38 protein-coding genes, 1 pseudogene and 1 riboswitch are annotated in these 50258 nt (G+C 63.7%); of the genes and pseudogenes, 24 read left to right on the top strand and 15 right to left on the bottom strand.

Annotation, left to right across the window (positions count from 1 at the left end; all coding sequences use genetic code 11):
- Window positions 1–491 (top strand): integrase core domain-containing protein (locus FHS48_RS20315; RefSeq protein WP_260402579.1); only part of this gene is annotated, 491 nt, incomplete at its 5' end.
- Window positions 492–595: 104 nt separating this feature from the next.
- On the opposite strand, the gene FHS48_RS18670 is transcribed toward FHS48_RS20315, so the two are convergent.
- The 5 genes from FHS48_RS18670 to FHS48_RS18650 form a co-directional block, all read right to left on the bottom strand.
- Window positions 596–1456: an isocitrate lyase/PEP mutase family protein gene (locus tag FHS48_RS18670; protein WP_184266059.1), complete on the bottom strand. Its 861-nt coding sequence runs from the start codon at window positions 1454–1456 to the stop codon at window positions 596–598.
- A 17-nt stretch (window positions 1457–1473) separates the two neighbouring features.
- The gene (gene prpF, locus FHS48_RS18665) at window positions 1474–2667 is read right to left on the bottom strand and encodes a 2-methylaconitate cis-trans isomerase PrpF (RefSeq protein WP_184266056.1); all 1194 of its coding nucleotides are present in this window, start codon (window positions 2665–2667) and stop codon (window positions 1474–1476) included.
- Complete coding sequence (gene acnD, locus FHS48_RS18660) at window positions 2667–5303, bottom strand: Fe/S-dependent 2-methylisocitrate dehydratase AcnD (RefSeq protein ID WP_184266053.1); 2637 nt, start codon at window positions 5301–5303, stop codon at window positions 2667–2669. The genes prpF and acnD overlap by 1 nt, the downstream gene beginning before the upstream one ends.
- Window positions 5304–5317: 14 nt before the next feature.
- Window positions 5318–6481 carry a bifunctional 2-methylcitrate synthase/citrate synthase gene (gene prpC, locus FHS48_RS18655; RefSeq protein WP_184266050.1) on the bottom strand — a complete coding sequence of 388 codons (1164 nt, stop codon included), beginning with the start codon at window positions 6479–6481 and terminating at the stop codon, window positions 5318–5320.
- A gap of 165 nt (window positions 6482–6646) precedes the next feature.
- Complete coding sequence (locus FHS48_RS18650) at window positions 6647–7129, bottom strand: LysR family transcriptional regulator (RefSeq protein ID WP_221443595.1); 483 nt, start codon at window positions 7127–7129, stop codon at window positions 6647–6649.
- On the opposite strand from FHS48_RS18650, the gene FHS48_RS18645 reads away from it, so the two are divergent.
- The gene (locus FHS48_RS18645; protein ID WP_311769164.1) at window positions 7023–7271 is read left to right on the top strand and encodes a dihydroneopterin aldolase; all 249 of its coding nucleotides are present in this window, start codon (window positions 7023–7025) and stop codon (window positions 7269–7271) included. The genes FHS48_RS18650 and FHS48_RS18645 overlap by 107 nt on opposite strands.
- A 208-nt stretch (window positions 7272–7479) precedes the next feature.
- Window positions 7480–7995, top strand: coding sequence for a hypothetical protein (locus FHS48_RS18640; RefSeq protein WP_184266048.1), 516 nt, complete (start codon window positions 7480–7482; stop codon window positions 7993–7995).
- Here FHS48_RS18640 and FHS48_RS18635 read toward each other — a convergent pair.
- A complete protein-coding gene (locus tag FHS48_RS18635; RefSeq protein ID WP_260402578.1) occupies window positions 7975–9327 on the bottom strand; it encodes a helix-turn-helix domain-containing protein in 1353 nt (450 codons plus the stop codon). The genes FHS48_RS18640 and FHS48_RS18635 overlap by 21 nt on opposite strands.
- Here FHS48_RS18635 and FHS48_RS18630 point away from each other — a divergent pair.
- The 5 genes from FHS48_RS18630 (at window position 9326) to FHS48_RS18610 (ending at window position 14238) form a co-directional block, all read left to right on the top strand.
- On the top strand, window positions 9326–9571 hold the full coding sequence (locus FHS48_RS18630; protein WP_184266070.1) for a hypothetical protein: 246 nt from the start codon (window positions 9326–9328) through the stop codon (window positions 9569–9571). The genes FHS48_RS18635 and FHS48_RS18630 overlap by 2 nt on opposite strands.
- Complete coding sequence (locus tag FHS48_RS18625) at window positions 9568–9930, top strand: hypothetical protein (RefSeq protein WP_184266042.1); 363 nt, start codon at window positions 9568–9570, stop codon at window positions 9928–9930. The genes FHS48_RS18630 and FHS48_RS18625 overlap by 4 nt, the downstream gene beginning before the upstream one ends.
- A 31-nt stretch (window positions 9931–9961) precedes the next feature.
- Window positions 9962–11587, top strand: coding sequence for an isocitrate lyase (locus tag FHS48_RS18620; RefSeq protein ID WP_184266039.1), 1626 nt, complete (start codon window positions 9962–9964; stop codon window positions 11585–11587).
- A gap of 9 nt (window positions 11588–11596) precedes the next feature.
- Window positions 11597–11824, top strand: a complete 228-nt coding sequence (locus tag FHS48_RS18615; RefSeq protein ID WP_184266036.1) for a hypothetical protein — start codon at window positions 11597–11599, stop codon at window positions 11822–11824.
- Between the two features lie 239 nt (window positions 11825–12063).
- A complete protein-coding gene (locus FHS48_RS18610; RefSeq protein WP_184266034.1) occupies window positions 12064–14238 on the top strand; it encodes a malate synthase G in 2175 nt (724 codons plus the stop codon).
- Window positions 14239–14359: 121 nt separating this feature from the next.
- Here the strand turns inward: FHS48_RS18610 and FHS48_RS20305 are convergent, their stop codons facing one another.
- From FHS48_RS20305 to FHS48_RS18600, 3 genes are all read right to left on the bottom strand, one after another.
- On the bottom strand, window positions 14360–14737 hold the full coding sequence (locus FHS48_RS20305) for an acyl-CoA thioesterase (RefSeq protein ID WP_260402585.1): 378 nt from the start codon (window positions 14735–14737) through the stop codon (window positions 14360–14362).
- Window positions 14677–14865, bottom strand: coding sequence for an anaerobic ribonucleoside-triphosphate reductase (nrdD, locus tag FHS48_RS20300; RefSeq protein WP_311769165.1), 189 nt, complete (start codon window positions 14863–14865; stop codon window positions 14677–14679). The genes FHS48_RS20305 and nrdD overlap by 61 nt, the downstream gene beginning before the upstream one ends.
- A gap of 13 nt (window positions 14866–14878) precedes the next feature.
- Window positions 14879–15075, bottom strand: a riboswitch (cobalamin riboswitch).
- Window positions 15076–15101: 26 nt separating this feature from the next.
- Window positions 15102–16514, bottom strand: a complete 1413-nt coding sequence (locus tag FHS48_RS18600) for a short-chain fatty acyl-CoA regulator family protein (protein WP_184266031.1) — start codon at window positions 16512–16514, stop codon at window positions 15102–15104.
- Window positions 16515–16646: 132 nt separating this feature from the next.
- On the opposite strand from FHS48_RS18600, the gene FHS48_RS18595 reads away from it, so the two are divergent.
- Entirely contained in the window at window positions 16647–17036 is a 390-nt protein-coding gene (locus FHS48_RS18595) for an acyl-CoA thioesterase (RefSeq protein ID WP_184266028.1), read from the top strand.
- A gap of 689 nt (window positions 17037–17725) precedes the next feature.
- Here the strand turns inward: FHS48_RS18595 and FHS48_RS18585 are convergent.
- The 3 genes and pseudogenes from FHS48_RS18585 to FHS48_RS20295 all read right to left on the bottom strand — a co-directional run.
- Entirely contained in the window at window positions 17726–17944 is a 219-nt protein-coding gene (locus FHS48_RS18585) for a hypothetical protein (protein WP_184266067.1), read from the bottom strand.
- Between the two features lie 59 nt (window positions 17945–18003).
- Window positions 18004–18294: a HigA family addiction module antitoxin gene (locus FHS48_RS18580; protein WP_184266022.1), complete on the bottom strand. Its 291-nt coding sequence runs from the start codon at window positions 18292–18294 to the stop codon at window positions 18004–18006.
- Window positions 18260–18457 (bottom strand): annotated as a pseudogene (locus FHS48_RS20295) (type II toxin-antitoxin system RelE/ParE family toxin); the annotation flags it as partial. The gene FHS48_RS18580 and the pseudogene FHS48_RS20295, both read right to left, overlap by 35 nt.
- A 614-nt stretch (window positions 18458–19071) precedes the next feature.
- Here FHS48_RS20295 and FHS48_RS18570 point away from each other — a divergent pair.
- From FHS48_RS18570 to FHS48_RS18505, 14 genes are all read left to right on the top strand, one after another.
- A complete protein-coding gene (locus tag FHS48_RS18570; RefSeq protein ID WP_184266020.1) occupies window positions 19072–19665 on the top strand; it encodes a Pvc16 family protein in 594 nt (197 codons plus the stop codon).
- 15 nt (window positions 19666–19680) lie between these two features.
- Window positions 19681–20880, top strand: coding sequence for a hypothetical protein (locus FHS48_RS18565; RefSeq protein WP_184266017.1), 1200 nt, complete (start codon window positions 19681–19683; stop codon window positions 20878–20880).
- 320 nt (window positions 20881–21200) lie between these two features.
- The gene (locus FHS48_RS20555; protein ID WP_184266014.1) at window positions 21201–22766 is read left to right on the top strand and encodes a phage tail sheath family protein; all 1566 of its coding nucleotides are present in this window, start codon (window positions 21201–21203) and stop codon (window positions 22764–22766) included.
- 49 nt (window positions 22767–22815) lie between these two features.
- Window positions 22816–23265, top strand: coding sequence for a phage tail protein (locus FHS48_RS18555; protein WP_184266011.1), 450 nt, complete (start codon window positions 22816–22818; stop codon window positions 23263–23265).
- Window positions 23266–23357: 92 nt separating this feature from the next.
- Window positions 23358–23891 (top strand): phage tail protein, encoded by a 534-nt coding sequence (locus FHS48_RS18550; protein ID WP_184266008.1) that lies wholly within the window; start codon window positions 23358–23360, stop codon window positions 23889–23891.
- 10 nt (window positions 23892–23901) lie between these two features.
- Entirely contained in the window at window positions 23902–24096 is a 195-nt protein-coding gene (locus FHS48_RS18545; RefSeq protein WP_184266005.1) for a DUF5908 family protein, read from the top strand.
- Between the two features lies 1 nt (window position 24097).
- Window positions 24098–24799: a CIS tube protein gene (locus tag FHS48_RS18540; RefSeq protein ID WP_184266002.1), complete on the top strand. Its 702-nt coding sequence runs from the start codon at window positions 24098–24100 to the stop codon at window positions 24797–24799.
- Window positions 24796–26595: a type VI secretion system tip protein VgrG gene (gene vgrG, locus FHS48_RS18535; protein ID WP_184265999.1), complete on the top strand. Its 1800-nt coding sequence runs from the start codon at window positions 24796–24798 to the stop codon at window positions 26593–26595. The genes FHS48_RS18540 and vgrG overlap by 4 nt, the downstream gene beginning before the upstream one ends.
- Window positions 26596–26606: 11 nt before the next feature.
- Window positions 26607–26906 carry a PAAR domain-containing protein gene (locus FHS48_RS18530; protein WP_184265996.1) on the top strand — a complete coding sequence of 100 codons (300 nt, stop codon included), beginning with the start codon at window positions 26607–26609 and terminating at the stop codon, window positions 26904–26906.
- An 84-nt stretch (window positions 26907–26990) separates the two neighbouring features.
- Entirely contained in the window at window positions 26991–27338 is a 348-nt protein-coding gene (locus tag FHS48_RS18525) for a GPW/gp25 family protein (protein ID WP_184265993.1), read from the top strand.
- Window positions 27335–31558, top strand: coding sequence for a baseplate J/gp47 family protein (locus FHS48_RS18520; RefSeq protein ID WP_184265990.1), 4224 nt, complete (start codon window positions 27335–27337; stop codon window positions 31556–31558). The genes FHS48_RS18525 and FHS48_RS18520 overlap by 4 nt, the downstream gene beginning before the upstream one ends.
- Complete coding sequence (locus FHS48_RS18515; protein ID WP_184265987.1) at window positions 31555–34014, top strand: hypothetical protein; 2460 nt, start codon at window positions 31555–31557, stop codon at window positions 34012–34014. Before FHS48_RS18520 ends, FHS48_RS18515 begins: the two co-directional genes overlap by 4 nt.
- On the top strand, window positions 34011–37526 hold the full coding sequence (locus FHS48_RS20550; RefSeq protein WP_184265984.1) for a contractile injection system tape measure protein: 3516 nt from the start codon (window positions 34011–34013) through the stop codon (window positions 37524–37526). Before FHS48_RS18515 ends, FHS48_RS20550 begins: the two co-directional genes overlap by 4 nt.
- A gap of 5 nt (window positions 37527–37531) precedes the next feature.
- Window positions 37532–38890: an ATP-binding protein gene (locus FHS48_RS18505; RefSeq protein WP_184265954.1), complete on the top strand. Its 1359-nt coding sequence runs from the start codon at window positions 37532–37534 to the stop codon at window positions 38888–38890.
- 36 nt (window positions 38891–38926) lie between these two features.
- Here the strand turns inward: FHS48_RS18505 and FHS48_RS18500 are convergent, their stop codons facing one another.
- The 3 genes from FHS48_RS18500 to FHS48_RS18490 are packed head-to-tail and all read right to left on the bottom strand — an operon-like array spanning window position 38927 to window position 49537.
- Window positions 38927–45181 (bottom strand): macro domain-containing protein, encoded by a 6255-nt coding sequence (locus tag FHS48_RS18500; protein WP_184265951.1) that lies wholly within the window; start codon window positions 45179–45181, stop codon window positions 38927–38929.
- Window position 45182: 1 nt separating this feature from the next.
- Window positions 45183–46097: a glycosyltransferase family 9 protein gene (locus FHS48_RS18495; protein ID WP_184265949.1), complete on the bottom strand. Its 915-nt coding sequence runs from the start codon at window positions 46095–46097 to the stop codon at window positions 45183–45185.
- On the bottom strand, window positions 46094–49537 hold the full coding sequence (locus FHS48_RS18490) for a glycosyltransferase (protein WP_184265946.1): 3444 nt from the start codon (window positions 49535–49537) through the stop codon (window positions 46094–46096). Before FHS48_RS18490 ends, FHS48_RS18495 begins: the two co-directional genes overlap by 4 nt.
- A gap of 231 nt (window positions 49538–49768) precedes the next feature.
- Here FHS48_RS18490 and FHS48_RS18485 point away from each other — a divergent pair, with 231 nt between their 5' ends.
- On the top strand, window positions 49769–50014 hold the full coding sequence (locus tag FHS48_RS18485) for a type II toxin-antitoxin system HicB family antitoxin (RefSeq protein ID WP_184265943.1): 246 nt from the start codon (window positions 49769–49771) through the stop codon (window positions 50012–50014).
- Window positions 50015–50258 lie beyond the last annotated feature (244 nt).

The raw sequence follows: 50258 nt of genomic DNA, 5'->3' as shown, positions 1-50258 counted from the left end.
TCTGTTCCTCTGAAAATCTGCTGCGCTTCATATCGTCCGTCCTCTCGATGGGCGGACTCTACTTTAAACTGGAGGAGTTTTCTCGAGGCAGGTCAACCAGCATGGCCATGCTACGTTGGAGCCAGGAGCATCGGGTGGAATGGCACTACATCGCGCCGGGTAAGCCTATGCAAAACGGCTTCGTCGAGAGCTTCAACGGCAAGCTCCGCGATGAATGCCTCAACGAGACGCTGTTCAGCTCGGTAGGCCATGCCCGGGCCGTCCTGGCGGACTGGATGGATGATTACAATCATGTGCGGCCCCACACACCGCCCTGGGCGGTATCGCCCCAGCGCAGCCCGCCGCATGAGCGCGAACGCAATGTGGGCCGGGGCATGCCCCGGCCCACATTGCCATCACCGCCCATTTCGGGCATCACAGGGAGACGGGACTCAGCTTCTGACCGGGATCAATCAGGGGAACAGGTCACAGGAACCACAGCGCACCATTGATGCGCTGTGGGATCGGGTCGGCAAGCTTATCGAGCGCTTCTCTCCACAGCAGTGCACAAATTTCTTCAAAGCCGCAGGTTACGCACACTCAATCTGAAAATGCTCTAGCTGTAGAGCTTTTCAAGGGCATCCCATTCGGGCTTGCCCACCAGACGCTGGCGCTCGGCGAAGGGGGTGACGAGGCCGCTCGATTCCTTGACCTCCTTTTCGTCACGCAGAACGGTCAGCGCCTTCTGCATGCCCGCCACCGCGCCTTGCAGGGCGGCATTGGCGTACAGCACGATGCCATAGCCCAGATCGTCCAGTTCGGTGGCATTGAAGATGGGGGTCTTGCCACCGATGACCATGTTCATGAGTTGCGGCTTGGACAGGCGCTGGGGCAAGGCGCGGATTTCGTCGGCACTGGTCACCGCCTCGACGAACAGGATGTCGGCACCGGCCTCGGCGAATTTGGCGGCACGTTCCACGGCGGCCTCGAAGCCATGTACGGCGGCAGCATCAGTACGTGCCATGATCAGCAGATTGGGGTCGCGGCGGGCATCCACGGCGGCCTTGATCTTGGTGACCGCCTCCTCGGTGGAGATAACGTCCTTGCCGGCGAAATGGCCGCAACGCTTGGGGGCGATCTGATCTTCGAACTGAATGCAGTCGGCACCCGCCCGCTCCAACGTGCGCACGGTATGATAGACGTTCAGCGCGTTGCCGAAGCCGGTATCGGCATCGACGATCAGGGGGACCTCGACGGCGTCGCGGATGCGGGCGGTGTGGTCGGCGATCTCGGCCAATCCCATGAAGCCTTGGTCGGGCATGCCGAACCACATGTTGGTGACACCGGCGCCAGTCACGTAAATGGCCTCGAAGCCCAGATCGGCCACCACCTTGGCGGACAGCGCGTTGAAGGCGCCGGGCACGATGGTGCCGCGGCGAGATTCGGCGATTTCCTTGAGTTTCTTACGGGTGGACACTGTTGTTTCCTCCTGGTTCAGAACGAGTCGCTGGGTACACGGACCCAGCCTTCCATCAGGATGCGGGCCGTGCGGCTCATGATGGCGTTGGTGATTTTCCATTGGCCGTTTTCCCGCTCGGCCTCGGCGCCGACGCGAAGCGTGCCGGACGGGTGGCCGAAGCGGACCGACTGGCGCGCCCCGCCACCCGCCGCCAGATTGACCAACGTTCCGGGAATGGCGGCGGCGGTGCCGATGGCGACCGCCGCCGTGCCCATCATGGCGTGGTGCAGCTTTCCCATGGACAGCGCGCGCACCAGCAGGTCGATGTCCCCGGCCTTGACCGTCCTGCCGCTGGAGGCGACGTAATCGGCGGGCGGGGCGACGAAGGCGATCTTCGGGGTGTGCTGACGCTTGGATGCCTCGGCGGGGTCCCTGATCAGCCCCATGCGCACGGCACCGATCGCCCGCAAGGACTCGAAGCGCGCCAACGCCTGCGGATCGCCGTTGATGACCTCCTGCAACTCGGTGCCGTCATAACCGAGATCGCTGGCATTGACGAAGATGGTGGGGATGCCGGAATTGATCAGCGTGGCTTTCAACCTGCCGCCGGGGACCAGCGTTTCCGGCACCTCCAGTTCGTCCACCGGGTTACCGGTGGGGAACAGGGCACCGCCATTGGCGCCGTCATCCGCCGGATCGACGAATTCCAGGACGATCTCCGCCGCCGGAAAGGTCACGCCGTCCAACGCGAAATCACCGGTTTCCTGCACTTTGCCATCGGTCACCGGCACATGGGCGATGATGGTCTTGCCGATATTGGCCTGCCAGATGCGGACGGTGCAGATGCCGTTTCGGGGTACCGGATCGACCAGCCCGGCGTGAATGGCGAAGGCACCGGCGGCGGTGGACAAATTGCCGCAATTGCCCGACCAGTCCACGAAGGCGGTGTCGATGGCGATCTGGCCGTACAGGTAATCGACGTCGTGGTCGGCTTGCGTGCTTTTCGACAGGATGACGCATTTGCTGGTGCTGGAGGTAGCGCCGCCCATGCCGTCGGTGTGCTTGCCATAAGGGTCTGGACTGCCGATCACCCGCTGGAACAGCCGGTCGCGGGCCTCTCCCGGTATCCGGCACCGTTGCGGCAGATCGTCCAGGCGGAAGAACACTCCCTTGCTGGAGCCGCCGCGCATATAGGTGGCGGGGATGCGGATTTGCGGTGCGGATGCCATCACGCGGTTTCCTTCAGGGATTTTTCCGAAGCCAGGAAATCCTGTGCGAAGCGTTGCAGCACGCCTCCGGCCTCGTAGATGGACACCTCTTCGGCGGTGTCGAGGCGGCAGGTGACCGGCACCTCCAGAACTTTACCGTCGCGGCGGTGAATGACCAGGGTCAGATCGGCGCATGGGGCGCGTTCCCCCAGCACGTCATAGGTCTCGCTGCCATCCAGGCCCAGGGTCAGCCGCGTGGTGCCTGCCTTGAACGCCAGCGGCAGCACGCCCATGCCGATCAGGTTGGTGCGGTGGATGCGTTCGAAGCCTTCGGCGACGATGGCTTCGACACCGGCCAGACGCACCCCCTTGGCCGCCCAGTCGCGGCTGGACCCCTGGCCGTAATCGGCACCGGCGACGACGATCAGCGGTTGCTTGCGCTCAAGGTAGGTTTCGATGGCTTCCCACATGCGCATGACCTTGCCGTCCGGTTCCAGCCGGGTCAGTGAGCCCTTTTTCACCGTTCCGTCCACCACGGCCATTTCGTTGACCAGTTGCGGATTGGCGAAGGTGGCGCGCATGGCGGTCAGGTGGTCGCCGCGATGGGTGGCGTAGGAATTGAAATCCTCCTCCGGGACGCCCATGCGGGTCAGGTACTCGCCAGCCGCCGAATTGGCCAGGATGGCGTTGGACGGCGACAGGTGGTCGGTGGTGATGTTGTCGGGCAGCACGGCCAGGGGCCGCATGCCGCGAAGGGTGCGTGGGCTGGCGGCCAGGGCACCGATGCCTTCGGTGTCCCAATAGGGGGGGCGGCGGATATAAGTGGATTGAGGACGCCAATCGTAGAGCGGGCTGATCGTTTCCCGGCATGCGCCGCGTGGCGCGAACATCGGGTCGTAGACCGCGTGGAATTGCTCGGGGTGCACGCAGGTGGCGACGATGGCGTCGATTTCCTCGTCGGACGGCCACAGATCCTTGAGCGTGACCGGATTTCCCGCCACGTCGGTGCCCAGTGTGTCGCGCTCGATGTCGAACCGCATGGTCCCGGCCATGGCATAGGCCACCACCAGCGGCGGCGAAGCCAGGAACGCCTGCTTGGCGTAGGGGTGGATACGGCCGTCGAAATTGCGGTTTCCCGACAAAACGGCGGTGGTATAGAGGTCGCGATCGATGATTTCCTGCTGGATGGCCGGATCAAGGGCGCCGGACATGCCGTTGCAGGTGGTGCAGGCGTAGGCGACGATGCCGAAGCCGAGCTTTTCCAGTTCGGGCAGCAATCCCGCCGCTTCCAGATACAATCTGGCGACCTTGGATCCCGGTGCGAACGAGGTCTTGACCCATGGCTTGCGCACCAGTCCTGATGCGTTGGCCTTTTTCGCCAGCAAACCGGCGGCGATCACGTTGCGCGGGTTGGAGGTGTTGGTACAGCTGGTGATGGCGGCGATGATGACCGCGCCGTCCGGCAGCAACCCATCGCGTTCCTCGGCCTGGGCCTTGTCGAGCCCGACGGCGATGCCGCGTTCCACCAGTGCCGAGGTCGGCAAGCGCCGGTGCGGATTGGACGGTCCGGCCATATTGCGTTCGACCCCGGACAGGTCGAATTCCAAGACCCGCTCGTATTCCGCTGTCTCCAACGCGTCGGCCCACAGGCCGAGAATCTTGGCATAGGTCTCGACCAGCGCCACCTGCTCCGGTGCGCGGCCGGTCAGCCGCAGATAGTCGATGGTCTGGCCGTCGATGTGGAACAGGGCGGCGGTGGCGCCATATTCCGGGCACATGTTGGAAATGGTCGCACGGTCGCCGATGGACAGTTTGGCGGCACCGTCACCGAAGAACTCGACCCAGGCGCCCACCACCCGTTCCTTGCGCAGGAACTCGGTCAGCGCCAGGACGATGTCGGTGGCGGTGATGCCGGGCCGGCGCGTGCCGGTCAGATGGACGCCGACAATATCCGGCAGGCGCATCATCGAGGCGCGGCCGAGCATTACGGTCTCGGCCTCCAGCCCGCCGACGCCGATGGCGATGACGCCCAACGCGTCCACATGCGGCGTGTGGCTGTCGGTACCGACGCAGGTGTCGGGAAAGGCCACGCCGTCGCGGACCTGAACCACCGGCGACATCTTCTCCAGGTTGATCTGGTGCATGATGCCGTTACCGGCCGGGATCACGTCCACGTTCCCGAAGGCGCGTTTGGTCCATTCGATGAAGTGGAAGCGGTCCTCGTTGCGGCGGTCCTCGATGGCGCGGTTCTTGGCGAAGGCGTCGGGGTCGAAGCCGCCATGTTCGACGGCCAACGAGTGATCGACGATCAGTTGGGTCGGCACCACCGGGTTGACCTTGGCCGGGTCGCCGCCTTGGGCGGCAATGGCGTCGCGCAGACCGGCCAGATCCACCAAAGCGGTCTGGCCCAGGATGTCGTGACAGACCACGCGGGCCGGATACCAGGGGAAGTCGAGGTCGCGGCGGCGTTCGACCAACTGGCGCAGGGCATCGTTCAGCAGCGAGTGCTCGCAGCGGCGCACCAGTTGTTCGGCCAGCACGCGCGACACATAGGGCAATCCGGCCCAGCCGCCGGGATGGATGGCGTCCACGGCGGCCGGGGCGTCGTAATAGTCCAACTGCGTGCCGGGCAGGGGCTTGCGATAGAGAATGTTCATGTCGCTCCCGCCGTTCAATGACGTTGGTCGATGGCGGTGAAGGCGCGATCATCGGGGCCGACGTAATGGGCGCTGGGGCGGATGATCTTGTTGTCGATGCGCTGCTCGATGATGTGCGCCGCCCAGCCCGAGGTCCGGGCGATGACGAACAGCGGGGTGAACATGGCGGTGGGAACGCCCATCATGTGGTAGCTGACGGCGCTGAACCAGTCGAGGTTGGGGAACATCTTCTTGACGTCCCACATCACCGCTTCCAGTCGGGCGGCGATGTCGAACATCTTGGTCGAACCGGCATCCACCGACAGCTTGTGGGCGACTCCCTTGATCACCTCGTTGCGTGGGTCCGATACGGTGTAGACAGGGTGGCCGAAGCCGATCACCACTTCCTTGTTCCCGACGCGGCGACGGATGTCGGTCTCGGCTTCGTCCGGATTGTCGTAGCGCTTCTGGATTTCGAACGCGACCTCGTTGGCGCCGCCGTGCTTGGGGCCGCGCAACGCGCCGATGGCGCCGGTAATGGCCGAATACATGTCGGAACCGGTGCCCGCGATGACGCGGCTGGTGAAGGTCGAAGCGTTGAATTCGTGCTCGGCATAGAGAATCAGCGAGGTATGCATGGCCCGTTCCCACAGCTCCGACGGCTTCTTGCCGTGCAGCAGGTGCAGGAAGTGGGCGCCGATGCAGTCGTCATCGGTCTCGACGTCGATGCGCTTGCCGTTGGTGGACCAGTGGTACCAGTAGAGCAGCATGGAGCCCAGCGAGGCCATCAGGCGGTCGGCAATGTCGCGGGCGCCGGGCAGATTATGGTCGTCCTTTTCCGGCAGCGCGCAGCCCAGGGCGGAAACGCCGGTGCGCATGACGTCCATGGGATGGGCCGAGGCAGGCAGACATTCCAACGCTTCCTTGACGTTGGTCGGCAGGCCGCGCAGTGCCTTCAGACGGGTCTTGTAGGCCTTGAGCTCGGCGATGGTCGGCAGCTTGCCGTGCACCAGCAGGTGGGCGACTTCTTCGAACTCGCAGCGCTCGGCGATGTCGAGGATGTCGTAGCCGCGATAGCGCAGGTCGTTGCCGGTCTTGCCGACGGTGCACAGCGCGGTGTTGCCCGCCGTGACGCCGGAAAGCGCCACGGACTTCTTGGGCTTGAAGGTGGCCGTGGTGGTGGTCTCGGGGGCATTCATGGGACGTTTCCTCCGAACTGATGCGGTCTGGCTGCTGCGGGACAAACTCATGCCGTCTTCCGCTGCCGTGGCCGCATCATCGGGAACAGACCCCCGTTTGGTGAATGCCTGAAAAGGTGGAGAACTGACGACGTGTCCTTGCGAATTTGCAAGGTTTGCGAAGGATCAAGCCTTGTTTCGTTGTCGCGCGATGGTGATGAAATCGGCCATGAATGGCGCGCTGCTCTCGCCCTGACGCATCGCGGCGAACAGGGTGCGGCGCAATCCGTTCTCGGTCAGTGGACGAATGGCGAGGTTGCTTTGCCGCGCAGCCTCGTTGATGACCCAATCGGGCAGAACGGCGATTCCGCGATGACTGGCGACCAGCAGCAGAATGACCGCCGTCAGCTCGATTTGGCGTACGGCTGCGGGTCCCACCCCCGCTGGGCGCAGGAACAACGGAAGACTGAGGGCTTGTTCCAGCCCCTTGATCTGGTGGGACAACGCCGATTGGGTGACATGCAGCCGGTCGGCGGCGCGGGCTAAGGTGCCGGTTTCATGGATGGCGGAACGCGCACTGCGGCATGTCTTTATCCGCGATTTCGAGTTGGATGCGCAGATCGGTGTCCATCCCTCCGAACTGGGACGAACCCAGCCGATCCGGATCAATCTTGACCTTGCTGTCTGCGAAACCGCTCAGGATTTGCAAGACGATCTGGAAAATGTCGTTTGCTATGAACGTATCGCCACCAATATCCGGGGGGGGGGTGGTGGCTTCCGGGCATGTCAAACTTGTGGAGACCTTGGCTGAGCGCATTACCGTCCTATGCCTTGACGATGCTCGTGTTCGCCGGGTCCGGGTGGAAAAGCGCGACGCCATTCCTGGCGCCTCGGGTGCCGGGCTCGAGATCGAACGGCGATCGCCGCTTTGACGCTCCTGTCAGAAAGTGTGGCAGCTTGAACGGCAGGATACCCGCACGCTATGGTGCGGATCTGCACAGCTATTCGGAGTGTGGTCCATGCACGTTCCATCGCGGCGGAAAAACAAGTCGTTCTACCGCCATCTGGAGTTTGAGTGGAACAACACGGGCATGGTCATTTCTTTTGATCGGTGCGTCGCGGAAAATGCGGTTCTGCGCTTTCGGGAGAGGGAAGTGCGACGGGCCGTGAGGGCTGTCGCCAAACGGCTCGGGCACGTTTCGCAGGGTTCTTCCGAGCGTCGGTTCTACGTCCTCGGTACGATCGACGACCACGCTGCTTTCGATTTACTCCACAAGCTGGATACGCGGCTTGTTTCTATCGCCTCTCGTCCGTTCCACCCCAAGGTGGTGGAGCGCGTGCTCGGCATATCGACGCGGGAGCGCCTGCGCTGGAGCAAGGACGGGCGTTTGCCCAGGTCCGGTTCGGCGACCTTCAGCAAGGGCGGTCTGATCACCGTCGCCACCCACCCTGCGGACAAGACATTGGAACTCGCGGAATCCCCCGGCATCATCATGGCATGGCGCCGGGCGGATTCACCCGAACTCGAAGGCTGACAGGTTTTTACGGCTGGCGTCGATGGCCAGCGGCCGGGTCATGGGCGGGAAGGCGCGGGACGGGCAGTTGGGGCGCTCGCACATGCGGCAGGTGACGCCGATGGGGGTGACGGCGGATGGATTGTCCAGATCCAGTCCGTCACCGTAGACCACCTGGGCGGCATGGCTGATTTCACAGCCCAGGCTGATGGCCAGTTTGCGCGGTGCCTGGGGATAGGGCGGCGGCACGGATTCCACCGTGCGCGAGATGGTCAGATAGATGGTGCCGTCCGGCAGTTCCACCGGTTGCACGATGGTCTGGCCCGGCGTGGCGAAGGCATCATGGACCCGCCAGCGCGGGCAAGTGCCGCCGAACCGCGCGAAATGGAAACCGCCTGCCGCGAAGCGCTTCGATATGTTGCCGGCATTGTCCAGCCGCAGCAGGAAGAACGGCACGCCCCGCCGGTCAGGATGTTGCAAGGTGGACAGGCGGTGGGCCACCTGCTCGATGCTGGCGCCGAAGCGTCCGGCCAGCACGGCGACATCGTAGCGTAACTTTTTCGCCGCTTCGAGGAACGGCCCATAGGGCATCATCAGGGCTCCGGCGAAATAGTTGGCTAGGCCGATGCGGCACAACCGGCGGGCATCCTCGGTGCGCAAGGCCGCCTTCTCCACCAGATGATCCAGCAATGGGCCGTGCCCCTCCAGCGCCACCTGCACGGCGGTCTGAAAAACGCGGCTGGGCATGGGCAGCAATTCCGACAGGAACAGCCGTCGGCTGTGGCGGTCGAAACGCCGTTGGGTGTCGGGCATGGCATGGACGGGCAGGACGCTGACGCGGATGCCGTGATGCTCGCGCAGATATGCGCGCAGCCCGGCCAGCAGATCGTCGTGGCTTCCTAATCTGCCCCACAAATCCTCGGCGGCGGCGTCCATTTCCGCGATGAAATTGGAATGGGCGTGGAAATAGTCGCGTACTTCCTCGATGGGGAAGCGTTCGCCTTCGCCCGGCGGCCGTCGGTCGCGGGCGGTGGCCAAGTCGGTTGGGTCGGTGTCACCGCGCACGGCGCGCAGGTATGACCGGTACAGCGACAGGAAGGCCTGGGCCATGGCGGGCGAGCCGGCGGCGACCTCCATGACCTCGGCCGCCGCCGGGGTCAGGCCGGTGAACACCGGATCGGCCAGAGCTTCGGTCACCTCGGCCGCCAGCCGGGTCTCGCCCTCGCCGCTCAACTCCCGCAGGTCCAGGCTGTAGGTCTCGGCCAGCCGCAGCACCAGTTGGGCGGTCAGCGGACGCTGGTTGCGTTCCACCAGGTTCAGGTAGCTGGGCGAGATACCCAGATCCTTCGCCATGGCCGCCTGGGTCACCCCCAGATTCTGGCGTAGCCGCCGCACCCTCGGGCCGGCAAATATCTTCCTGTCCGCCATCTCACTCGCCGATTTACAAAATTCACAAAAACACTGCTGGTCTAGTCAATGCATTGACATAGCAACATTTTTTATAGTTTTAGCAATTGCCGTGCGGCGCCGCAATGTGAAGATTGTTTATGCCATCGCCACAGTGAAAGGTTCGATGTCATGGATGATCAGCAGGTGAATTTGCCCGACGGCGAGGCGCTGCCCCATTGCCCGGCTGATGCCGTGACCGACGACGATCCGCGCGGCAACATTTGCGTTGCCGTGCAGTGCCTTGAGGCGTGGTTGCGCGATCGGGGCCGTGTGGAAGAGGCTGCCGAGGCCGAGATCTGCTGCGCCCAGGTGTGGCACTGGCACCATCACGGCGTGACCATGGATACCGGGCGTGGCTTGGGGTCCATGCTGCTGCGGCAGATCGTCGCCGAGGAAACCGCGCCCCTTATCGGCGGCCGCTTCGCCGCCGCCCGCGAGCTGTTTCTGGAAATCTGCCTGGCCCCCCGGCTGGAACCGTTTTTCGGCCCCGCCGTCGCCGCCCAATAACCCAATCGACAAAAGCAAAGAGAAACCTCCGATGACCAGCAAGACCTATGCCGCCATCCGCGCCGACATCCTGCGCCGCTATCCCGACGGCACGATTCCCGGCGGCGTTTCCGTCGACGACGTGGTGCAACTGAAGATTCAGAACACCTTCGACACCCATCTCGACATCGCCCGTGCCATGGCCAAGGTGATGCGCGCCGACATGGCCGCCTATGATGCCGATCCCACCCGTTTCACCCAGTCGCTGGGCTGCTGGTCGGGTTTCCATGCCCAGCAGATGATCAAGGCGGTCAAGCGCCTGCGCGGCACCACCAAGGGCGCCTATGTCTATCTGTCCGGCTGGATGGTGGCGGGCCTGCGCAACCGCTTCGGCCACCTGCCCGACCAGAGCATGCACGAGAAGACGGCGGTGGCCGACCTGATCCAGGAAATCTACATCTCGTTGCGCCAAGCCGACGAGGTGGCGCTGAACGATCTGTTCAAGGAACTGCGCACCGCCCGCCAGGAAGGCGCCAGCCAGGATGCCATCAACGCCATCATCGCCCGCATCGACGGTTTCGAGAGCCATGTGGTGCCAATCATCGCCGACATCGATGCCGGTTTCGGTAACGAGCACGCCACCTATCTGTTGGCCAAGGAACTGATCCGGGCCGGCGCCTGCTGCATCCAGATCGAGAATCAGGTGTCCGACGCCAAGCAATGCGGCCACCAGGACGGCAAGGTTACCGTGCCGCGCGAGGATTTCATCGAGAAACTGCGCGCCTGCCGCCTGGCCTTCGAGGAACTGGGGGTGGACGAGGGCGTCATCGTCGCCCGCACCGACAGTCTGGGCGCCGGTCTGACCCAGAAGGTGCCGGTGTCGCAGGCCCAAGGCGACCTCGCGTCCCAGTACATCAAGTGGCTGAAGACCGAGGAGATTACCGAGGCTGCGCCGCTGCGCGAGGGCGAGGTGGCGATCTGGCGCGACGGCAGGCTGGTCCGCCCGCTGCGCGCCGCCAACGGCCTGTTCTACTTTCAGGACGGCACTGGCGTCCAGCGGGTGGTCGAGGATTGCATCGCCAGCCTGACGCTCGGCGGCGCCGACCTGCTGTGGATCGAGACGGACACCCCCAACGTCGCTCAGATCGGTGCCATGGTGAACGAAATCCGGAAGGTGGTGCCCAACGCCAAGCTGACCTACAACAATTCGCCGTCCTTCAACTGGACGCTCAACCTGCGCAAGCAGGTGCGCGCCGACTGGATCGCCGAAGGCCGCATCCAGGCGGGCGATTTCCCGGACGGCACGGCGCTGATGGGGGCTGAATACGACGCCACCGATCTGGGCCGCGAGGCGGATGACCGCCTGCGCCGCTTCCAGGGGGACCTTGCCACCCAGGCCGGTGTCTTCCACAACCTGATCACCTTGCCGACCTTCCATCTGACCGCCAAGAGCACCGACGAGCTGTCGCGCGGCTATTTCGGGGACGACCGTATGCTGGCCTACGTCAACACCGTCCAGCGCGAGGAAATCCGCCGGGGCGTCAGCGCGGTCAAGCATCAGCACGAGGTGGGCAGCGATCTGGGCGACACCTTCAAGGAGATGGTGGCGGGCGAGCGGGCGTTGAAGGCCGGCGGCGCGCACAACACCATGAATCAGTTCGAAGCGGCCGCACAATAGGAGGATAGAATGAGCATCGAGGAACTTCTGCCGGAGGAACAATCCGGTTCCGCCCTGGACACGGCGATCCGCCGCGTCGCCAATGATCTCCACCGGCTGAATCACTCCATCGCCCAGGCGGTGGAGGCCGGGGCCACGATCGAATTGCTGCGGTGTTCCCGCTATCACTGCGGCACCGGAAAATGGGGCGATCAGATGGCGCCGGTGATCAAGGTAGCCGAAGCTACGGGGGCTTGATGCCCGTGCAATGAAGCCGGTCTTGTCCGGGGCTGAACCTTTCGGCCCCGGACGGACCATGCCAGCCAGGGAGCTTCGTTCATGCATGACGACGCGCTTGTCTTCGCCATTCCCGGTGCGGGATCCTGCTCCTATCCCCCGGACCCCGAGTGGGGGGATGAGCGGCCATGCCGTCTGGCCGAAGACGAACCCGTTCCGCCCCGGAACGCTGACTTTCTCGTGACAGAGGTTACGTCCCCATGACCCAACGCATTGCTTTTGGTGATCTGTCGATCGATCCGGCACTCCATGATCTGGTCGTTCGGGACATCATCCCCGGAACCGGCGTGGCTGCCGATGCCTTCTGGAATGGTCTTGAACGGATCGTCATCGAACTGGCGCCCCGCACCCGCGCCCTGCTGGAACACCGCGACGAGATGCAGGGCCGCATCGATTCCTGGCATCTCGCGCAGCGCGGGCAGCCGTTCGATTTTGCCGCCTACAAGGCGTTTCTGGCCGAAATAGACTATCTGGTGCCGGAAGGTCCCGCCTTTCAGGTTGGCACCACGGGTGTCGATGCCGAGATCGCCACCATGGCGGGGCCGCAACTGGTGGTACCGGTGATGAACGCCCGTTTTGCCCTCAATGCCGCCAATGCCCGTTGGGGCAGCCTGTATGATGCGCTTTACGGCAGCGATGTCATCGGCGAGGACGACGGCCGGACCCGGCAGGGTGGCTATAATCCGGTGCGCGGGGCGGCGGTGATCGCCTATGCCAATTCTTTGCTCGACCGCGCGGTGCCGCTGACTGACGGCAGCCATTCCCAGGTCGTCGCCTATGGCATCGCGGCGGGCGAATTCCGCGTTACCCTGGACAACGGCCAGACCGTCGCCCTGGCGCAACCGTCCCAGTTCGCCGGGTATCGCGGACAGCCGGATTCCCCTGACGCCATTCTGTTGCGGCATAACGGCCTGCACATAGAGATTCAGATCGACCGTTCCCACCAGATCGGCGGCAGCGTGGCTTCGGGGGTCAAGGACGTTGTCCTGGAATCTGCCCTGACGACGATCCAGGACCTCGAGGATTCCATCGCCGCCGTCGATGCCGCCGACAAGGTGGCCGCCTACCGCAACTGGCTGGGGCTGATGACGGGAACCCTGGCGGAGACGTTCGAGAAGGACGGGCGCTCCCAGACCCGGATTCTGGCCGCCGATCGCCGCTATGTCGGCAGCGACGGTTCCGAACTGGTTCTGCCGGGGCGGTCGTTGTTGCTGGTGCGCAATGTCGGCCATCTGATGACCACCGATGCGGTGCTGTATCAGGGGAAGGAGATCCCCGAAGGCATCCTGGATGCCATGGTCACCACCCTGGCCGCCATCCATGACCTCAAAGGGACCGGCCCGTCGCGCAACAGCCGCGCCGGAAGCCTCTATATCGTCAAGCCGAAGATGCATGGTCCCGACGAGGCCCGCTTGACCAACGATCTGTTCGATCGGGTCGAGGACGCGCTTGGCTTGGCCCGCCACACCATCAAGGTGGGTGTGATGGACGAGGAACGGCGAACGACGGTCAATTTGAAGGAATGCATCCGGGCGGTTGCTGATCGGATTGTCTTCATCAACACTGGTTTCCTGGATCGGACCGGCGACGAGATCCATACCAGCATGGAGGCCGGGCCGTTCCTGCCCAAGGAAGAGATCAAGAAGCAGCCTTGGATCGCCGCCTATGAAAACTGGAACGTCGATATAGGTCTGGAGTGCGGGCTGAACGGACGCGGTCAGATCGGCAAGGGCATGTGGCCGAAACCCGATGAGATGCGCCAGATGGTCGAAACCAAGATCGGCCATCCCATGGCCGGGGCCAATTGCGCCTGGGTGCCGTCGCCGACAGCGGCGACCCTGCATGTCCTGCATTACCATGACGTCAGCGTTACTGAGCGCCAACATTTGTTGCGCGACCGTCCCCGGGCCAGTCTGGACGACATCCTGACGGTTCCGTTGCTGGGCGGCCGCAGCCTGACTCCTGCCGAAATCCAGGCGGAACTGGACAACAACGCCCAGGGTATCCTGGGATATGTGGTGCGGTGGATCGACCAGGGTGTCGGCTGTTCGAAAGTGCCCGACATCAACGACGTCGCCTTGATGGAAGACCGGGCGACCTTGCGCATCTCCAGCCAGCATATGGCCAACTGGCTGCATCACGGGGTGTGCTCGGCGGAGCAGGTGATGGAGACCCTGAAGCGGATGGCGGCGGTGGTGGACGGGCAGAATGCGGGCGACCGGCTTTACCGCCCGATGGCCGCCGATTTCGTCGGCAGTATCGCCTTTCAGGCGGCCTGCGATCTGGTGTTCAAGGGGCGGGTCCAGCCCAGCGGCTACACCGAGCCGGTCCTGCATTCCCGCCGCATCGAGGCCAAGGCCCGGTTCGGCGTCTGATCAGCTTCCCTCCATTCCGCCGCGCGTGCTCCTCTTCTCCATCCGACACGTGCAACGCTGCCCCATGATCGCGGCGATGGGGAAACTACGGGGCCGAAGGGAAACCTTCGGCCCCGTAGTTTCAATCATCCACGGCGACCATGGTGAAACCTTCCTCGGCCGCCAGCCGCCGTTCGCCGGTGTGCAACACGTCCGCCACCAGTTCCGCCTCGACCGTCAGCGACCGGGTTCCGGCGCGGACGATGCGGCCGGTAATTTCGGCGGTCTCGCCCACATGGGCCAGCGCGGTGCCGCCGAACAGCGTGCCGTGATGGTTGGTGTCGCCGGGAAAGATCAGGTCCATTTCGGCCTGAAGCTCGCCATAGGTGAAATCCGTCTCCTCACCGCCGATCACTGGAACCTGATCCTTCAGGTCGTCGGGGCAGGTCCAGTCGAAGGTCAGGTTGGTGAACGGCGTCTGGGTGCCCCAGCGCGACGGGACGTTGAGGTTGTAGACCAGTTCCTGGATGGACTGGAGAACCTGCTCGAGCCCGCCAGCATGTCGAGGTCGTGGATATGGATGTCGCCGTCGCGGTGGGCCTGTCCCACCTCGGGCGGATAAACGTGGAACAGCCAGTAATTGACCACCACCCCGCCCGTGGACGTTTGACGTGTCACGGCAGGTCTCCTGGCTCGCGGGCCATCGTCTTCCGTCCGGCCTTCCCGGGGAAACCCCAGTGGCATGCATGGAGGAACACTCGCCGCTGACAGTTGCGGGGGCAGCGCCGGTTTCGCACCGGCGTCCCTCTTAGCCCCGGATGTTGTGGTGTCCGGGGAACCGGAGAACAAGATACCGTAGGAGTCCGCTTGGGCAGAGTCAAGCCTCAGCTTGCGGCATAGGGTTCGAAGCGGCTGCGGCGTTCGTCCACCAACAGCTTGCGGCCAAGCGGCGGGAAGGCGCGTTGCGGGCAGGACGGACGTTCGCACACCTTGCATCCGGCACCGATGGGAGTGGCCGCCGCCGGGTCGCCAAGATCAAGGCCGCGGGCGTAGATCAGCCGCGCGGCGTGACGCAGGTCGCAGCCCAGGCCGATGGCGAAGGTCTTGCCCGGGGCACCGTAACCGTTGTGGTCATGGGTCACCGTGCGGGCCACCCACAGATAGGCGCGGCCATCGGGCATTTGCGCCATCTGGGTCAGGATGCGGCCGGGGCTGGCGAAGGCTTCGTAGACGTTCCAAAGTGGGCAGGTGCCGCCGACGCGCGAGAAGTGGAAATCGGTGGCCGATTGCCGCTTCGATATGTTGCCCGCGCGATCGACGCGGACGAAGAAGAAGGGGATACCGCGTGCCCCCGGGCGTTGCAGGGTGGACAGGCGGTGGCAGATGGTCTCGAAGCCGACGCCGAACCGGGTTCCCAGCAGGTCGATGTCGTAGCGCAGATCCTCGGCTGCCGTCAGGAAGGCGCCATAGGGCAGGATCAGCGCTCCGGCATAGTAATTGGCAAGGCCGATCCGCCCCAGCGCCCGGGATTCCGGGCTGGTCAGCCGGGGGGATTGCACCAGCTTTTCCAGTTCCTGGCGGTGTTCCAGGAAGGCCAGTTGCGTCGCCATCTGGAAGGCGCGCTGGCCGGATTCCAGCGAACGCGACAATCGCAGCAGGCGGTTGTCGCCATCGAATTGACGCTGCCCGCCGATCTCCGTCTCGCTTTCCACCCGGATGCGGATGCGGTGGCGGTCCTGTAACAGACGCTCCAGCCCGACATCCATGGCGCCGGGTTCCAGCCCGCCTTGCAGGAACAGCTTTTCCGCCGCTTCGTCCAGTTCGGGGACATGGTTGTGGCGGTCGTAGAAGAAGTCGCGCACCTCCTCGTAAGGCATCAGTGGCGGGGCGGAGGCAAGGCTCTCCAGAGGCGCCCCCAATGTGGCCGCCAGCGCCTCCAGCCGTTCGCTGCCGGCCCGCGCCTGGCGGTGCAGCGCCACCAGCGCCCGGCCGATCACCGGCATGTCGGCGGCGAAGGCCTTGATCTCCGATACCGATACGCCGGTGCCGGATTCGCTTAGGGCTTCGCGCAGGTCGGCGATCAGGCGCGCTTCTTCGTCTTCGGAAAACATCTGCACGTCGACGCCGAAGACCGCGTTGATCTTCAGCAGAACCTGCACCGTCAGCGGGCGCTGGTTGCGTTCAAGCTGGTTCAGGTAGCTGGGGGACAGTTCCAGCATCCGGGCCAGTGCGGCCTGGGTCAGTCCGCGCTCCTCGCGCAGGCGCAGCAGACGCGCGCCCATGAATGCCTTCCGCATGGAATATCCTTCGCAATATTTGCAAAATCACGCGCATTCGCTCGCAAAGCCTCACTTATTCAGGAGTTTATCGGCAAATGCATCAGCGTAAATTTGCAAATAATTTCCCGTTGCGCAAGCGAAAGGCTGATCATGAGCAACATGCCGGGATATGCCGAGTGCAGGCTGATCGAGGTGATTTTTCCCGAACAGGCCAACCATCACGGAACGCTGTTCGCGGGTACCGCGCTCAGTCTCATGGGCAAGGCCGCGGTCGTGGCCGCCAGTCGCGTGGCGCGTCGGCCGGTGGTCATGGCGGCATCCGATCGCGTGGATTTCCTGGCCCCGGTCAAGGTGGGGCAGATGTTGGAATGTACGGCGCAGGTCGAAAGCGTCGGACGGACGTCCATGGTCGTGCGGGTCGAGGCCTTCGCCGAAGGTCTGACCAGCGGGGAACGTTGCCTGGCTGTTCAGGGGCGTTTCGTCATGGTCGCGGTGGACGAGGATGGGCGCCCGGTCCCGGTTGCCCGCGACGTACCATGACCTTTCATCAGGCGCGGCTGCTCAAGGCGTTGGGCTTTCCATCGGTGATGGATGCCCTAGCCTGGGACATTGCGACGGCGGTGTCTGATTTTCCAGTGGAGGCCGATGTCGTGCCCTCCTTGGTGATAGATCGCATCATCGACACCGCCGCTTTGGCCGCGCTGGCATTGGGGTGGGGAAAAGGGGGCGCGGCACGGGATCGGGCCATTCTGCATCCTTCGCCTTCCGGTGCTGGTCTGTTCGGGGCGTCGGCAGCCTGTCTGGTGTCGCCGGAATGGGCGGCTTGGGCCAGCGGTGTCATCCTGCGCGAGGCCAGCGGGTGTCACGATGCCCTTACCGCCGGATACCCTCGTCCAGGCGATGTCATTCCCCCGCTTATGGCGGTGGCTCAGTCTCTAAGGTTGTCAGGGTGCCGACCTGATCCGGGGGATCGCCATCGCTTACGATGTGCAGGTGGCGCTGGCGGCACGGGTGGCGGCGGACAAACCTCCGATCGATCATATCGCACCGCTTGGACCGGCTGTGGAGAGGTGGCTCCGTCCGTTCGGACAGTTCGGCGGCAAAAATAAGCTAATCCCGGATGCTGTTACGCCGCCATTTTGTCGCCGGTGCCGAAGGACGCCATTGCCCGGCCATCTGCCGAGCCCCGTAATAGGGCGTCTCCAGAAATTGTTCGTCGATCAGCCGCATCAGCGCCAGATTGAACGGGTTTTGCGGTGACGTCCGCCCTGCACGGGCTGCCCTGCACGAGGCCGTCCTTCACGGCGCGACCGCTCGACGCGGATCTCCGCCGCCACCCGTCCGGGGTTGGAGGAGAAGATCAGGCTGCCGTCGCTCATCAGCACCGCCTCCTCGGTCCGCGCCTCCGCTTCCTTGGTGGGGACGTTCTTGGCCTTCAGCCCGGCCATAACGTTCTTCGACGAAGAACCCGTCGCCTGTTGCGAACCCGGGCACCAACGGCAGACGCTTATTTTGCCGCTACCAAGGGGCGGACCTGATCCAGATCGTCCGGCATGGTGCTGCCAAGGTCGTAGAGCGCCTGAAGATTCATCCAGAATTCCGGCCCGGTGCCAAAGGCCCGGCCCAGCCGCAGGGCGGTGTCTGCCGTAACCGGCGTTTCCAGACGGAACAGGCGTTCAATCCGGGTGCGTGGCACATGGCAGGCCTGCGCCACCGCATGGGCGGTCAGGCCGAGGGGCTGCATGAATTCTTCGCGGAGGATTTCACCGGGGTGGACCGGCGGGGTCGGGGCCAACATGGGGTGTCTCCTTGCCTTCGTGATCGTCCACGATTTCCACGTCTTCGGCGTGGCCCTCAACCCAGCGGAAGCAGATCCGCCACTGGTCATTGATCCGGATGCTGTGCTGTCCCTCCCGGTTCCCTTTCAGGGCTTCCAGACGGTTTCCCGGCGGCTGGCGCAGGGCGGACCAGATTGTTCGGCCTGTGGTCCATGGGGTCCTGTTCAAGGGCCATGGGCTGTAGAAGCGCAGGTTCCGCACGGTGACGGAGCGGCGGATGGTGATCTGCCGCAGCTCAGTTGCCTTGTTCTCCAGAGAGGGCTTGATTTCAACCTGCCGGGGCTGATCGGACAGGGTATCCAGAACCGCTGCAATCTCCTTCCGCCGTTTTGCGGTGTCGGAGATATGCCCGATCTTCCGGCTGAGGCGGGGCAGGTCTTCTGTCCCCCCCCCGTTGGCCCCGCGTCAGGCAGCAGGCCAAACGGGGCAGCCGTCATGGGCGCGACGATGATGATGCAAACAAATGCAAGGGTTGGTTTGTGGTGTATTTTATTGACACATAGTTGTGTTTGCTGAACCCTCTTCCTATTCCGGGGGATGGGGGTCTTATGGCATCCTATCATTGTAAGGTGTTTGATGTATACGCACACCGGGCAGCGTTTGACGGGAATAGTTTTACGGTTCAACGCCGGATGGGGGAGGGGGCATGGCAGGCTCAGCTTAATGCCGCCCCTCGCGTTCACGCCATGGCCGTGCTGGACGGCTTGAGGCAGGGGCATTGGGGGTAACACACTGTCATGGACTTGATTGGCACCACGCTTGAGTTGATCCGAGGCCGCCTGAACGATTCCATCCAGAATCTCGACAACCGTCCTGAAGACTGGGTGATCTTGTCCAACATCGTCGATGTGGACGGAAAACCCTACGAGGCTGCCATCAATAAGATCGTGTTGTGCGTCACCAGCATGCAGGATGAAAAGGTCATCAGCACGTTTAACCCCATGTTGCGTGGCCCGGAAGGGAAATATGGGCAGGTGACGCCGCCGTTGTATCTTGATGTCAACGTTGCCTTTATCGCCAATTTCTATAACAAAAACTATAGGGATGGCTTAGTGGCTATCAGCCGGACCATCAGTTATTTCCAACAAAATCCTTATTTCAATCAACAGAACCTGCCCGGTCTGGACCCGGCCATCGACAAGCTGAACCTTGAGTTTGTGAATCTCGACCCGGTCGATCTCAATTATGTGATGGGCATGCTGGGCGCCAAATATCTGCCGTCGGTGTTCTATAAAATCCGTCTGCTGCCCTTTGCCAGCACCGCCATGAGCAGCAAGGCCGTCGCTGTGGGGGCGTTTGAGACGTCCGGCCAGCCGGGCATTGGGTATTAAGGTGGGGGCGGCGCCATGTTGATCCGTGAACGCCGTCTGATGCTGGGCAAAAGCAGAACACAGGGACTGACGGCTCCGGCGCATGGGGCCTCCACGAAGCCTTATCAACCCCTGTTCACCGTGCGCTTCCGCCACGATTACTATAACGGCAATGAGCGGCGTTGCCCGGATTTTCAGGTGATGGCAACGCCATCCACGGTAACGGTGTTGAAAACGATTGGACTGGCAGTGCAGGACTTTGGCACTGGCTTTAGCATATCCTGTCCTGCGGGATTGCTGCCCAGCCTGATCGCCTATATCGAGCGGGTGCGCAAGGTCGGCGAATGGCCCAGGCTGTCGTTTGCTCTGGTCTGCACCAATCCGGCGTTTGTCGGTATCACCGAACTGCCGCTCAGCTTCAATCCGGCGCGGGAAAATCTGTACTTCACCAACCGGCAGGCCCATCAGGAGCATGGGCTGAAGGACCTTCAACCCGGTCGCCGTGTTACCGCCGCAAGCATCAAGGGGGTGTTGCCTCAGACGATTGATGTCAAGGCTTCCCCTGACCTGATCGAGGTGCAGGCCCTGGATATCGCCGGACAGGCCGTGGTGACCGCGCCCGGCCCGGCCTATCCATCCTCGCCGCCCGGAACTGGCGGAACCGGCGGGACCGTATCGGTGGATTTCATCGGTCAGGCCGAGGGCTTGTATCAACTGTGTTCCACTTATGACACCGGTTTGATCCGCACGGGGCCGTGGAAACTGCGCACCATCGCCAGCCCGCTGCCGATGTGCTTTCTCGACCTTCTGTTGTGCCCGCCCACGCCCGGGGCGGCGGGGATGTATCCTATCACCCGTGACGGGGATCAGGTTGCGGTAACCCCCCTTGATCTGGAACTGAAGTTCGCAGCCCGGCGAAGCTGGTGGGTCTACTATGTGGTGCCACAGGGGCGGGGCGGGGGGCTCAGCGCCCTGCAAATCACCGGGACCGGGGCCAGCTTTCAGCAGGCATCGCCTGTCATCCTGCCGACGGGCGACTGTGCCATTCCCTTCTGGTCTGATCGCAGGCTGCCCCTGTCACAACAGCCGGAGCAGCGTTTCCAACTCAGTGGCCAGCGTGACGGTCCGTTTTTTGTCGGCAGCGATGTCTCTGTGACGTCTCTGCCACTTGCCCCACCTGCGCCGGTCTGGCCGGGGCAGAATGGGCCGGTCTCAGAGATATATGTATACGTTTGATATCATATCCTTTGGTCTTAAGATTGTTGCTGTAACATATAAATTTTGAAAATCCTCAGAGAGTCTTTTCGAAAATTGGAATCTTATCGTGTACTCTCGCTAAGATTGAAAAGAGTCGTTGCAGACCCATCGGGATAGGGGGAGCCCCCGGCTTTCGGTGTGCTGGACGTAGTCGCTCTTTCTTTTGTGTCTCGACAAGCTTTCTTGCCTGGAGGTTGAAGACGATGAGCAGCTATTTGTCCCGGCAGACGCCGGGGGTATACATAACCGAACTACCGGCATTTCCGCCCTCCATCGTTGGGGTGCAAACCGCGGTTCCGGTGTTTATTGGCTACACAGAAAAAGCGCTGGATCCGGTCAGCAACAAGCCCATCTATCTGCAACCCACGGCGCTGTCATCCCTGGCCGACTATCAAAGCTATTTCGGCTATGGTTTCCGGCCGAAATTCTCCATCGTTGCCGGGTCGTCCAATGACTATGACTTCATGGCCTCCACCGGCACCGGCGGGCCGTCGGACATGGGCTATTACAAGCTTGAGCAAAGTGCCGACAGCACCTTCTACATGTACAACGCCCTGCGGCTGTTTTACGCCAATGGCGGCGGGAACTGCTATGTGGTGTCGGTCAGCAATTATAATGGTGACCTGAACAACAGCCAGACCACCGCCACGGATTCTGGCACCACGATTCAGGTCGCCGATCTTCAGGCGGGATTGGCGGCCAGCGGCAGTCAGGTCGGGCCGACCATGGTGGTGATCCCCGACTCCTGTCAGCTGGAGTCCGAGGCGGATTACTCCAGCCTGACGGCGGCAACTCTGGCCCTGTGTGGCAATCTACAGGACCGTGTGGCCATTCTGGATCTCTGGGATTCGACGAATCCGGCCACCTGGAATCCTCTGACCATCACGGATCAGGCCAACCAGTTCTATACGGCGGTGGGCAGCAGCTCTGACTATTACAGCTATGGGTCAGCCTATTTCCCGGCGGTTAAGACCTCCATCGTCACCTCGTCCGAGGTGGACTACACCAACCTGAACATTTTCGAGCCGGACAGCAGCACCGCTGAGACCTTGGCCCTGCTGCTGACCGCGCAGGCCGAGCAGCTCTATGGCTATGGCACCGCACAATATAATCAGGTTATGGCCGCAGTCTGGCAGATGCTGCCGGATTATGTACCGGTGCCGTCGCCGCCGGTGTCCAGCGTCGATCCTGCCACCCAGCCCAAGACTGTGGCGCAGTTGAATCAGTTTCTGGTCAACGCCCTGCCGCTGATGAAGCAGTTGGAAAGCCTGATCCTCGCCGATATGAATGTGGCACCGGTCAGTGGCCCCATCGCCGGGATCTGGGCGCAGAACGACCAGAACCGCGGTGTGTGGAATGCTCCGGCCAATCTGGGCCTGACCTCGGTGATCAGCCCGACGATCGCCCTGACCGATGATCAGCAGGGCCCGCTGAACGTGCCGTTGAACGGTATCGCCATCGATGTGGTGCGCTATTTTGTCAATCGTGGCCCGGTGGTCTGGGGTGCCCGCACCCTGGATGGCAACAGCAATGACTACCGCTATATTCAGGTTCGCCGCACCCTGATCTATATCGAGCAGTCCATTAAAACCTCGCTTCAGCAAACGGTCTTTGCCCCCAATGTCGGCCAGACCTGGGTGACGGTCACCGCGTCCATTTCCAACTTCCTGACCGGTCTTTGGACGCAGGGGGGGCTGATGGGCGACAAGGCCAGCGACGCGTTCAGCGTGCAGTGCGGTCTGGGCAGCACCATGACCGCGCAGGATATCCTGAACGGCTACATGATCGTCTCCGTGACGCTGCAAATGGTTCACCCGGCCGAATTCATCGAGCTGACCTTCAAACAGCAGATGCAGGGCACCTGATCGGGCTAATCGTGCGGCCTTGACATGATCTGGCCGACAGGAGGATTTGATGACTGGTGAAGTACAGAATAACATTTGGCCACTGCCAAAATTCTATTTCTCGGTGACCATTGGCGGCAATACCGTCAGCTTTCAGGAAGTGACGGGGCTGGATTCCGAAGCCCGGCCCATCGAGTACCGCCATGGCGACAGCCCGAGCTTTTATCCGATCAAGATGCCGGGTCTGGGCAAGGTCGGAAACGTCACCATGCGCAAGGGCATTTTCGTCAACGACGCGACGTTGTGGAACTGGTTCAACCAGATCAAGATGAACACCATTGCCAGACAGGCGGTGGTCATCAACCTGCTGGACGAGACGGGGACACCCAAGATGGTGTGGACGTTGAACAATGCCTGGCCGACCAAAGTGACCGGCACGGACCTGAAGTCGGAAGGCAATGAGGTGGCGGTCGAGTCGGTGGAAATCGCCTACGAGACGCTGACCATTTCGGCCCCCTGATCATAGGGCCAGACGGGAGGGCCGGTGTTCCGGCCTTCCCATTCTGGTGGCATCGGCCCCTGATGGTATCGGCCACGGAGTTCGTTCTGTTCATGCCCATCTCACCGACGGAAAACTATTATCCGCCGCCGGGGTTCCGGTTCACCGTGTCTGTGGTTGGCACGGGAACGGCTTTGGCGCTGGCTACGTCGCTGGATGCCAGCTTTAAGGAGATCTCGGGCATCGAGGCCAAATTCGAGGTCGAGGACGTGGTGGAGGGGGGCGAGAACCGCTATATCCACCGGCTTCCCAAACATGGGCGTTATCCCAATCTGGTGTTGAAGCGGGGCTATGTCACATCGGCCTCTTTTCTGGCCGAATGGGCGTCCCTGACTGTCGGCTCCAGCCTGACCGTGCCGATTCTGACCCAGAATTTGGTGGTCATGCTGCTTGATGAGGATGCCATTCCGCTGGTGGCTTGGTGCTTTAACAATGCCTGGCCGGTGGGCTGGACTGTCAGCCCCCTCAATTCCATGGAAAATGAAATCCTGACCGAAACCATGGAATTTACGTATGCCTATGTCACGCGCTATCCCGTGGGCACGGTGACCGCCATGGCGGCATCGGTTTCGGCTTTGATGGGGTAGGGGAGGGGCCATGACTCTGCACATCAACGAAGTCAGTATCCGCATGCGGGTGCAGGGCGGTGGCGCACCGGAAGCGGGCGGCGAGCGGGCGGGGGCCGAGGACGGCTCCTGCGGCCAGCCCCTGTCTGACGCTCAGGTGGAGCAGATCGTCACCTTGACGACCCGCCGGGTGCTGGCGGCCCTGCGTACGTTGCGGGATCGCTGAGATGGCCGTGCTTGGCAGCCTTGAGAAGATGCAGATTCTGGCCTATTCCGATGCCAGTTTCACGACGCAACTCGGCCCGGCCTTCGTGGTCTGGATTAACCCGGCTTCGTACACGTACAAATACAAGATTTGCTATAACAACCGGCAGGCACAGGGCAGCAACGGCCCGTCCCCCGATTTCAACCGCATTGCCACCGACACGGTGACGCTGGATCTGATTTTCGATGGCACCGGTGTGGTGCCCAGCCCCAATCCCAGCCTGTTGCCACCTCCCAACGGCATTGCTGATCAGCTGGCGGCATTTCAGAAGCTGGTGTTCGATTACAACGGCACCATTCACAGCCCCAATTACCTGTGGCTTTCGTGGGGGACGTTGCAGTTTCAGTGTCGGCTGCAATCCCTCGGTCTGGACTATACCCTGTTCATGCCGGACGGCAGCCCATTGCGGGCCAAGGCGTCCTGTACCTTTCTGGGCTTTACCAGCGAGCAGCAACTGGCGAAGGAAGCCAATAACTCCTCGCCTGACCTGTCCCATCTGGTGACGGTCAAGGTCGGCGAAACCCTGCCCAATCTGTGTTACCGCATCTATGGCACCAGCCTGCCCTATCTGCGGGTGGCGGCTGTCAACGGCCTGTCGGATTTCCGCAATTTGAAGGTCGGGTCGCAATTGCTGTTTCCGCCGCTGAGCGAGGTGCCGTCATGACCGCTCCGTCACCGCTACAGGCCGCCGGCTCCCTCGACAGCTTCACCATCACGGCCAATGGCAAGGTGATCGACAGCATGCAGGTGGTGTCGGTGCAGTGCTGGACCGAAGTGAACCGGCTGCCAGGGGCGCGTCTGGTGTTTTTTGATGGCAGCGCGTCAGAACAAAACTTTGACCTCAGTGCGTCTGACAGTTTTGTGCCCGGGGCCACGCTGGAAATCGCCGCTGGCTATGATGGCCTCAACAGCACGTTGTTCACGGGCGTTGTCACCAAACAAAGCCTCGAGATCAGCGAGAATGGCGCTCCCCGGCTGATTGTCGAGGCCACCGACAACAGCATCAAGATGACCTTGGCCCGGTCGAACGCCATCTTTGAATCCATGACCGACAGCCAGATCATCAGCAAGCTGATCGAGGCGTCGGGACTGACGGCCAAAGTTCAGTCCACCAGCACGCAGCAGCCGGTGGTGGTGCAGTATTATTGCAGCGACTGGGACCTGATGCTGATCCGGGCCGGGGTCAACGGCATGGTGGTGGTGGCCAGCGGCAACAGTGTGTCGGTGGCACCGCCGGACACCGGCACGTCGCCGACCCTGACCGTCACCTTCGGTGAATCGATCTACGAACTGGCGCTGACCATGGACGCGGAAACCCAGTACGCCGCCAGTGCCCTGACCAGCTATAGTTGGGACATGGCCACCTTGCAGGTGGCCCAATCATCGGGGGCCAGCGCTTCGGTGACCGAGCCGGGCAATCTCAGCAGCGCGGATCTGGCCAAGGTCTTTGATATCGCCGCCGCACCGCAGCAGACGGCGGGCTTTGACTCACCGGACAATCTGACCGCGTGGGCGTCGGCGGACCTGCTGAAATCCATGCTGGCAAAAATCCGGGGCACGGTGGCGTTTCAGGGCAGTGCTCTGGCGCAAACCGGCAAAACCATCACCTTGGCCGGGCTGGGTGGGCGTTTTAACGGCACTGCCTATGTCAGCGGCACGCATCATGACATCACCGATGGCCGCTGGATCACCACGGTGACCATCGGCCTGTCGCCGGACTGGTTCGCGGCCACCTCGCCCAATATTGCCGCGCCGGGCGCTGCCGGGTTGGTGGCACCCATTCCCGGGTTACAGACCGGCATCGTGCAAAAGGTCTCGGGCGATCCTGACGGTGAATTCCGCGTCTATGTGACCTTGCCGCTGTTGCAGGCCTCGGGCAATCCCGGCGTCTGGGCGCGCCTTGGCAGCTTTTATGCCTCCAACGGCATTGGGGCGGTGTTCTTTCCCGAGGTGGGGGACGAGGTGGTGGTGGCTTTCATGAATCAGGACCCCCGCTATCCGGTAATCGTGGGGTCGGTTTACAGCAAGGGTCGCCCACCGCCCCTGCCGCCGGATCAGGACAACACCAAAAAGGGGATCGTCACCCGTACCAAGCTGGAAGTCACTTTTGACGAGCAGAACAAGGTCATCCAGATCCTGACCCCCGCCGGGCAGCAGGTCACTCTGGACGATGCGGGCAAGAGCGTGACGCTGAAGGATTGCAACAGCAACAGCGCCACCCTGTCCGCCAGCGGCATCACCTTGGACAGTGCCTCCAACATGACGCTGTCGGCCAAGGGCAATATCGCCGTCAGTGCTGACGGAAATCTTGCCCTGAAGGCCGTGCAGCAGGCAACCATGGAGGGCATGCAGGTCAGCCACACAGCGCAGACCGAGTTCACCGCCTCGGCCAATACCCAGACGACCCTCAAGTCGTCGGGGATCCTGACCGTCCAGGGTAGTCTGGTCCAGATCAACTGAGGAACGCCGCGATGCCCCCTGCTGCCCGGATTACCGATCTGCACACCTGCCCGATGGTCAATCCATCGGTGCCGCCGGTGCCCCATGTGGGGGGGCCGGTGGCCGGGCCGGGGGTGCCCACGGTGTTAATCGGGGGGTTACCGGCGGCTGTGGTGGGCGATATGGCGGTTTGCGTCGGGCCGTCCGACAGCCTGATCAAGGGGTCGATGACGGTTCTGATCGGTGGCAAGCCAGCGGTTCGCATGGGGGACAGCACGGCCCACGGCGGTATGGTGGCGCTTGGCTTTCCCACGGTTCTGATTGGCGGTTAGGTCATGGCGGCAGAGGGCAAATCCTTCCTCGGTACGGGCTGGAGCTTTCCGCCCACATTCTCGCGGCGGACGGCCAGCGTGGTCATGGTGTCTGATGCTCAGGATATCCATGAAAGCCTGTGGGTGCTGTTCTCGACCAATATCGGCGAGCGCATCATGGTGCCGGAGTATGGCACCGTGTTGTGGCAAAAGGTGTTTGCGGTGCTGAACACCACCCTGATCAACCAGATCAAGACCATCGTGGTACAGGAAATCACCACCTGGGAACCGCGGGTGACCGTGCTGGATGTTCAGGTGCTGCAAGATGATGCCGAGCAGGGCATCCTGAACATTGGGCTGGATTACCTGATCCGTCAGACCAATGTGCGCAGCAATCTGGTTTATCCTTTCTATCATGTTGAGGCGACTCTGGCCCCGGCGAGGGGAGGATGAGCCTGCCGCCGGGGCTTCTGGTGCTGAATGGCGCCGACAACCAGATGGACCGGCGTATGGCCGCCCTGTCCGATGCTTATGTGGCACCGGATGAGCGTACTTTTGACCAATTGCTGGCGTTCGCCGTCGAGTATGCCCGGCTGATCGTGTTCTACGATCTGGAAGACCGGCCTGACGGTGACTGGAGCCTGTTCTTCGCCGCCGATCCTACCTTTGCCCTCGCCAGTATTGCGCAGATGGATCTTCAGGGGGCCGAACGTCACTTCGATACCCTGCTGGCCGAGGCCCGCGCCGCCCACTTGCAGGACCGCAGGCTGGACTGCCTGTGGCAACTGGCCCGCGCCATTCTGGATCTGGCCACCTTGGTGGAGCGCTGGCTGTCCTGGCCGGTGGCCGGGCCGCAATCGCCGGTCGGGCAGCTGTTGCACGACCGGCTGATGGCGTTGGTGCGCCGGGAACTGGCGGAGGCTTTACGGCAACTGGCCTCGCTGATCCGGGGCGAAGACTGGGGTGGGCGGTCGGGGCTTGATCTGTCGGCCTTTGGGCCGCACTGGGGGCTGGGGCCGCATCACGGCCACCACGATTGCCGGGGGGAGCGTGGCTTTGGGGCATTGCTGGAGACTCTGGCTGCCATTTTCACCCAGTTTATCCAAGGGCTTGCCGAGTTACGCCAGTTTGCTGCCCAGCACCTGCTGCCGTCGCTGACATCTGCCGATCATGCCCCTCAGGCCGCCCTGTATATCGCCTTTGCCCGGCTGTTCAGCCAGCCGCAGGCAGCGCTGGACACCTTTTCCAGCCGCCTCACCCGCTTTTATTACGGTGATGTGCTGCGCGAAACCGTCCGGGCGGAAGAACCGGACCGCCTGTTTCTGACCTTCACGCCGTCGGTGCCGCCTGTGGATACGGTCGTCTCGGTCCCGGCGGGAACGCAGTTCCCCGCTGGCACCGATCAGGCCGGACAGGCGATTGCCTATCAAAGCCTCAGCAGTCTGGGCGTGACGGCGGCGGCCGTGGCTGAGGTGTGGATGGTGCGGCGGGTGACGGCCCCTCTGTTCGAGAGCGCCACCTCGCCGCCGCAGGTTTCGCCCACTCTGGTGCCATCGCAGGTGCTGACCACCACCGTGGCCCTGCCGACCAAACCCGCGCCGGTGTCCTGGGCCACCTTCGGCGAGGCGGCGTGCGGCACGGCCGGTATCGAGACCACCGCTGCGGCAACGCTGGGATTTGCCCTGTCGTCGCCGGTTTTGCTGCTGAGCGGTGGCCAGCGTTCCCTGCTGCTGGTTCTGTCTTTCAGCAATGCCTCGCTGCTGCGGGTGTTGCCGTTGGTGCAGCAGCTGGCCGGACAGACCGGCGTTCCGGCGGGGCAGATTCTGTGTCAGGTGTTGGGCGGTGGTTTATCCCTGTTCCTGTCGGCGGCGGGCGGATGGCTGGCGGTGGATGATGTGACCGTGGCGCTGGGGCAGGGGCGGGGCCGCGATATGGATTTTACCATGTCCATCGCGCTGCCGGACACTGCGGCGGCGGTGCTGCCGGTGGGGACGCCCTTGCCCAAGGGGGCGACACCCCCCGGCGGTGAACCGCCGGGACCGGCTGCGCCCGACACCGGAGCGCCGGTTCTGACGGGCTACGTGACGCAGGACCGCATCGCGGTGGGCAGCATCGGCACCGAGGTTGAGGTCTTTCCGTATGCCATTCTGGGCGGGCTGGATCTGACCGGTGTGTCGTTGCAGGTGTCGGTGGCCGGGCTGGCACCGACGGCCCTGTCCAATGCCAATGGCACCGTGTCGGCCAGCAAGCCCTTTTCTCCCTTCGGTGCTCCCGCGGCCCTTGGGTCTTCGCTGGTGATCAGCCAGCCGGAACTGTTCGCCAAGCAGCTGGACAGCCTGTCCCTGAACACTGTCTGGTACACTCTGCCGCAAACGGATCAGGGCTTTAAAACCTATTATCAGGATTACATTCTGGGACCGGACGGCACACCGGTGCCCGACCTGTTCGACAACCAGACCTTTCTGGCGGATATTTCGGTGGATCAGCCGGGGTACTGGACTTTGGCTGACCCGTTGGGGTCGCCGTCCGGCCTGTCCCACTACCTGTTCCGCACGGGGGCTGACCCGGCCATCCCCGATCCCGATGCCCCCCTGACCGCGCAGTCGGTGTTTTCTGATCTGGCACCGGTCCCCACCGATCCGCCCGCCTATTACCAGCCGACCGACTCGGCGTTGCGCCTGACCCTGTCGGCACCGTCCTATGCCTTTGGCGATCAGCTTTATGCCCGCAATGTGATGGCGGCGGTGACCGCCGATCTGCCGGACCCGGTGCGGGCCGAGGCGGTGTGCCGGGCCCGTTGCGCCCCGGTGCGGAACTGTCTGGGCGATGGAACGCAGGTGGTGGCCGCCGCCGCTGATGCGCTGGACGGCGGGGCGCATGGCGTCAGTTCCAGTGACATGGTGGAGGCATCGCTGATCACGGCCGTCAAGGGACTGGCCGGTCTGGCGCGGGGCGCGTTCAGCACGGTGGTGGACAAGGTGGCACGGTCAGGCGGCGGCGATGCCGATGCCATGCGCGCCGATCTGGCGGCCATCCCCGATCATCAGGAGGAGGATGGCCTGCTGTCCCGTTTGGTCAGCCTCCTGCGGCGTGATCCGTCCGCCGGGATGGCCGAGGTGATCGGTCAGTTGCAGGGCTGGTCAAAGGCCCACTGTGCGGGCCTGTCCGGGGAGGCGGGTACGCTGGCGCAGGCCGGGGACACTCTGCTGGACACGGCAACCGCGCTGATTGCCGTACAGTCTGCTGCCAGCGCCGCTTCCGGGGCCTCGGGGCGGGTGGTGGCCATGATCGGGCTGGCCACCGCCAAGGCCACCCTGACACAGGCGGCGGACGCCTGTATGGCAACCTGTCTGAGTGAACAGCTTTCCCCCAAACCGGCGGTGCGGTATCCCAATCAGCCCTGGCAGCCCATGATGGCCTCCCTGACCATTGACTATCAGGCTGCCAGCAGTCTGCCGGTCCAGACCGTGATGGACGGGCAGACCCAGTTTTTTTACCTGACTCCCTTCGGTGGGACCGCGCCGGTGGTCTGGCCGGAGGAGGGCGTGGTACCCTTGCTGCCCCCCTTGGCGGGTGATGCCACTCTGCTGCTGGGACTGTCCGGTATCAGCGGCGCACAGCCCCTGAGCCTGCTGTTCCAGATGGCATCATCCCCCGCCGACTGGACCGATCAGCCGCCCCCCCTGAGGTGGACCCGCCTTGACGGACAGTCCTGGCTTCCTTTGCCCCCGGTGTCGGACGGCACCAATGGCTTGCAGAATTCCGGGATTCTTGCCTTCGATCTGCCCGCATCGGGGACGGCGGCGGTCACTCAGTTACCCGCGGACTCTGTATGGCTTGCCGCCACCACCCATCAGGCACCCGAGCAGTTTCCCCGGACCGCCGCCGTCATCCCCAACGCGCTGGAGGCTCAATGGATCGGTCCCGGTGGTGCCGACAGTCTGGGGGTGACGCCTGTGCCGGAAGGAACCATCAAGGCGGCGGCGTCCCCGCTGGCGGGGATCGGCACTGTCACGCAGCCGCTGGACTCCTTTGGGGGCCGTCCCCGGCTGGTGGGAGAGGATCTCTATCCCTGGCTGGGGGAGCGTCTGCGGCACAAGAACCGGGCGGTGCAGGCCTGGGATTATGCCCGGCTGGTTCTGGCGGAATTTCCCTTCGTCTGGCAGTGTCAGGCTTTGGCTGCGTTTTCGGCCAGCGGCGGCGGTCAGGCCGGGGCGGTGCTGGTGGTTGTGGTGCCCGGTCCGGCCACTCCTGACGTCGCCGACCCCACCGTGCCGGTGGCCAATGCCCTGCAACTGGCGGAAATCGGGACTTATCTGCAAGGGTTGGCGTCGCCGTTCGTGGCCTTGCAGGTGGCCAACCCGACCTATGTGCGCATCTGCGTGACCGCCGATGTGCTGTTTGACAATGGCGGAACGCCGCAACGGTTGGAGCAGGACCTTATCGGCTGGCTGTCGCCTTGGTATTACGATGTCGCCCGTGCCGCCTTAGGCGGGCGTTATGTCACCGAGGATGCCATCGCCGCCTTTATCCGCTCCCGTCCCTATGTGGCGGCGATTCTGGAGATTGCCTTTGGCTATGATCCCGATCCGGCTTCCCTGTCCTGGTGCTATCTGACGTCAGCACCGCACCACGATATTACGGCCGTTGATGACGACGGAGGTGCGGCATGACCCTGTCGCCCACCCTTTCGCCGGTTCCGCCCGAGGGTCCCGGCCTGAACTATGTGACCCTGCTGGAAGACGCGCTGGCCCTGTTGCAGGACCTGTCCGGTGCGATCTGGACGGACTATAACGAGCATGATCCCGGTGTCACCATCGTCGAGCAGCTTTGTTATGCCCTGACTGAGCTGGCCTACCGCGCCGATTATCCGGTGGCGGATATTCTGGCCGCGCCCCGTGCTGGCGGGGGGCCCGCGCCGATCGACCTGCGCGGGCAATCCCTGTATCCGGCCCGGGCCATTTTTCCCTCGGCACCCGTTACCGCCGATGATTTCCGCCGCGTGATTCTGGATTGGCTGCCTGAGCTGGGCAATGTCTGGCTGACGCCGGTCCCGGCCCGTGATGGCGTCAACGGTCTTTACGATATTGCCGTGCTTGCTCCAAAACTGGATCCCTGCGGCTGTAACGGCCCGACGGCTGAACAGGTGCGCCATGGGGTCCTGCGGGTCTACCGCCGCTTCCGTGCCCTGTGCGAGGATGTGCGGCATGTGCATGTGCTTGAGCCCCGCGCCGCCACCGTGCGGGCATCGGTGCTGCTGGATGGCGGGCGTGACTCCGCCCTGATTCTGGCCGACATGCTGTTTGCGGTGGGAATGCTGCTGGCACCGGAGCCGCGCCGGAAATCCCTGTCGCAGATGCTGGACGCAGGACTGACCCCCGCCGGGATCTTTGACGGCCCGCTGATGCGGAACGGCTTTATTCAGGCCGATCAGCTGGGGCCGAAAGCCAGCAGTATTCCGGTTGCCGATATCCTGCGGGCCATGGCCTCGGTGGAGGGGGTGGTGTCGGTGTCTGATCTGTCGGTGCGGGTGGAGGGCGGGGAAACGCCCTATGGTTCCGGCGACAGCATTCCGGTCAATGGCCGGACCATTCTGATGCTGACAAACGGCGGGAAAGAGGGCGGGCCGGGAAGCGGGCAGGGGCCGGACCCCATCCACCTGTGGCGCAACGGCGTTCTCTGCCATCCGCCGCAGGACCGGGTGCGCCGCCAGCTGGCACGGCTTTGGGCGGCACAGCGGCGCACCTATCGGCTGGCTGCCGAGTACCGGCGGTATTTTCCAACCCCGCAGGGCCAGTGGTTTGACCCTGCCAGCTACTATTCCGTACAGAATCAGTTTCCCAACCTGTACGGTATCAGTGAATACGGGCTGCCCGCCAACGCCACCCCGGTGCGACAGGGGCAGGCCAAGCAGTTGAAGGGCTATCTGCTGCCGTTCGAGCAGGTTCTGGCCGATTATTTCAGCCAGCTTGCCCATGTGCGCGACCTGTATTCCGCCCGCGAAGGTCACGGTCCCACCTATTTCAGCCAAAGTCTGGCCGGGCGGGTGCCCGGAGTGGAGCCGCTGCTCTCCGATGACTATGAAAAAGGGCTGCACCGGGTGGTGGCCGCCAGCGATCCGGCGCCAGAGCGGCGCAACCGTTTTCTCAATTATCTGCTGGCCCTTTATGCCGAACAGCTCACCCTGCCGCCATCGCCCGATTGCGACTGCCAGCAGGGCGGCGACAGCGGTGCGCAGGCCCTGATCCATGCCAAACGGGCCTTGCTGCATCGGCTGGTGGCGGCAACCGCCAACCGGGGCCGGGGGTTTGACTATGGCCGCCCGTCCAGCCCGGTTAACCGGCCGGGCATGGAGATCAAGACCCGCATCGAGCTGGGCTTGCTGGAAAGCATGGACGACCGGGGCGACAGTGGTCTGGACATGGTCACCGTGGTGGAGGATCCTCTGGACGCCAGCTTTGGCCGGTTTCTGAGCGCCGAGGCCAGCACCCAGACCATCGACGGGTTCATCCGGGTTGATCCCTCTTTGCTGCCTGCCGTCGATCCGGGGGCGGACTCGCCGTTTGTCGGCCATACGGTTGCCGCCGATCTGCTGCCTGTGCTTCAGTCCATAGATTCTTTCCGCTTGGGCGTGCTGCCCCGTGACCGTCAGGTCAGTCTGATCTGCCGGGTTCCGGGCAATGACCGTTGCTGGCATTTGGGCAAGTTCGCCACACTGGAATCCTGCTTTGCCGAGGTGGCCCGTATTCTTGCCCATGCGGCTGACCTGCTGGTCCTGTCGCGGCGGCTTTATGTGGTGGAACATCTGCTGCTGCGGGCCGCCCGCCGACCCGGGGAGATCACCCCCTTCCCCTATGCTTTCACCCTGTCGGTCGTGCTGTCGGCCTGCATTTTAGGGGATGACCAGCCTGATGCCATGCGGCGGCAGGTGGAGGCGACGGTGCGTGAAAACAGCCCGGCCCATGTTGCCTTGCGGTTTTGCTATCTGAATCATCGGCAGATGCGCCGTTTTCTGTCCCTGCGCCATGACTGGCTGAACGCCCTGCGCGATAATGGCGACGGGCGGCTGGCGTGGGCCTGTGCCCGGCTGCGGGATTTTCTGATCGCCCATGACGGGGAGCAGGCGTGACCGGGCGGCATGTCATCGGGCGGCTGTCGTGGGAGGTGGAGGTTGCCGACGAACATCTGGCGCTGGACCTGCACCGCCGTCTTGATCACTGGATGGCCCGGCACCTGCCGACACTGCTGGACCGCGTTCTGGCCGCAGCATTGCCCGAAGGACGGCAGGTGGTGCTGGACCGGCTGGATCTGGATCTTGGCCTCCTGCCGGAGCAGGGGTTCGAACAGGCTCTGGCTCTGGCTCTTGAGTCCGCCTTGACTGACGGACTGGCGGCGGCGGTGGCTGTGGCCCCGCGTGACCGGGTGACGGCGGGGGAGGGGGTGTTGTCCGCCGCGGCCGGAAGGGTCTGGGTCATCCGGCATTACCTGATCCACGGCACCCTGCCGATGGGTCCGGTGGATCCGGGGTTTCTGCCCCGGTCCCAACTCGCCCGTCTGGCGGCGGACCAGCCAAGGGCTTTGGCCGATCTGTTGCGGCAGACCCGCAGGCAGAGTCAGGTGGCCGAGCGGCTGGTGTTGCAGGCGGACGATGCCAGCCTGCGGCTGGTGCTGGCGGAACTGGAGTCGGCCAACGCCCCGCTGATTCTGGCCTATCTTGGGGATCTGGGGGCCTTGCATCGCGCCGATCCGTTGGTTCCGCTGGGCGAGACGCGCTTCTGTCAGTTGGTCTGGGTGTTGACCCTGCGCTTTCTGCTGTCGCTGGATGGATCGCACTTCAACCAAAAGAGCTATGTGGCTGACCTGTTGCGGAAGACGGCCCGGGCCACCGGGCTGGAATACCACGCCCTGCTGGAGAGTCTGCGCCGGGCGCTGGAGAGCGTCGGGCGTCGTCTGTCCCTCGCCAGTTCCCTCCCGGCGGTGTTGCAGGAGGTTCTGGCCGACGGGGAGAAACCCCCTCCTGCGCCGGACCTGAAGGTCAGCTCCTCCGGGGATGCGGTTCCACCGGCGGACAGACCGGCGGATCTGGTGCGGAGGCTGCGGGCGCTGGCCGGAAACCTGTCAGGCGTCAAGCAGCTGATCCGTGCCACCGGTCCCGACGACCTGATGCAGATGCTGGTTCTGCTGGACCGCGAGCATGCGCCGCTGGTGCAGAACTACATGGCCGATGTGATACAGGCCCACCGGGTAGAGCCGCTGGTTCGGCTGGGGGAACAGGCCCTGACGCACCTGCTGTGGGTGCTTGCGCTGGCCCAGATGGCCCGGCAATCCGGCTCGCAGTTCAATCGCCGCGTTTTCGTCGGCACCCTGTTGCGGGATCTGGCTGAGCACGAAGCCATCCCCCTGCCGGATCTTCTGGCCACATTGCGGCGGGGGCTGGCAGTGGTGTTCCGTACCGCCAAAATACCGGGCGGATCGCTGCTTGACCTGCTGGATGCCCTGTTGGCGGACCTGACCGCAGCGCCGACGGAGGCTCTGGCCGGTGTGGAGGCGTATTTGCGGGGCAGGCGGGCCGCCGGTCCGTCCCCGGCCCTGATGTTGCCCCGGCTTGCCGCCAGTCATGGCGCTGGGCTGGCGACGCTGGTGCGGCGGCTGGCTGCCGATCCGGCGGTCTGGCCTCAGGCGGTTGAGCGCCTGTTGGAGGCCCTGACGCCCGAGGACATTGTGCGCTTGTTGTCGCCTGCCGATCAAAAGCGGGCGCTGGTTCTGGCGTCCCGGCTGGATTTTCCCGACCCACGCGAGGAGCGCCGGGCCTGGGCGGTGCTGCTGGCCCGGCTGGCTGGCGGTGATGGGCTGGGGGCGGCCGGTCGGTGGCACCGTCGTGCCGGTCTGATCCAGCGGTTCGACCGCATGGCTGCTCTCTATCATCTTTTGCAGACCGGGCGATTGCCGTGGTGGGCGGCCATCGCGGATCCGCCGCTCGGTCAGGCGGCCGCTGTCGCCGGTTTCAGCACCATGCCGCCGGACCGGTTGCGTCGGCTGTTTGCCGAGGCCGAGGCCGCCGACAGGCCGCGCATGGCCGCCACCATCGTTGCGCTTCTGGGCGAACCGGGGGCCCGTGCCCTGCTGGAGCGGCTGGCCCCTTGGGCGGCCATGGCGTGGGGGCGGACCGGGCAGGGACCGTTGGCGAGACTGACGCCAGACCTGCTGCCGGTGGCCTTGGCCCGCCTGCTGGCCGCAGCGCTGGGGGAGGGGCCGGTGGACCTGACCGAGGTTCTGGCAGGTCTGACGGCCCCGGTGGCCACCGCGCCTGCCGTGCCCGCCGATCCTGTGGAGTGGGCCTTGGACGATCTGCTGGCTGCTGCGGCTGATCCGGTGCTGGCGACCGAAGAGCGTGAACGGTTTCAGGCTGTATTGGTGGTTCTGGCACGTCGGTTTCCGCAGGCGGCGCGGCAGGCCCTGACCCGCCTGCCGGATCCGGTGCGGCGGGCCCTGCGGCGGCTGTTGCCGCCGGACCCTCTTGATCTGCGTCGCGCCACCCTCGATTTCCTCGCCGGGTCCCCGTCAGCGGGGGTGCCGGAGGATGTGCTGATTGAGGCATCCATCGCTTTGGCCGATGCCGGGGACCGCGATTTCCGCGATGACGTGCGCCGCCTGCTGCGCCAGCCTCAGGTGCGGGGCCGTTGGTCCAGCCGCTTGCCTGATCGGCTGATTGTGCGGTTGGTGCGCTTAAGCGAGCCGGGGCAGGCCCGCCTGCTGATCGACGTGGTGGACGTTCTGGGCACGGCGTGGCGTCAGACCGCACCGCAGCGTCAGGGCAGCGCCCACCGTCTGCCCTGGGCGGCGCTGTTCGACTACCTTGCCGATCAGCCCCGGCAGCAGCGCAGCGCCCATGCCCTGGTGCCCCGGGTTCTGGCTGCTCTGGGGGTGAAGGACACAGATCTGGCGGGCCGGGTGCTGGACCGGGCGCGGGATCTGGCCCGGACCATCGGCCATGCCTGGTTGCCGGGTATCCTGCGTCCGGCTCCGGTGGAGCCGCCCAGAAAACCCTCTCCCCCCCCGGTGCCGCACCAGCCAGCGCCGGGGCGAACCGCGTTCGGGCTGGAAGGGGGGGGCGCCGCCGGTCAGGACGGGGCCCTGTATGTGGACAATGCCGGTCTGGTGCTGGCCGGGCCGTTTCTGCCCCATCTGTTCCGGACTCTGGATCTGTTAGGCACCGGCAGCGACGGTAAGCCTGCCCTGCGTGATGTTGAGGCGGCCTCCCGCGCCGTGCATCTGCTGCAATGGCTGGTCGATGAACAGACCGCCCGCCCGGAGCAGGGTCTGGCCCTGAATAAGGTTCTGTGCGGACTGGATCCGGCGGCCGCCATCGAACCGTCCATCACGCGGACCGAACAGGAGCTGGGGGTGGGGGCGCAGTTGCTGGCCGCCATGCTGGCCAACTGGACCATTCTCTCCAAAAACTCACCTGCGGCCCTGCGCGAGGGCTTCCTGCAACGGGAGGGCAGGCTGGAGCGCCGTGACGGCGGCTGGCACCTGACCGTGCAGCGCAAGACCCTTGATGTGCTGGTCGATCAGGTGCCATGGGGCTTTTCGATGATCTTTCATCCCTGGCAGCGCACGGCGCTGACCACAACCTGGTGATGCCCATGAGCCATGACCTCAGTGCCGCCAATGCCCATGTCCTGCGTCAGGAAATCGACTGGTTCCGGTTGGTGCGGGACCGCCGGTTCGCCGCGCATACGGGCGAGATACCGGATCTGGCCGTTGCCGATGCGCTGGAGGCCCCGCCGGATCTGCCCATCTATGGGGCTTATGCCGATCTGGTGCGCCGTCATGGCCTGACCCCGGCGGAGCGGCTGGTGCTGATTCTGGCTTTGATCCCTGAAGTGCGGCCAAAGTCTCTGGACCTGTTCCTGCTGCATAATCAGTCGATTGGCCGCCGCTTCACCGAATTCGGCGGGATTGTCGGCCACAATCACGGCGGCCTGATCCCCACCGTGGAAACGGCCCTGTTTCTGCTGGCCGGTGACGATCTCGCCGCCCGCCTGCACCATCGTCGGCTGTTTGAGCCTGACCGGCCGCTGTTGGCTGCCGATCTGGTGGCGCTGGATCACCGCCAGCCCGGGGAACCTGCGCAGGCGGCGGTGTTGCGGGTTTCGGCCCGCCATCTGGACCGCATCCTGACCGGGCTGGACCGTGACCCGCCGCCATCGCCCGACTTTCCGGCGCAGCGGTTGACCACACCATTGGACTGGTCTGATCTTGTGCTGGACAGCGCCACCCTGACCGCCATCGAGGATATCCGGGCCTGGATCAGGCATCACGAAACCATGATGCAGGACTGGGGGCTGGGGCGGCGCCTGAAGCCCGGCTATCGCAGCCTGTTCTATGGTCCGCCCGGCACCGGGAAGACCTTGACCGCCAGCCTGCTGGGCAAGGCCACCGGTATGCCGGTCTATCGCGTCGATCTGTCGATGGTGGTGTCCAAATGGATTGGCGAGACCGAAAAAAATCTGGCGCGGCTGTTCGATCAGGCACAGCAGCAGCATTGGGTGCTGTTTTTCGACGAGGCTGATGCCCTGTTCGGCAAGCGTACGGAAACCCGCAGTTCCAATGACCGCTCCGCCAATCAGCAGGTGGCCTATCTGCTGCAACGGATCGAGGAGTATCCCGGCATTGTCATTCTGGCCACCAACCTGCGCGGCAATCTGGACGAGGCGTTTTTACGGCGGTTCCAGTCGGTGATCTATTTCCGCATGCCGGGGGTGCAGGAGCGGTTGCGCCTGTGGCGCGAGATGTTTGTGGGCCAGCCCTTTGTTCTGGCCGCCGACATTGACCTTCCGGCCATCGCCGGAGAGTTTGAAATGTCCGCCGGCAGCATCCTGAACGTGCTGCGCCACGCCTGCCTGCAAGCGGTGCGCCGCACCCCCCAACAGGTGCAGCGGCAGGATGTTTATGACGGCATCCGGGCCGAGCGGTTGAAGGAAAACCGCTCAAACAGCTGACGGGGTATGTCTTGCCGCAAGACGGGGTGCTCCGTTTCAGTCAAACCTGTCTTCTTTTGTGGTGTGGGATCCCCCAGTGTTCAGTTTCCTCTTCTTTATTTTATACCGTGCTCCGTCATAGTCGTCTTCCTCGTCATCATGGTCATACTCTTCGTAATCCTCTTCCTCATCGTCTTCTTCATCGTCATAGGAATCGTAACCGTCTGCGCCTTCAGGGAACTCCTCGATCGTATCGTCGTCGTCTTCCGTCACGGATCCGTCGGTGTTGTCTTCCCCTTCGTCCATCATCAGGCGCTGTGGCGTCGTTGCGTCCATTTTTGGCGAGATTGCCGGGGGGCGGCCCGGGAAATTGTTGAAGATCAGTCTGGCTGGCAGCCACCCCTTCCACTCCAGGAGCGGTGATGTCAGCAACCGCTGGATTTCATCCAGAATAATCTGGGCGGTCTGGTTGGCATCGCCGCCAAACAGGCCGCCACTGATATTGGTGAAGATGACGCTGTGCAGCTTTGCTTCGGCGGCCCTGTCCAGCACGCTGCGGACGGTGTTGCGCAGCACCTGTTCGAAATTTTTGTTACCGGCCCGTGGCCCGACAGCATGGATGATCCGGGAGATACCCCGAAAGTATAGATCGCCGGAGGAGGCGCTGATGGCTTCGCCGGCGGCGATGGTCTTCCGGCCGCTGTTTTTCTGCCATTCCTCAATGGCCGTATGGCGGTTGGGCTTGCGGCTGAAGAGACCCGTTCCCTCTTCGGCAAAGATGGCGCCATCAATGCCGCCGCCGCCCATGAGACTTTCATTGGCGGCATTCACCAATCCGACGGCGTCACCAGACTTGGCCGTAGGGTCCACCTTGCGCAGGGTAAAGGGACCATGCCTGCCGCCGAACATGTGGTCTGAATAAATGGTCTGAACGCCCGTCAGGGCGGGGCGGGCGAAGTTGACCGTCATGGTCTTGCCGGAGGTGCTGACATCGGGCCTGTCGACAGTGCGGTCCTCTGGGCGGTCCTCTGGGCGGTCCTCCGGTTTCTTGCTGCCGTCACTTTCCTCTTCGATTTTATTGTGGCGCCGGTCGGTGTCATCGGCCAGATCATAGGCCCCCAGTGCCGTGGACATGGCGCTCCAGTGGGCGTAGGTGTGGCGGAACATGCCAGCCTCCACCGGTGCCCGGTCGCGGAACAGGTAATGGGCGTCGTACAGGGCCATGAAACGTTCGGTCAGGGCGTTGCCGTTCAAGTGTTCCAGCACCCTCCCGCGGGGCAGGCGGCGGAAATACAGCAGGTTTTCCGGCCCACGGCTGCGGCCCTCCACCACGTCCAGCTGACGCAGGGTGGCCAGTTCGCCGTCATTGAAGCCAGCGGCGCTGGCTGAACCGGCACTGGCCAGTCCCTCGTCCCGCCCGATGATGCCATGGCCATAGTCGCGGAATACGGTCAGGGCGATGCCCAGCCGTCCGGACAGGGCCTGCAATTCCGGGCCACCGGCCCAGACGCCGCTGGTGCGCATGTGGTTCTGGTAGGCAGCCATGCCATCGCGGTTGAACCAGGCCAGATACTCCGCCCGGTTGGCGTCGATGGCCCGGTCGATGATCTGTTCCTGCGTCCGGGCATCCTGTCCGGCGCAGCTGGCGGCAAGGGCGGCGGTGATGTTGGCACCGGTGGTGCGAAGATAGGTCTGGATTTCTTCGGCACCGTGCTCGAACAGATCGCTGGACCGGTGCCAGGGCACGCCGATGGCCGTATAGACATGGCCGCGTAATTCGTCGATGAATTCCTCGGCCATCTGCGCCCGCAGGTCCGGGCGGGCCCCCAGCGCCGTTACCGCCAGCTGGCGAAGCGGATCGTTGAGGGACTGTTCAATCCGCCGCGCCGCCTGAGGGTCGTGTTGTGTCTGTTTCGCCAGTTCCAGCAGCCGTTTCATATCGGGTGCCTGTCCGCCCAGGGCCTCGGCCACCTGTTCCTGTGGCAGGCGGTCTTGGGCGATCAGCCCGGCGATGACCTGAGAAATACCGTTGAACGAACAGTTGTTGTCATGGCCCGAGGTCTGCCACGCGGTGTACTCCCTGCCACGGGCGCTGAAAGTCCGTTCGATCCGACCGGATGATACTTTGGAGCCGGATGCCTTGGACCCGGATGCCGTGGACGGGAAAGAGGCCGTGCCCGTCCCGCGGGGCCCCACCATGGGGGTGGAGTCCACCGGTGCCGCCAGAATCGGCTTGCCCAGCCGATCGGTGCCATCACGAAGGTTGTAGGCCCCCTGACCCGTGCTGGCGGCGCTCCAATGGGCGCGGGCGCGGTGGCGGAACATGCCGATTTCCACCATGTCCGGTGGGTCCCCGCTACGGTCGTCCGGCCCTTCGTCCCGACCGATCACGCCGCCGCCATAGTCGCGGAAGAGGGTCAGGCGTACCCCCAGAACCCGCGCCAGCGCCTGCAATTCCGGTGCTCCGCCCCAGACCCCCTCGGTGGCCATATGCTCGAAATAAGCCGGGAGGACGTCGTTGCGGAAATTCATCTCGATATCGGTTTGGTACTTGGTGAAGGCCGCATCGACGATCTTTTCCTGCTCGTCCGGCGTCTTGCCATCGCAGTCCGGTTTGATCTGCCTGAGCAACGCCTCGGCCTTGGTCTCCATCAAGGCCGTCACCGTAGACCGCTGATCGCTGAACAGGTCACCACGCCCCTGTGGCCGACCCGTCAGACGCAGCATCACCAGACCGCGCAGCTCCCCGATATATTCCTGCTCCATTTGCAACTGGATATCCAAGGCACCACGCAAGGCCCCTACCGCAGCCATACGCAGGGCCGGAGACAGGATCTGTTCTACGGCTACGGCCTGCCGGGGATCAGTTTGGGCGGTTTTCGCGGCGGCCGCCGCTTCCTCCACCACCTTCTCCGGCAGCGTGACGGCCTTGGCCAGATGGCCAGCCGTCATCTGGCCCTGGGCGACCAGCCCGGCCAGAACCAGCGCCATGCCATTGAACGAGCAATTGTTATTGCCTGTGGTGCGCCACGCGGCATAGGTCCGGTTGTCACGGCGGAAGGTGCCTTCCACCGGCATCGTGCGGTCCTGCATCCCCCGGTGCAGGTGCCTCTCCAAGAATTGCGGCAATTTCGCCCGCCAGGGGTGCGGCTGGGTCATATCGGCTGCCGTATCGCTGGCCAGATTGAACTGGCCCCCTTCGGAGGTCTTCAGGGTTGACCAGTGGCCCGCCTCGCTGCGGTGCAGCCCGAGAATGGGCGCTTCCAGATCCATGGCGGTGCTGCTGGCCTTGGTGCCGGTTTTGTCCACGGTCAAGGTGGTTAGGCGCAGGCCCAGCAGATCGGCGAGGGCCCCGGCGAGGGCCGGGCCGTTATTGTCCAGCTCTTTGGGGTCCAGTTTAACCTTGCCCTTGCGGACGAGGGTGGTCAGGTGCGCCCGCAGGGCCGGCGCCAAGATGCGCTGAACCGCCCGCAGATTGGCGGCAGGTGCCTGATGGGCGGCATGGGGGGCCAGCCGCTCCAGTTGGTCAACGGGGATAGTGGGCAGTCTGTCAGCGACGTCGGCAGCCTTCAGGCTGCCATTGGCGATCATCCCGGCAACACCGGCGGCAACGGCGTTATAAAGATTATCCCCACCGCGAACCGTCTCCTGAATCAGATAATCGCGGGAGCCATGGGTGACCGTTGCTTCGGTGCTGACCGTTTTCTCGCTGCGGGCATGACGGATCATGTCGGCGACCGTGGTGACATTTTTGCCGTCTTTTCCCTTGGCGGGCAGAGTTTGCCAGGCCGGATTGCTGTGGGCACCAATTTTTCTGGTGTGCCAGTCCGCCAGAATACGGTCGCCACCCGCCTTCATCAGCAGCGGGAAGGCCACACGCAGGGTGCGTTCCCAGCGCAGGATCGCCCGGGTGGCGTTTTCCCAGCTCAGGCCGGGATGGCCGATATCGGCATCCAGCAGATTGGCCGCCGCCGCAATCACCTCTTCCGGCGTGTTATACAGGCGCCCATGCAGCATCAGCATGATTTCATTCTGGCGCAGAATCTGGATGTAATGTCCCTCGGAGTTGCCCTTGGGCGGCTTGGAGTAAGTGCTGCTGGCCGAGCTTTGATCCAGACGCAGATATTCCACGGTGGCGCCTGCCGCCTCCTTGACCCAGTCCGACTGGGACCGCGCACTTCCCATCAGTGACCGCAGATGGTCAGCGCACCTGGCGGCGGTCTTGTCGCCGTCATGGGCCAGTTCGTCAAAGCCTTGTAACAGGTACGCCAGCAGGTTGGTCAGAGGCTGGTGGGAAAAGCCGAGAATAGCGGCCCGCACCAGGGTCCAGGCCACGGTATGGGACATCTGGCTGCTGCCGAATTGGGTGTCCAGCCGGGCTTCGCCGATATGCAGGAGGCCAATGGACAGGTCATCAGCCAGAAACAGGTCAGGCAGGGCGGCACGGTTTTCCCCTGACCGTGCGCCGGTGGGGGTGTTCAGGGGGTCCAGCCGGATCTGTATGGCCTGATCGGTGGCATGCAGATCGCCGAAGCTGCTTTTGCTGCCGCTCTTGTCCCCGGATTTTCCCTTGGCGAAATTCGGGTCTTTCAGTTGGTTCAGCCAGTCCTGGACCGTATTGCTCTGGCCGCTGACATGTTGCTTTTTCGGCAGCGGTTTTGACAGAACGACTTTTGCCAGATCGCCGTCAATTTTTCCCATGATCAGCGGATAAGCGAGGTGCAGCATTCTGTGCCAATGCAGGAGGATCTTCACATAGTCCTCTTGGGGGACTTTAAAATTCAGATCCATCAGCATCTGCGCGTCTTGTACGGGGGTCGGCGCACCTTTGAAGAATTTGCTCCGTTCCGTGCCAAAATTATCCGCGTAGAACTTTTTCAGGTCCGTGCCGCTGTCCTTCTTCAGGGCTGCCTCCGCCGTGCGCAGGCGGCGCAGGGCATCCTGCTCGCCCCGGTTCTTGGCCTTGCCTTTGGCATAAACAGCAGTGCGGCTGAGGTGATAGATGACCTGATAGCGGTACAGCAACTCCGCCAGAACGCTGTTCCATGTCCCCAAGGGTATGGCTTCGCTGGTGTACTGTTCGATCAGGTCATCCGGCAGAAGCTGCTCCACCGCATGTCGGGCGCCTTCTTCTTTTTCGCTGTCGGCCCGCAGTTCGGCGAACTCAGCGGCCAGAAACCTGATCAATGCGGAAACCGGTCTGGTTTCAAAGCTTTCCAAGGCCGTACGGATCAGGGAAAAAGCAACGCTGTGGCTTTTCTGTGCGTCGCCATACCGGGTGGGGACGCGCTCGCCGGACATGACCAGAGTTTCGATGGTCAGGTCGTCAGCGGCATATTTGCCGTTCTGGTGCGGCTGATCCGGTACGACCGAAACCATGAAGGCCAGATTTGGCTTCTTTTTTTCCTGAGCGTTCCGCTTCTTGCCCGGCGGTGGCGCGATAAAGGCATAGCGCTCTTTTTCCGGCTTATTGGCGAACTCCAGCCTGTCGTCCTCGTCTGAATCGCTGTCGTCGTCGAAGTCTTCGTCGCCCATATCCAGCGGCTCTTCGGCTTCCTTGCCTTCCGAACTCCGGTGTTCGTCCTTGGTCAGGTCCTTTTTCAGACGTTCCTGATCGTCCTCCTCATCCACGGGAAGCGGCTGGTTGTCGCTGAGCCGGACCCAGATGCGGTAGCCGTCGGTGATGCGTTCCATCAGGCGGCGGTCTGCCAGACTGTGAACGGACCGGTATTTATGGTCGGTGTCCTTATCCTTCCATTCCTGACCGTCTTGGGCAAAAACCCCCTGAAGGACGGGATTGGCAAGGGGGGATGCGGGGGCCAGCGGCGGCAGATCGCCGCCGTCCAGCCCGCTCCTCAGGGCCCGTTGACCCATGATATCGGCTTCGCTTTCCAGCGCAGGGTCTTGGTTCACCATGCTCCCGGCGAACTGTGTCTGACCCGGCACGCGCCCCTGCTTCTGCTGGGCCACATGCCAGGCTTCATGCGGTAGGTGGTGTTCCTGACCGGGGGCCAGATGAATGTGATTGCCACGGGCAAAGGCCTCGGCGGACAGCCGGGCCGGATCCGGCGAGCCGTAATGCACGGTGACGTCATCCATGGATTGGCGTGACAGCCGCTCGACACCCCGCTTCAATTGAACAGGCAGGCCGCCGTGTCCGTTCAGGGCCTGCCCCATGCGGGCGAGCCCCTGGGCGTGGGTCCCCCCATTGAGTTTGCCGCTCAGATCATGGGATTGCTCTGTGCCGCTGCTCCTCTCTGCCGTGATGGCGGCGGAGTGCGCTGCCGGTTTGTGGGCTTCGGCTTTTTCCACCTCATGCTCCTTCCAGCAAGGCGGTGACGGCAGCCGCCACCGTGTCCACGGATAAGTGATGCAGGCAGTCCACGCGCTGGCGGCAGGCTGCCAGCCTGCTGCGGAACCAGCAGGGCTCACAGGACAGTCCCGCACGCAGCACGGTCACATTATCGGCCATGGCCCCCAGGGTGACATGGGGAGTGGGGCCGAACAGCAACAGGGTCGGCACGCCGACGGCTGCGGCGATGTGGCCAAGGCCGCTGTCATTGGCCACCACCGTTCCCGCCGCTGCCAGCAGCGCCGCTGTTTCAGTCAGTGACCTCTGGCCGATGAAGGTCCGTGCATGGTCGGGAAAGTGCATGGCTGAACCATCATGGCGGAACAGGTCATCCGGGGTTCCAACCACGGCGACATGGGCAAAACGCTGTGCCAGCTCGGGGAAGTAGGGCCACCGCTTGGCCGCCATTTCTCCGGTCTTGCATCCCGGTGCCAGCACCACGGTGTGCGGTCCGATGCCCTGACGGGTATCCGGGGCGACCGGCAGAAAACAGGATGGTGCAGCCTGCACAGCGCAGTTCAGACTGCGGGCAAAAGACAGGTAATAGGCTTGCTCATCAGCGTAGAACGCCGTGTTCGGCGGGCGCGGCACCAGATTACGCTGGTGGGCATACAGGCGGGCATAGCGCGGCCAATAGAACGGCGGGATCGCCGGGATCACCCGGTCGTATCCGCCCCCCCGCAGCAGGGCGGAAAGCCCCCCCGTATGCACGGCCCGCAGGCTGCCCCATGCCGCGAACAGCCCGGCGGTGTCGCCATAGTCGCCGTCAACCAGCAGGTCCACCTCATGCCCGGCGCGGGCCAGCACCTGCAACAGCGGTGTGGCCAGCACGATATTGCCGACGCCAGAGGCCAGATGGACCAGCAGGCGGCTCATGGCTGCGCCGATCCCGAGGCCCGCAGAAACACCTGCCATCCCATCCGGCGCGGCAGGGGATGGGCGCGGGCGGCCGTCTGGGCCGGATGGGGGACCCAGCCACACCCGGCAAACAGGTCCTCCCACCAATGGGCGGGGCGCAGGGTGACCCGGCTTTGGTCCCGGTCCCCATCAAGGGCGGTGGTGTCCTCTCCGTCAGGGGGGATGGCGATGACCGCGAACAGGGTTTTGCCCCGGCCTGCCGCCCGGCTGAGAAAAGTGCGGCACTGATCCTCGGTCAGCTTTTCGAGCAGGGACATGGCGGTGATCAGGTCGTAGGAGCGATCGAACACCACGTCATCGACGCCCGCCAGACTCAGGTGGGGCTGTGCCATCGGATCGGCCCGGTCGATCGCCCAGGGACTGTGATCGAACCCCCAGGCCTGCCGTCCGGCCTGCCGCAGGGTTCGCACCAGAAAGCCCTTGGCACAGCCGGCATCCAGCACGGTGACAGTGTCGGGCAGAAGTTCGGTCAAATAGGCCGCAGTATCCTGAAAGACCCCGGCGAACAGCTTCCAGTGATAGCCTTGTGACCAGTTGCTGGTGCGGCCATGCTCGAAATAATTGGCATCGTACCATGCGCCGGGAATGGGCGCGGCAGTCTTGCCGACAGGTTCTGTCCCGTCCGCTTTCAGGATGGGGTCGGCGGTCAGCAGGGCGGTCAGCTCAGGCGCACCGCCCTTGCGGGCCAGCAGCTCGGTCAGGCGTGCCTTGGCCCTCTGGCCGATGGCGTCCAGCGAGAAACGCAGGTTAATCTGCTCCGCCGCCGTCCGCGCCTTGGCAGCCGCCGCGTCACGGTTGTCATGGATCTGCCGCAGCACTTCGGCGGCATGGGCGACATCGGCCCGGGCCCACTTCATGCGCCGGGTGTAATAGGTATAAGGCTGGGTGACTGCGGCAGGATGGTGCCGCACCGGTGGGTGGGCTTCGCTGTCCAGAAAATCGGCGGGGCCGGAATAATGGGGGGCCACCACCGGTTTTCCCCGGCATGCTGCCTCAAACAGCGGATACCCCCAGCCTTCGCCCCGGTGGAGGGACAGATAGCAGTCGCCCCGCTCATGCAGGGCTGCCAGTTCCGCGTCGCTCCAACCGGTACAGCACAGGATCACCCGTCCCTCTGATCCGGTCTTTTTCCGGGCCTGTTCCAGAGAACGGGCTGCGGCTTTTGCGGCAGCTCCGCTGGTCTTCAGCACCAGAACCGCGTCGTCGGTTTCGGGAAACGCGGTTAAAAAGGCCTCCAGCATTGCATCCGGGTCTTTGCGTTCCTGCCACTCGAACACCGAATAACAGACCCAATCCTCTGGCCCGATCTCCGCGATCGGCAGTGCTGCCGGGTCCACCGTGGGAGTCCGGGCATGGGGGAGCAGAAAGGGCTCGGCCTTCAAGGCCCGCCCGAACACCTCCACATTGAAACGGCAGGGCAGCCAGACATCCCCGGCATGGGACAGGGCTGGCCGCCAGGTCTGCGGCATGGTGTCGGTTTCCCAAACCGTCATGGCGATGACGTCCTGCGGCCTGAAGGGAAAGGCCCGCTGTGCCCATTGCGGCGGAATGCCGTGGAACAGTTGGAAGTCCGCCTGTGGATCGCGGCCGAGCAGAGATCTGACGAGCGGGTCATCCACTTGGGCCGGCTTGACCCCGAGATCGACCACCGACAGCCTGATCCCCGCCCGGTGCAGGGCATGCACATAGGTCCGCGCCGCCTGACCATAGCCGCTGGCATCGAACATGTAGCCATAATAATTGACGGAAATGGGTGGCATGGACTCCTCGTTCCTGACAGGGGCGGGCGGTTGCGGATGGCTCAGGGCGGTTGTGACCCGGGTGGCCACCGCGTCGGCGGTCAGGCTTTTCAGACACTCCAGATGGTGGCTGCAATCCTTACGCCCCCACGATCGCCGACGGCAGGCCGCCTCGCAGGGTAAGCCCTTGGTGATGGAGGTCATGGAGGGCACCGGCATCGCTTCCCGCGCTGGGCTGGTGATGCCGAAAATGCCAAAGGTCGGTATGCCCAGAGCGGCCCCGAGATGCATCAGCCCGGAGTCGTTGGAAACCAGAGCCGCGCACTGACTGAGCAGCGCGGCGGTGTCGGGCAGATCCAGCGCCCCCGCAAAGATGCGGGCGTGGGCGGGCCACTGAAAGGGTTGCCGGAAATAGGTGCCGCCCGTCTCCAGATCTTCGGCGGTGCCGACCACAGCCACATGGGGAAAGCGGGCGGCAAGCTGGTCGAACCCGTGCCAGCGTTTCCACGGCCAGCCGGGCTTGCAGCCGGGATGCAGGGCGATGGTTCCGGTCGGCAGGTCAAAGCGCCGTTCGGATGGCCGGGCGAATGGCAAGGGCAGGGGGCCATGCCAGCCCAGGCTTTGGGCCAGTTCTGCCACGCAGGCGCTGTCGCCATGGCGGTTCCATCGCGCCGGATCGAACCGCAGGGTGCTGACCGTGCCTCGGATGCCGGTCAGGCCGGGTGCACCAAAGCTGTTGTACAGGACAACACCATACTCCCGTCGGGGGACAGCGCGGGCGGCCTTGCCGGGTGACGACACCCACAGATCCCGAATTTCCGGGGCACCGCGCAGCAGGTCCGCCACTCCGGGATAATCTGCCAGCAACAGCACATCCACCTCGTGCCCCAGTTGGTGCAGCACCCGGATCAGAGGCGTCGTGCGCAGAATGTCACCGATTCCGCCCCCGGCCACCAGCATGGCGCCGCCAGCCTGAGAGGAGGGCGCGGGACCGGGGTTCGGTGCCGCCGTCTGCTTCAGCGCCTGTACCTGCTCAAAGGGCTTCGGATGCCATAAGGGGGCGCGCGTTTGCTTCGGGCTGGTATTGTCGGCATGGACGCGGCCAATGAAAAAGCCGGTTTCCGGTAATACGGCGATGCGGGCCGCACCGGCATCCTGCACAAAACGGCTGTCTTCGCCCACATGGATGGGGCGGAACGGGTTCGCCTGCCAATAGTCCCGCCGGAAACATAAGGTGGCACCGCAAACCCAGCGGTCCCGGTCGGCAGGGTAGACATACTGCCAGGCGCGGCGGCGCTCCTCGTCCATGAAATAAACCCGGTCGATACCGCAAATGTCGGCATCACTGTTGCGCAAGGCATCCACCTGATAGCGGATGCGCCAGGGCGCGTACCAGTCATCGTCATCCCAATGCAGCAGAAATTCGCCCCGTGCTTCGGCGCAGGCCCGGTTGCGCAACTGTCCCAGCGGCTGACCGGGCTGTTCCCGCACATAGCGGATGGCGGGATCGTCCGGTAACAGATCGGCCACCGGCTGGGCGCCGTTATCCAGAACGATCAGTTCTTTCGAGGGCCAATCCTGAGCCTGAAACAGGCGGATGGCCTGAGGCAGGAATGCCCGTCGCCCCGATGTGGGCATGATGCAAGAGGCCAGTGGCACGGACATCATCCTTGGGCTGCGTTCGCGGGGCTAAGTTTCCGGGAAATATTATTATTTTTCGTCCTAAGGTAGAGATGGTATCTTATGTTTGCTTCCTGTCAACGTGAGCAATCGCCTCAAGGGCGACTCTGACTGGGATTGATGATGTGACGACCAACCGTAGCGCAGGGTTGGCGGACGCAGCTCTTGCCGTGTTGCGGGCGGATAACCGTTAATCGCTGGAGAAGGCAGATGCTCTATTACGGTATTCTGGACGGATCGGGTGAGGTCTGGGGCGTCCGCATCCCGGACCTTCCGGGGTGTCATGGTGGTGGAGCAACGGCCGCGGCCGCCATAGCCGACGCCTTGACGGCTGCGGCGGAGTGGATCGGTGACGGTGAAGCCCCGCAGCCCCGCCCGATGGTTGAGGTGGTGGCGCTGGCTGAGGCGGGGGACGTTGTTGTGATGGTTCCGGTCCAGCGTGATGCCGGTTTGTGACATACGGTAAACCGGCCTGACCGGGCGCGGGTTTGCGGCGGGTTTGGGCGCAAGTGCCGAGAAAAGAGTCATTTTTTTGAAAATAGTGTTTGACGGTTCTGTGTTGGGGACCTATAAAGCGCCTCCCGACGACGCGGGCCGCAGCGAAGAGCTGGTGGGGAGCGTCGTTGGAAGTCACCTTGGTGGCGCCGCTGTTAGACAAGTGAAGAGAGGGAAGGGATACGTGGGTATCTGGCCGGACGAA

This window comes from Novispirillum itersonii, assembly GCF_014205675.1.
In the GTDB taxonomy this organism is placed as follows: Bacteria; Pseudomonadota; Alphaproteobacteria; order Rhodospirillales; family Rhodospirillaceae; genus Novispirillum; species Novispirillum itersonii_A.
The sequence above is the reverse complement of the archived record's forward strand: the minus strand, read 5'-3'. Positions and strand labels throughout refer to the sequence as shown.

What these genes read in the sequence shown, in the direction of transcription:
- prpF (WP_184266056.1), bottom strand. Translation starts at nt 2,667, where the DNA reads ATGGCATCCGCACCGCAAATCCGCATCCCCGCCACCTATATGCGCGGC.
- acnD (WP_184266053.1), bottom strand. Translation starts at nt 5,303, where the DNA reads ATGAACATTCTCTATCGCAAGCCCCTGCCCGGCACGCAGTTGGACTAT.
- prpC (WP_184266050.1), bottom strand. Translation starts at nt 6,481, where the DNA reads ATGAATGCCCCCGAGACCACCACCACGGCCACCTTCAAGCCCAAGAAG.
- FHS48_RS18645 (WP_311769164.1), top strand. Translation starts at nt 7,023, where the DNA reads ATGGCGGAACGCGCACTGCGGCATGTCTTTATCCGCGATTTCGAGTTG.
- FHS48_RS18640 (WP_184266048.1), top strand. Translation starts at nt 7,480, where the DNA reads ATGCACGTTCCATCGCGGCGGAAAAACAAGTCGTTCTACCGCCATCTG.
- FHS48_RS18630 (WP_184266070.1), top strand. Translation starts at nt 9,326, where the DNA reads ATGGCCGCCTGGGTCACCCCCAGATTCTGGCGTAGCCGCCGCACCCTC.
- FHS48_RS18635 (WP_260402578.1), bottom strand. Translation starts at nt 9,327, where the DNA reads ATGGCGAAGGATCTGGGTATCTCGCCCAGCTACCTGAACCTGGTGGAA.
- FHS48_RS18620 (WP_184266039.1), top strand. Translation starts at nt 9,962, where the DNA reads ATGACCAGCAAGACCTATGCCGCCATCCGCGCCGACATCCTGCGCCGC.
- FHS48_RS18615 (WP_184266036.1), top strand. Translation starts at nt 11,597, where the DNA reads ATGAGCATCGAGGAACTTCTGCCGGAGGAACAATCCGGTTCCGCCCTG.
- FHS48_RS18610 (WP_184266034.1), top strand. Translation starts at nt 12,064, where the DNA reads ATGACCCAACGCATTGCTTTTGGTGATCTGTCGATCGATCCGGCACTC.
- FHS48_RS18600 (WP_184266031.1), bottom strand. Translation starts at nt 16,514, where the DNA reads ATGCGGAAGGCATTCATGGGCGCGCGTCTGCTGCGCCTGCGCGAGGAG.
- FHS48_RS18595 (WP_184266028.1), top strand. Translation starts at nt 16,647, where the DNA reads ATGAGCAACATGCCGGGATATGCCGAGTGCAGGCTGATCGAGGTGATT.
- FHS48_RS18585 (WP_184266067.1), bottom strand. Translation starts at nt 17,944, where the DNA reads ATGGCCGGGCTGAAGGCCAAGAACGTCCCCACCAAGGAAGCGGAGGCG.
- FHS48_RS18580 (WP_184266022.1), bottom strand. Translation starts at nt 18,294, where the DNA reads ATGTTGGCCCCGACCCCGCCGGTCCACCCCGGTGAAATCCTCCGCGAA.
- FHS48_RS18570 (WP_184266020.1), top strand. Translation starts at nt 19,072, where the DNA reads ATGGACTTGATTGGCACCACGCTTGAGTTGATCCGAGGCCGCCTGAAC.
- FHS48_RS18565 (WP_184266017.1), top strand. Translation starts at nt 19,681, where the DNA reads ATGTTGATCCGTGAACGCCGTCTGATGCTGGGCAAAAGCAGAACACAG.
- FHS48_RS18555 (WP_184266011.1), top strand. Translation starts at nt 22,816, where the DNA reads ATGACTGGTGAAGTACAGAATAACATTTGGCCACTGCCAAAATTCTAT.
- FHS48_RS18550 (WP_184266008.1), top strand. Translation starts at nt 23,358, where the DNA reads ATGCCCATCTCACCGACGGAAAACTATTATCCGCCGCCGGGGTTCCGG.
- FHS48_RS18545 (WP_184266005.1), top strand. Translation starts at nt 23,902, where the DNA reads ATGACTCTGCACATCAACGAAGTCAGTATCCGCATGCGGGTGCAGGGC.
- FHS48_RS18540 (WP_184266002.1), top strand. Translation starts at nt 24,098, where the DNA reads ATGGCCGTGCTTGGCAGCCTTGAGAAGATGCAGATTCTGGCCTATTCC.
- vgrG (WP_184265999.1), top strand. Translation starts at nt 24,796, where the DNA reads ATGACCGCTCCGTCACCGCTACAGGCCGCCGGCTCCCTCGACAGCTTC.
- FHS48_RS18530 (WP_184265996.1), top strand. Translation starts at nt 26,607, where the DNA reads ATGCCCCCTGCTGCCCGGATTACCGATCTGCACACCTGCCCGATGGTC.
- FHS48_RS18525 (WP_184265993.1), top strand. Translation starts at nt 26,991, where the DNA reads ATGGTGTCTGATGCTCAGGATATCCATGAAAGCCTGTGGGTGCTGTTC.
- FHS48_RS18520 (WP_184265990.1), top strand. Translation starts at nt 27,335, where the DNA reads ATGAGCCTGCCGCCGGGGCTTCTGGTGCTGAATGGCGCCGACAACCAG.
- FHS48_RS18515 (WP_184265987.1), top strand. Translation starts at nt 31,555, where the DNA reads ATGACCCTGTCGCCCACCCTTTCGCCGGTTCCGCCCGAGGGTCCCGGC.
- FHS48_RS18505 (WP_184265954.1), top strand. Translation starts at nt 37,532, where the DNA reads ATGAGCCATGACCTCAGTGCCGCCAATGCCCATGTCCTGCGTCAGGAA.
- FHS48_RS18495 (WP_184265949.1), bottom strand. Translation starts at nt 46,097, where the DNA reads ATGAGCCGCCTGCTGGTCCATCTGGCCTCTGGCGTCGGCAATATCGTG.
- FHS48_RS18485 (WP_184265943.1), top strand. Translation starts at nt 49,769, where the DNA reads ATGCTCTATTACGGTATTCTGGACGGATCGGGTGAGGTCTGGGGCGTC.